This is a genomic window from Moraxella sp. CTOTU46711 (assembly GCF_031975715.1).
In the GTDB taxonomy this organism is placed as follows: domain Bacteria; phylum Pseudomonadota; class Gammaproteobacteria; order Pseudomonadales; family Moraxellaceae; genus Faucicola.
On record NZ_DALYMP010000001.1, the window covers coordinates 576715 to 634385 of the forward strand.

Annotated in this window: 50 protein-coding genes (2 of these 50 only partly in view); 21 read left to right on the plus strand and 29 right to left on the minus strand. The window is 43.7% G+C overall.

The window, feature by feature from the left end; translation table 11 throughout:
* Positions 1–1059: the 5' portion of a glutamine--tRNA ligase/YqeY domain fusion protein gene (locus tag RTJ53_RS02490; protein WP_312275696.1), read on the minus strand. It extends 693 nt beyond the left edge of the window; only the first 1059 of its 1752 coding nucleotides appear in the window; the start codon lies at positions 1057–1059; the stop codon falls past the left edge of the window.
* Positions 1060–1271: 212 nt separating this feature from the next.
* Here RTJ53_RS02490 and RTJ53_RS02495 point away from each other — a divergent pair, with 212 nt between their 5' ends.
* Both RTJ53_RS02495 and RTJ53_RS02500 read left to right on the plus strand, forming a co-directional pair.
* Complete coding sequence (locus tag RTJ53_RS02495) at positions 1272–1781, plus strand: peptidylprolyl isomerase (protein WP_060994994.1); 510 nt, start codon at positions 1272–1274, stop codon at positions 1779–1781.
* Between the two features lie 9 nt (positions 1782–1790).
* Positions 1791–2594, plus strand: a complete 804-nt coding sequence (locus RTJ53_RS02500; RefSeq protein ID WP_312275697.1) for a UDP-2,3-diacylglucosamine diphosphatase — start codon at positions 1791–1793, stop codon at positions 2592–2594.
* A gap of 106 nt (positions 2595–2700) precedes the next feature.
* Here the strand turns inward: RTJ53_RS02500 and tkt are convergent, their stop codons facing one another.
* The 3 genes from tkt to RTJ53_RS02515 form a co-directional block, all read right to left on the minus strand.
* Positions 2701–4698 carry a transketolase gene (gene tkt / locus RTJ53_RS02505; RefSeq protein ID WP_312275698.1) on the minus strand — a complete coding sequence of 666 codons (1998 nt, stop codon included), beginning with the start codon at positions 4696–4698 and terminating at the stop codon, positions 2701–2703.
* Between the two features lie 165 nt (positions 4699–4863).
* The gene (gene murU / locus RTJ53_RS02510) at positions 4864–5562 is read right to left on the minus strand and encodes an N-acetylmuramate alpha-1-phosphate uridylyltransferase MurU (RefSeq protein ID WP_312275699.1); all 699 of its coding nucleotides are present in this window, start codon (positions 5560–5562) and stop codon (positions 4864–4866) included.
* A 6-nt stretch (positions 5563–5568) separates the two neighbouring features.
* Positions 5569–6711 (minus strand): aminoglycoside phosphotransferase family protein, encoded by a 1143-nt coding sequence (locus RTJ53_RS02515; RefSeq protein ID WP_312275700.1) that lies wholly within the window; start codon positions 6709–6711, stop codon positions 5569–5571.
* 165 nt (positions 6712–6876) lie between these two features.
* Here RTJ53_RS02515 and RTJ53_RS02520 point away from each other — a divergent pair, with 165 nt between their 5' ends.
* Positions 6877–9861 (plus strand): LPS-assembly protein LptD, encoded by a 2985-nt coding sequence (locus tag RTJ53_RS02520; RefSeq protein WP_312275701.1) that lies wholly within the window; start codon positions 6877–6879, stop codon positions 9859–9861.
* Positions 9862–10100: 239 nt separating this feature from the next.
* Positions 10101–11744: a peptidylprolyl isomerase gene (locus RTJ53_RS02525; protein WP_312275702.1), complete on the plus strand. Its 1644-nt coding sequence runs from the start codon at positions 10101–10103 to the stop codon at positions 11742–11744.
* Positions 11745–11801: 57 nt separating this feature from the next.
* Here the strand turns inward: RTJ53_RS02525 and pgeF are convergent, their stop codons facing one another.
* From pgeF to RTJ53_RS02540, 3 genes are all read right to left on the minus strand, one after another.
* A complete protein-coding gene (gene pgeF, locus RTJ53_RS02530) occupies positions 11802–12692 on the minus strand; it encodes a peptidoglycan editing factor PgeF (RefSeq protein ID WP_312275703.1) in 891 nt (296 codons plus the stop codon).
* A 37-nt stretch (positions 12693–12729) separates the two neighbouring features.
* A complete protein-coding gene (gene prpF, locus RTJ53_RS02535) occupies positions 12730–13911 on the minus strand; it encodes a 2-methylaconitate cis-trans isomerase PrpF (RefSeq protein WP_312275704.1) in 1182 nt (393 codons plus the stop codon).
* A 147-nt stretch (positions 13912–14058) separates the two neighbouring features.
* A complete protein-coding gene (locus RTJ53_RS02540; protein WP_312275705.1) occupies positions 14059–15096 on the minus strand; it encodes a hypothetical protein in 1038 nt (345 codons plus the stop codon).
* A gap of 148 nt (positions 15097–15244) precedes the next feature.
* Here RTJ53_RS02540 and RTJ53_RS02545 point away from each other — a divergent pair, with 148 nt between their 5' ends.
* Together RTJ53_RS02545 and RTJ53_RS02550 are read left to right on the plus strand one after the other, a co-directional pair.
* The gene (locus RTJ53_RS02545; protein WP_312275706.1) at positions 15245–16117 is read left to right on the plus strand and encodes a glycerophosphodiester phosphodiesterase; all 873 of its coding nucleotides are present in this window, start codon (positions 15245–15247) and stop codon (positions 16115–16117) included.
* A 35-nt stretch (positions 16118–16152) separates the two neighbouring features.
* Positions 16153–16608 carry a DIP1984 family protein gene (locus tag RTJ53_RS02550; protein ID WP_007116746.1) on the plus strand — a complete coding sequence of 152 codons (456 nt, stop codon included), beginning with the start codon at positions 16153–16155 and terminating at the stop codon, positions 16606–16608.
* Positions 16609–16821: 213 nt separating this feature from the next.
* Here the strand turns inward: RTJ53_RS02550 and RTJ53_RS02555 are convergent, their stop codons facing one another.
* Positions 16822–17544 (minus strand): ribonuclease HII, encoded by a 723-nt coding sequence (locus RTJ53_RS02555; protein WP_312275707.1) that lies wholly within the window; start codon positions 17542–17544, stop codon positions 16822–16824.
* A gap of 68 nt (positions 17545–17612) precedes the next feature.
* Between RTJ53_RS02555 and purD the strand changes: the two genes are divergently transcribed.
* Positions 17613–18917: a phosphoribosylamine--glycine ligase gene (purD, locus tag RTJ53_RS02560; protein ID WP_312275708.1), complete on the plus strand. Its 1305-nt coding sequence runs from the start codon at positions 17613–17615 to the stop codon at positions 18915–18917.
* A 160-nt stretch (positions 18918–19077) separates the two neighbouring features.
* The gene (locus RTJ53_RS02565; protein ID WP_312275709.1) at positions 19078–20493 is read left to right on the plus strand and encodes an ABC1 kinase family protein; all 1416 of its coding nucleotides are present in this window, start codon (positions 19078–19080) and stop codon (positions 20491–20493) included.
* Positions 20494–20552: 59 nt separating this feature from the next.
* On the opposite strand, the gene lpxB is transcribed toward RTJ53_RS02565, so the two are convergent.
* Positions 20553–21917, minus strand: a complete 1365-nt coding sequence (gene lpxB, locus RTJ53_RS02570) for a lipid-A-disaccharide synthase (protein ID WP_312275710.1) — start codon at positions 21915–21917, stop codon at positions 20553–20555.
* A gap of 329 nt (positions 21918–22246) precedes the next feature.
* Here lpxB and RTJ53_RS02575 point away from each other — a divergent pair, with 329 nt between their 5' ends.
* On the plus strand, positions 22247–23344 hold the full coding sequence (locus RTJ53_RS02575; protein ID WP_159374623.1) for a 3-deoxy-7-phosphoheptulonate synthase: 1098 nt from the start codon (positions 22247–22249) through the stop codon (positions 23342–23344).
* 122 nt (positions 23345–23466) lie between these two features.
* On the opposite strand, the gene RTJ53_RS02580 is transcribed toward RTJ53_RS02575, so the two are convergent.
* Positions 23467–24630, minus strand: a complete 1164-nt coding sequence (locus RTJ53_RS02580) for a PilT/PilU family type 4a pilus ATPase (protein ID WP_219298603.1) — start codon at positions 24628–24630, stop codon at positions 23467–23469.
* Positions 24631–24990: 360 nt separating this feature from the next.
* Positions 24991–25266 (minus strand): SlyX family protein, encoded by a 276-nt coding sequence (locus RTJ53_RS02585; protein WP_312275711.1) that lies wholly within the window; start codon positions 25264–25266, stop codon positions 24991–24993.
* 104 nt (positions 25267–25370) lie between these two features.
* On the opposite strand from RTJ53_RS02585, the gene RTJ53_RS02590 reads away from it, so the two are divergent.
* Entirely contained in the window at positions 25371–27326 is a 1956-nt protein-coding gene (locus tag RTJ53_RS02590; RefSeq protein ID WP_312275712.1) for an ATP-binding cassette domain-containing protein, read from the plus strand.
* 163 nt (positions 27327–27489) lie between these two features.
* Entirely contained in the window at positions 27490–28452 is a 963-nt protein-coding gene (locus RTJ53_RS02595) for a pirin family protein (RefSeq protein ID WP_312275917.1), read from the plus strand.
* 67 nt (positions 28453–28519) lie between these two features.
* Here RTJ53_RS02595 and ppnP read toward each other — a convergent pair whose 3' ends face one another.
* Complete coding sequence (gene ppnP / locus RTJ53_RS02600; protein WP_312275713.1) at positions 28520–28807, minus strand: pyrimidine/purine nucleoside phosphorylase; 288 nt, start codon at positions 28805–28807, stop codon at positions 28520–28522.
* A 253-nt stretch (positions 28808–29060) separates the two neighbouring features.
* On the opposite strand from ppnP, the gene RTJ53_RS02605 reads away from it, so the two are divergent.
* Positions 29061–30404 carry a lytic murein transglycosylase gene (locus RTJ53_RS02605; protein WP_312275714.1) on the plus strand — a complete coding sequence of 448 codons (1344 nt, stop codon included), beginning with the start codon at positions 29061–29063 and terminating at the stop codon, positions 30402–30404.
* Between the two features lie 49 nt (positions 30405–30453).
* Here the strand turns inward: RTJ53_RS02605 and RTJ53_RS02610 are convergent, their stop codons facing one another.
* Positions 30454–31386: an NAD(+) kinase gene (locus RTJ53_RS02610; protein WP_099807974.1), complete on the minus strand. Its 933-nt coding sequence runs from the start codon at positions 31384–31386 to the stop codon at positions 30454–30456.
* A gap of 201 nt (positions 31387–31587) precedes the next feature.
* On the opposite strand from RTJ53_RS02610, the gene RTJ53_RS02615 reads away from it, so the two are divergent.
* Positions 31588–32307 (plus strand): Bax inhibitor-1/YccA family protein, encoded by a 720-nt coding sequence (locus RTJ53_RS02615; RefSeq protein ID WP_312275715.1) that lies wholly within the window; start codon positions 31588–31590, stop codon positions 32305–32307.
* Positions 32308–32364: 57 nt separating this feature from the next.
* Here the strand turns inward: RTJ53_RS02615 and pdxH are convergent, their stop codons facing one another.
* From pdxH to cysS, 4 genes are all read right to left on the minus strand, one after another.
* Entirely contained in the window at positions 32365–33024 is a 660-nt protein-coding gene (gene pdxH / locus RTJ53_RS02620) for a pyridoxamine 5'-phosphate oxidase (RefSeq protein ID WP_312275716.1), read from the minus strand.
* Positions 33025–33049: 25 nt separating this feature from the next.
* Complete coding sequence (gene glmM, locus RTJ53_RS02625) at positions 33050–34405, minus strand: phosphoglucosamine mutase (protein WP_312275717.1); 1356 nt, start codon at positions 34403–34405, stop codon at positions 33050–33052.
* Positions 34406–34585: 180 nt separating this feature from the next.
* Complete coding sequence (gene guaB, locus RTJ53_RS02630; RefSeq protein WP_050324370.1) at positions 34586–36052, minus strand: IMP dehydrogenase; 1467 nt, start codon at positions 36050–36052, stop codon at positions 34586–34588.
* Between the two features lie 237 nt (positions 36053–36289).
* Positions 36290–37738, minus strand: coding sequence for a cysteine--tRNA ligase (gene cysS / locus RTJ53_RS02635; protein ID WP_312275718.1), 1449 nt, complete (start codon positions 37736–37738; stop codon positions 36290–36292).
* Between the two features lie 107 nt (positions 37739–37845).
* Here cysS and RTJ53_RS02640 point away from each other — a divergent pair, with 107 nt between their 5' ends.
* From RTJ53_RS02640 to RTJ53_RS02655, 4 genes are read left to right on the plus strand one after another with little or no spacing between them, the layout of a single operon-like run.
* A complete protein-coding gene (locus RTJ53_RS02640) occupies positions 37846–38484 on the plus strand; it encodes a cob(I)yrinic acid a,c-diamide adenosyltransferase (RefSeq protein WP_312275719.1) in 639 nt (212 codons plus the stop codon).
* A 55-nt stretch (positions 38485–38539) separates the two neighbouring features.
* Positions 38540–39256, plus strand: coding sequence for an ABC transporter ATP-binding protein (locus RTJ53_RS02645; protein WP_312275720.1), 717 nt, complete (start codon positions 38540–38542; stop codon positions 39254–39256).
* The gene (locus RTJ53_RS02650) at positions 39253–40071 is read left to right on the plus strand and encodes an ABC transporter permease (RefSeq protein WP_312275721.1); all 819 of its coding nucleotides are present in this window, start codon (positions 39253–39255) and stop codon (positions 40069–40071) included. Before RTJ53_RS02645 ends, RTJ53_RS02650 begins: the two co-directional genes overlap by 4 nt.
* 41 nt (positions 40072–40112) lie before the next feature.
* Positions 40113–40739: a LysE family translocator gene (locus RTJ53_RS02655; RefSeq protein ID WP_312275722.1), complete on the plus strand. Its 627-nt coding sequence runs from the start codon at positions 40113–40115 to the stop codon at positions 40737–40739.
* Between the two features lie 4 nt (positions 40740–40743).
* Here the strand turns inward: RTJ53_RS02655 and RTJ53_RS02660 are convergent, their stop codons facing one another.
* From RTJ53_RS02660 to RTJ53_RS02670, 3 genes are read right to left on the minus strand one after another with little or no spacing between them, the layout of a single operon-like run.
* The gene (locus RTJ53_RS02660) at positions 40744–41472 is read right to left on the minus strand and encodes a sulfite exporter TauE/SafE family protein (RefSeq protein WP_312275723.1); all 729 of its coding nucleotides are present in this window, start codon (positions 41470–41472) and stop codon (positions 40744–40746) included.
* Between the two features lie 56 nt (positions 41473–41528).
* Positions 41529–42827 (minus strand): adenylosuccinate synthase, encoded by a 1299-nt coding sequence (locus tag RTJ53_RS02665; RefSeq protein ID WP_312275724.1) that lies wholly within the window; start codon positions 42825–42827, stop codon positions 41529–41531.
* Positions 42828–42884: 57 nt separating this feature from the next.
* Positions 42885–44180: an ATP phosphoribosyltransferase regulatory subunit gene (locus RTJ53_RS02670; protein WP_312275725.1), complete on the minus strand. Its 1296-nt coding sequence runs from the start codon at positions 44178–44180 to the stop codon at positions 42885–42887.
* 304 nt (positions 44181–44484) lie between these two features.
* Between RTJ53_RS02670 and RTJ53_RS02675 the strand changes: the two genes are divergently transcribed.
* The 3 genes from RTJ53_RS02675 (at position 44485) to corA (ending at position 47173) form a co-directional block, all read left to right on the plus strand.
* Positions 44485–45078, plus strand: coding sequence for a glutathione S-transferase N-terminal domain-containing protein (locus RTJ53_RS02675; protein WP_312275726.1), 594 nt, complete (start codon positions 44485–44487; stop codon positions 45076–45078).
* 44 nt (positions 45079–45122) lie between these two features.
* Positions 45123–45506, plus strand: a complete 384-nt coding sequence (locus RTJ53_RS02680; RefSeq protein ID WP_312275727.1) for a DUF2237 family protein — start codon at positions 45123–45125, stop codon at positions 45504–45506.
* A gap of 506 nt (positions 45507–46012) precedes the next feature.
* Complete coding sequence (gene corA / locus RTJ53_RS02685) at positions 46013–47173, plus strand: magnesium/cobalt transporter CorA (RefSeq protein WP_312275918.1); 1161 nt, start codon at positions 46013–46015, stop codon at positions 47171–47173.
* A gap of 110 nt (positions 47174–47283) precedes the next feature.
* On the opposite strand, the gene RTJ53_RS02690 is transcribed toward corA, so the two are convergent.
* From RTJ53_RS02690 to RTJ53_RS02725, 8 genes are all read right to left on the minus strand, one after another.
* Entirely contained in the window at positions 47284–47919 is a 636-nt protein-coding gene (locus RTJ53_RS02690; RefSeq protein ID WP_312275728.1) for a hypothetical protein, read from the minus strand.
* 194 nt (positions 47920–48113) lie between these two features.
* Positions 48114–49046 carry an electron transfer flavoprotein subunit alpha/FixB family protein gene (locus RTJ53_RS02695; RefSeq protein WP_050324358.1) on the minus strand — a complete coding sequence of 311 codons (933 nt, stop codon included), beginning with the start codon at positions 49044–49046 and terminating at the stop codon, positions 48114–48116.
* A gap of 68 nt (positions 49047–49114) precedes the next feature.
* Positions 49115–49864, minus strand: coding sequence for an electron transfer flavoprotein subunit beta/FixA family protein (locus RTJ53_RS02700; protein ID WP_312275729.1), 750 nt, complete (start codon positions 49862–49864; stop codon positions 49115–49117).
* Positions 49865–50333: 469 nt separating this feature from the next.
* Positions 50334–50546, minus strand: a complete 213-nt coding sequence (locus tag RTJ53_RS02705; RefSeq protein WP_007116781.1) for a cold-shock protein — start codon at positions 50544–50546, stop codon at positions 50334–50336.
* A gap of 211 nt (positions 50547–50757) precedes the next feature.
* The gene (locus RTJ53_RS02710) at positions 50758–51237 is read right to left on the minus strand and encodes a hypothetical protein (protein ID WP_312275730.1); all 480 of its coding nucleotides are present in this window, start codon (positions 51235–51237) and stop codon (positions 50758–50760) included.
* A 208-nt stretch (positions 51238–51445) separates the two neighbouring features.
* Positions 51446–52462: a ketol-acid reductoisomerase gene (gene ilvC / locus RTJ53_RS02715; RefSeq protein ID WP_065252581.1), complete on the minus strand. Its 1017-nt coding sequence runs from the start codon at positions 52460–52462 to the stop codon at positions 51446–51448.
* 48 nt (positions 52463–52510) lie between these two features.
* Positions 52511–53002, minus strand: a complete 492-nt coding sequence (gene ilvN, locus RTJ53_RS02720) for an acetolactate synthase small subunit (protein ID WP_007116784.1) — start codon at positions 53000–53002, stop codon at positions 52511–52513.
* On the minus strand, positions 53002–54717 hold the full coding sequence (locus RTJ53_RS02725; protein WP_312275919.1) for an acetolactate synthase 3 large subunit: 1716 nt from the start codon (positions 54715–54717) through the stop codon (positions 53002–53004). Before RTJ53_RS02725 ends, ilvN begins: the two co-directional genes overlap by 1 nt.
* Before the next feature lie 806 nt (positions 54718–55523).
* On the opposite strand from RTJ53_RS02725, the gene RTJ53_RS02730 reads away from it, so the two are divergent.
* Entirely contained in the window at positions 55524–55952 is a 429-nt protein-coding gene (locus RTJ53_RS02730) for a DUF4124 domain-containing protein (protein WP_312275731.1), read from the plus strand.
* 111 nt (positions 55953–56063) lie between these two features.
* Here RTJ53_RS02730 and RTJ53_RS02735 read toward each other — a convergent pair whose 3' ends face one another.
* On the minus strand, positions 56064–57671 hold the 3' portion of the coding sequence (locus RTJ53_RS02735; protein WP_312275732.1) for an NAD(P)H-hydrate dehydratase. The gene runs 51 nt beyond the window's last position; 1608 of the gene's 1659 nt are visible here — the last part of the coding sequence; the start codon falls outside the window, past its right edge; the stop codon is at positions 56064–56066.

Here is a 57671-nt window from a genome sequence, read left to right on the forward strand (position 1 = left end):
ACGATTCACATGCTCTAATGAGTTACGGATACTAAACTCGAGTAAGCCAAAATCCACCACACCGTCTGACTTGCTGACGCCTACGCGGTCACAAAAATCCCGTAACCCTTCAGGGGTATAACCACGGCGGCGCATACCGGCGATTGTTGGCATACGTGGATCGTCCCAACCGCTCACCAAGTCATCTTCGACCAGTTTTTTGAGTTTGCGTTTACTGGTCAAAATATGGTTTACGTTTAGGCGTGCAAATTCATATTGGTGTGGTTCTTTCTCAAAGCCCACTTTATCTACCACCCAGTCATAAAATGGACGGTGGTCTTCAAATTCCAGGGTACAAATCGAATGCGTAATACCTTCGATTGCATCTGACAACGGGTGAGCATAATCGTACATGGGATAAATACACCAATCATCGCCTGTTTGGTGATGCGCTTGGTGCATGACACGATACAAAATCGGATCGCGCATATTCATATTGGGGCTTGCCATGTCGATTTTGGCACGAAGCACCGCTTGACCGTTGCCATATTTGCCAAGTTTCATATCGTCAAAGCATTGCAAATTCTCTTCAACACTGGCATCACGGTAAGGTGAGTCTTTACCTGCTTGACCAAAATTGCCGCGGTTTTCACGAATATCCTCAGGACTTTGCAAATCAACATAGGCATCGCCTTGTTTAATTAATTTCACCGCCCAATCATACAATTGACCAAAATAACTAGACGCATAGCGCGCCTCGCCTGCCCAGTCAAACCCGAGCCATTTGACATCATCTTTGATATTATCGACAAACTCCTGATCTTCAGCATCAGGATTGGTGTCGTCAAACCGTAGGTTACACAGCCCTGCAAACTCCTTGGCAAGCCCAAAGTTGAGACAAATAGATTTGACATGACCCAAATGTAAGTAGCCATTGGGCTCAGGTGGAAAACGGGTCACAATCTGGCTATATTTTTGCGAAGCAAGGTCATCGCGTACGATCGCACGGATAAAGTCATTTTTTTCACTACTGGCTGCTGTCTCTTCGGTTTTTGTATTTTTGTCGGTCGTCGCCGTCATTTGGTTGCCCCTTACCTATTACAAAAATGGTGAACTAATCTGCCATTCTAGCAGTTTTTTGACATCGAAAAAACTTAAATGAATTTAATTGAAACATTTAATTTTGCCAACTTTGCAAACTAAATACTGACTTTTTGATTGAAAATCGCTAGGATAGCCACAACAATTGCAAGATACGTTTTTTTAACCATAAAAACCATTAGGAGCTCACAATGGATATGCCATATGTAGAATTAGAAACCACCATGGGTAACATCGTTATCGAACTGAATCAAGAAAAAGCCCCCAACACCGTGGCAAACTTCTTAGAATACGTCAAGTCAGGTCATTATGATGGCACGATTTTTCACCGCGTCATTGACGGTTTTATGATTCAAGGTGGTGGTATGGACGCCAACATGACAGAAAAATCTACCAATGCCCCAATCCAAAACGAAGCAGATAATGGCTTAAAAAATGAAGTCGGTACGATTGCGATGGCACGTACTTCTGACCCACATTCAGCGACTGCGCAATTTTTTATCAATGTAAAAGACAATAGCTTTCTAAACTTTTCTGGCAAAAACCCACAAGGCTGGGGCTATGCGGTGTTTGGTAAAGTGACTGAAGGCATGGACATTGTCAATAAAATTAAAGGTGTGCCGACTGGTAAATACGGTTTCCACGCTGACGTGCCAACCACGCCTGTGGTGATTACCCATGCAAAAGTAATTGAGAAATAATTTTCTTATATGCAAAGTTTTGCAGATTTGGTCACCGATAATCCTTCTGCCATTGCGCAGGTTATTATCAGTGACTTACATTTGAGCATGAATGAGCCTGGCACTAATCCTTTAGGGCAGGCTTTTTTAGATTTTTTAGATAAATTGGCTTTATTGCCTAACCTAAAACAGTTTTTTATTCTCGGGGATTGGTTTGAAGCTTGGCTAGGGGATGATGTTGCCGATACAGACACCTTAATAGATGCGCTTCAACCGATTATAGAAAAGCTCAAAACATTATCCGATAAAAATTGCCAGATTTTTGTCATGCATGGTAATCGGGATTTTCTGCTTGGGCAGCAATTTTGCGACAAGTTTAGCGGGCAATTGATTTTTGAGCCGTTTTATTTGACGTTAAATGGCAAAAAAGTTCGCCTAGAACATGGCGATGCGCTGTGCACCGATGATAAAGGTTACCAACGCTTTCGCAAAATCATCCAACATCCTATCACTAAAAAAATTTTGCTCGCGCTCCCCATCAAAAAACGCCAAAAAATCGCACAAGATTTACGCCAAAAAAGCAAAACTGATAATGCCAAAAAATCCCTGCAAATCATGGATGTCAATGAACAAGCCGTCAGACAAGCCTTGCAAAAAGCCGATATACTGATTCATGGGCATACTCACCGCCCTGCTGTTCATCAAATTGGCGATAAGAAACGGTTAGTACTCGGCGATTGGCGATTTAATGACAACAGTGTTAATGCTGTCATTGGCGTTACAATGTCGGGGCGACTAAACTTGGTTGAATTTTTCTATACAGTTAATCGTTAAAATGCTATCAAAAAATTTACTATTATTTGTTGCGGTGTTTTCAATTTAATTGAGAAATAAAAAAGGCGAGCATTGCTCACCTTTTATAGTAAGTTAACAATTAAATTTAAACAACCGCTTTCACGGCTTGAATGACCGCATCAGTGGTGATGTTAAAGTATGGGAACAAGTCTTTGGCAGGGGCAGACTCACCAAAGGTGGTCATACCCACGACTTTACCATCAAGCCCTACAAACTTGTACCAATAATCGATATGGCTGGCTTCAACCGCCACACGGGCACGCACTTGCGGTGGCAACACACTGTCACGGTAGTTGATTTCTTGTTTGGCAAACACTTCAGCACATGGCATTGATACGACGCGCACGCCCAAACCTTGGGCAGTCAACTCAGTGTAAGCATTCATTGCAAGCTCAATCTCTGAACCTGTGGCGATGATGATGGCTCGTAGCTCGCCTTGTTCTTTGGCTAGCACATAGCCACCTTTGGCAATATTGGCTACTTGCTCAATATCTCGCGCTTGATGCGGTAGGTTTTGACGGCTAAAAATCAGCGCGGATGGCGTTGATTTTGCTTTCAAGGCTTCTACCCATGCCACGGCTGACTCAACCGTATCACATGGTCGCCAAGTATGGAGGTTTGGGGTGGCACGCAGACTTGACAATTGCTCAACAGGTTGGTGAGTAGGTCCATCTTCACCCAGACCGATGGAATCGTGAGTATAGACGTTAATGACACGTTGTTTCATCAAGGCTGACATACGCACCGCATTGCGCGCATATTCCATAAACATCAAGAACGTCGCCACATATGGAATAAACCCGCCATATAAGGCTATACCATTGGCAATCGCCGTCATACCAAATTCACGCACACCGTAGTGAATATAGTTACCTGCCGCATCATCTTCGAGCGCTTTGGCATTTTTAAACCAAGTCAGATTTGACCCTGCCAAATCAGCAGAACCGCCCAGCAGCTCTGGCAATAATGGCTGTAAGGCATTGATTGAATTTTGGCTGGCTTTACGCGTTGCAATGTTTTCTGGGTTATCTTGACACGCCTTGATAAATTCCTGTGCTTGTGTCTCAAAATTTGCTGGCAAGTCACCATTCACACGGCGAAGTAATTCACTGGCAAGCTCTGGGTAAGCGTCTTTATAAGCATCAAACTCACTTTCCCATGATTGCTGTAGCGCTTGACCTTTAACTGTGCAATCCCACCCTTCATAAATATCGTCTGGGAGTTCAAAGGCTTCGTGATCCCACTTGAGTGCTTGACGGGTGAGCAAGATTTCATCCGCGCCAAGGGGTGCGCCATGTGAATCTTCTTTGCCTTGCTTGTTGGGTGAACCTGCGCCAATCACGGTTTTACAGATAATGAGTGAGGGTTTATTTTTTTCAGCTATGGCATTTTGGGTCGCTTGGGTGATGGCATCGGTATCGTGACCGTCAACTTTTTGCACTTGCCAGCCATAAGCTTCAAAACGTTTTTGGGTGTCATCTGAGAACCAGCCTTCGACGTCACCATCAATCGAAATACCATTGTCATCATAGTAGACAACCAATTTGCCCAATTGCAGCGTACCCGCTAATGAGCAAACTTCATGGCTAATACCTTCCATCAAACAACCATCACCTAAAAAGCAATAGGTTTGGTGGTCGATGACTTGATGACCGTCTCGGTTAAATTGCGCGGCTAGGGTTTTTTCTGCAATCGCAAAACCTACAGCATTGGCAATCCCTTGACCCAACGGACCTGTGGTAGTTTCCACACCTGCGGTGTAGCCATATTCAGGGTGACCGGGGGTTTTAGAGTGCAATTGGCGGAAATTTTTGATATCCTCAATGCTAACGTCATACCCTGTCAAGTGCAGCAAAGCGTACTGAAGCATTGAGCCATGACCATTTGAAAGCACAAAACGGTCGCGATTTAGCCAATTTGGGTCGGTTGGATTGTGCTTTAAAAACTTACGCCATAACACTTCAGCGATATCTGCCATGCCCATCGGCGCGCCTGGATGTCCAGAATTGGCTTTTTGCACCGCTTCAAAGGCTAGGGTACGGATGGCGTTGGCAAGACGACGTTCAGAAATTGGGGTTGTCATTGGCTTTCCTATATTACAGAATTAAATTTTGTCGTATGTAACATGCTAAAAATAAAACTGTGACAAATTTTATCACAGTTTTAGGTCATTTTTTTAGCTTTAACCGTTTAGTTTGCTCGGCTTTCAAATAAAAGCAAATGGCAAAAGATGCAATTTTCTGCCAAATCACTTGTTAGCCGACAATTTTTGGTTCAAATTTTCTAAACGCTCAAGCGTGCCCACATCGACCCACGCCTCGCTCAGCAAATCCCCCATTACCAAACCTGCTTGCATGGCTTGTTTGAGTAGTGGCGCAAGGGGCGCAGTCTCACCTGCCTTGACCGTATCCAATAATCTTGGTGACATCACGCTAATCCCTGCAAAGGTATATTTTGGCGTACCTTCTACCTTGACCAGGCCATTTTCTAAGGCAAAATCGCCAGTTGGGTTATGCGTCGCTTGGTCGGTGAGTAGCAAATAAGCCTGCGAGTGGTTTAACTGAAGCTGGCTTAGTTGAGCAAAATCAAAAGGCGTCCAAACATCCCCATTGACCAAGATAAATGGCTGGTCTTTTAATTTGCCGGTAGCCAAAGCCATCTTGATACCGCCTGCTGTCTCAAGCGGTTCTTCTGGCTCAATCGACCAATGAATGGTGACACCGAATTGACTGCCATCCCCGATTGCATTTAGCAGTTTATCAGCAAGCCATGACACATTGATGGTGATGTCGGTGATACCTGCTTGTTTGAGTGCTTTGATATGCCACACGATAAGCGGTTGCCCGCCGACCTCGACAAGTGGTTTTGGCGTGGTCAAGGTTAAAGGGCGCAGCCGAGTGCCTTTACCCGCGGATAAAATCATGGCTTGGGTGATGGTGGTTGACATGGGGTTTTATCCTTGGATTTTTTGATGAAAAGCGGGTTCAACAACAGCGGTCATCCAATCAGCAAACTTATCAAAAGTATGCAGCACATCGCGTTGGCTGATAGCTTTTAGACAAGTTAATAAATCATTGAAAACTTTAGGCAGGTTGACCAAATAACGGTCTTTGCCATCTCGCTCAAACAAGCGTACAAAAATTCCCAATACCTTAAGATGACGCTGCATACTCATGATATTAAAATCCACGGTAAACTCTGCCAAGCTTTTGTCAATTTGCGCCAATTGGTGATAATGAGCCAGATGCGTATTGACCCATGTTTCATCATAATTGATATAGGCATCTCGCAATAAAGACGCCAAATCATAGGTGTAGGCACCGATGACAGCATCTTGAAAATCAATCACGCCCAACTCATCGCTGTGACTTAATACCATCAAATTACGGCTGTGAAAATCACGGTGCACCACCACTTGAGGCTGCGCGATGACTTGCTGGATAATATCAGACTGCAAATCTTGCCACAGCGCCTCTAAGTCTGGGGTCATCGTCACGCCGATATAAGGTAAAAACCACTCGCTAAACAAGCCCATTTCTCGGCGAAGCAAGGCATCATCGTAACTTGGGATAACGGCTTTGGCTTCATTGACGTCAATCTTTTGAATCGCCAAAATTGCCTGCATTGCCTGCTGATAATAGCGCGCAGTTTTTGCCAGCTCGCCTGCATCCGTTAAATCCTTGGCAATGACATCGGCAAAATCCGTGTTTCCCAAATCCTCAAGGACGATAAAACCTTGCTGTTCATCCGTGGCAATCATTTTTGGCACATGCACATGACCTGCCATTAAATTATCCACAGCGATAAATTCTTTCACCGATTCTTTTGCTGGTGGCGCATCCATCACAATATAGTGTTGATTGTCGACGGTTAAGCGATGATAGCTGCGAAAGCTAGCATCACCAGGTATTTTTTCATGCTGCAATGACTGATTTTGAAAAACTTCGGTCAACCAAGTGTGCAGCTGTTGTTCACGTGACTGTTGCTTAAGTGATTGTTGTTCAAGTGGCTGTTGTTCACATGGCTCGGTATTTGATGGCGAAGCTGCGCTATCGAAAGAGGCTTGATTAGTAGGTTGTGCGGCAGGATGGTTCATAAGGTGGGCTTACTCAATAAAAATAAGTTATGCTACCGAAAATCTGCGTATCTCTCAAGTGGCGTCTATCATGTTTGCAATTTTAAACATCTTTTGCAATAGTATATTGATGACGCTAGTGATATGATGTCAAGGTTTTTATATTGCGTCTTTGGTAAATGTCTAATGAAAAAATCTGTGAAATTGTCGCCTATTTCGTCAACTTCTAATCGTTTAACTTCACATTCGTCTTTGCCAACTCAGCCCACACGCCTGCATCAATCATTACACCAAATTTATCGACATACCAATGTTTTAGCGATGACGCTTGGGGCAATGTTTACTACTTTGTATTCAACATCAGCACTTGCGGTGTTGCCGACAGCCGCCGTTACGGAATCGACTGATGCAGCGACAGCACAAAGCACAGTAGCTCAAAACATTGACTCACAAAGTATTGAGACACAAAGCCCTGAAACACAGAGTATTAAAAAACAAAACCTTGATACCTCAGCTGCAAAGCCCGATACCGATAGTAGTATCGCCACCACAGCAGACAGCGCCACTGCTGTCGATGTAACCACCAATCAAGGTATCACACCGATTAGCACGCCTCAAATCAAACCAAACTCTGCGCGTACTCGTCCCAACTTTACCCCAAATCAACAGCAGCAAGCCAGTCTAGATAAGCTCAAAACCTTCTATCAACCCAAAACCCCGCCAACCACGGATGATACTAGCGCCACGGTTGCTAATCCAAATGCTAATCCAAATTTGCTGAACCCGATCACGCCTGATAGTCAACAGTCAGGTGCTCAAGCAAATACGCAATCAAAAGCAGCCACCCGAAAAGACGCCATGTGCCATGGCAACTGGGTATATCCCACTTCGACCATCTATCAACAACAGGCATTAGCGGCAGCCGCTACCGACCAACCCAATAGCAGTTTCCCAATTTATGCGTCGGCTGACTATGGCTATTACGACAATGAAAACTACGCTGAATTGTCAGGCGATGTGCAAATCAACCAAGGTCGTCAGCAAATCTCTGCTGATAAAGTGGTCGTTAACGTGCAAGATGGCATTGCAGCAGCTCAAGGTAATGTTTTGTTAGTGGATGCCGCGCAAAGTACCCAATCGACAGACGGTAATCGACGTGTCAGCCTTAAAGATAGCCCAAAAGGAGGGCTGATTACCGTTGCCGACGAACTGGCGTACCAAACGGATAGCACCAAAGCAACCGCCAAAGATGTGGCGTTTGCCAGCGTCCCCCTACAAGCATATGGTTATGCCAAACGGCTTAATAAGGTCGATGAAAGCCGCGTTGAAATTGACGATGTCATGTTTACCACCTGCGCGCCTGATAATCCAACTTGGCAAATCAATGCCAAAAACATCGATATCAATACCGACACAGGTCGCGGTGAAGCCTATAATGCCACGTTAAAAGTTAAAAATACCCCAGTATTGTACCTACCGTATTTCAACTTTCCGATTGACGATCGCCGCACCAGTGGTTTTTTGTTACCACGCGGCGGCTTTAGTACGGAAGGGAGTTTTAATGTACAGTTACCTTATTACTTTAATCTAGCGCCAAATTACGATGCCACTGTCACGCCAACCATTTTTACTGATCGCAATCCGATGTTGACAGGTGAGTTCCGCTATCTAACAGAAAAATTTGGTTATGGTAGTTTGACAGGCTCTTATCTGCCAAACGACAAACAATATGATGATGAAGACCGTACCCGCTTTTATTATGATCATCATTGGCAATCAAAAGATATCCCCAACCTATCCATTGACGCGCTATACCAGTATGTCTCAGATCCTAAATTCTTAAACGATTTTGAGACATTGGGTGACGAAACCGTTCAATTAAATTTACCGAGGCGCATTCAAGCCAATTATTACAATGACTATTTGACTGCCCTTGCCAAGATTGAAACCTTTCAAACACTGGATCGTAATTTAACCAATTCAGACAAAATCTTGGATAAAGACAAACCTTATGACCGTCTGCCGCAATTATCGGTCAAATATCGTGTGCCTTGGGTGACCCAATTTGATTTGACGGGTATCAGCGATTTTGCTTATTTTAAACGCCCAATCGATGATGGCTCTGCACCTGAGCAAAGCGGTGGCAGACTGTATAACAAACTCACTGCCGCCTATCCAATGACGCGAACTTGGGGATATGTGACCCCGTCAGTGAGTTTACAGCACCTTTATACCCAATTTGACCAAGAATCAGCCGACGCCAATGGACTGGATAAAAATAGCAAAAGCCAATCTATTTTTGTACCGCAGTTTAGTATTGACAGTGGCTTAAATTTCTTTAAAGCAGGCACCCCGTTTGGTAAATTTGATGACTCCTTGGGCGGCTATCAGTTATTAAGCCCGCGCCTAAAATATGTGTACTCGCCTTATAAAGACCAGACTGACGTACCCAACTTCAATACCCGTTTGGCGTCGCTCAATTTTTCGCAATTGTATGAAGATTCATGGTTCTTGGGATATGATCGCCTGCCCGACAACAACCATTTAACCCCTTCATTAAATTATCGCTATATTGATGGCAATGGTTTGACTCGCTTGGATGCCAGCGTGGGTAAACAAATTTATTTGAGTGATATTCGGGTACATCTTGACAATACTGATGATGGGTTAAAAATTGACAATACCGGTACCGTCTTTCAGGTAAGCACCCAACCGCGTCAAGATTTTTGGGTAGATTTAGATGGCTCGGTTGATGACAACGCTGATTTAAACTATATCAATACTCAATTTCGTTATGCGCCAACTTTCAATAGCCTTTATAACTTAGGGTATATCAAACGCAATGAGAGTAGATTTGGACAAAAAACCCTCTCTGCTTTCACAGGCTCTGCTGTTTTACCTATTAATGATAATTGGCAGTTTTTAGGGGCTGTTCAATACGATAATGAGAAGAGTCGTTTTAGTGATGTGTTAGCGGGCTTTACTTATGATAGCTGTTGTTATGGCTTATCGATTTATGCTCGCCGTTATTATGATGAATTAAGTGATAAAGACAGTGCTGACCACGCCATCATGGCAGAAATTAGCTTAAATGGGTTATCCAACAAAGGTGACGGTCGACTGGCTAGCTTGATGCGTAATCGGGTGTTGGGTTATGACCCTAAATACTAGACGCCTTTTACGCAAAAAACTTCCTAAAACTTGACGTTTTTTAGGATTTATTATGATACAGACACACGCTAGCAAATATTATTGTATAAAATGGCCCAAACTTTATAACATCACTTAGCAATATCATTTAGCAATCTCTAAGACACTCGGTCAAAGACCCGTCATTTAAGCTAAATGGTTTTGCCACAATTTTTGAGTCATCAAATTTACTTTTGGTTTTTATTTTAAGGATACATGCCATGAACCATGCTGTCATGCATAATTTACCCAATTTTCACCGTAACGCCCTATCTGCTCTCACTAGCGCTTTGATATATGGCGCACTATTGGTCATGCCAACATTGAACGCGCAAGCCGTGACTGCAACAGCTAAAACTAACACAACTAGCAGCAAAACGACGGTGGAATCTAGTAAAAAATCTAGTACCAAACCTGCAGCGCAAACCACAAGCAAATCAAAAAAAGCTGTGACAGCAAACAAAACCACCAACGCTGCCAAATCAGTCAAAGCTGACACCAAAGCCAGCGGCTCAAAAACTACCACTCAAAAAACAGCAACAGCTGTCTCTCAAACTGCGCCCGTAGCATCAGAGGTCGCCAACTCATCAGTTGAGCCAGCGCCTGTCGTAACTAGTAACTCGCAAGATCAGGTTATTGATGGCGTGATTGCTATTGTCAACGACACCCCTATTTTACGCAGCCAGTTAGATCGCGCGTTTGCTCAAGCTTCTGCACAGCTTCAAGCGCAAAACAAACCTGTACCACCCGCACAGCAACTTTATCCGCAAGTATTGGATCAGCTAATTACTAAGCAAATCCAACTTGATATCATCAAACGCCAAGGACTGCAAGCTGAAGAGAGCGCAGTGAATGCTGCGTTGACCAATTTGGCCCAACAAAATGGGGTTGCAAGCCTTGCTGAATTCCAGCAAAAACTTGACGCCCAGCGCGCAGGTAGTTACCAAGCATTGCGTCAAAAAGTCAGTGAAGACTTGGCGATACAAACTTTGCAGCAGCAACAACTTGCCAGCCGCATCAGAATCTCTGATCAAGATGTTAACAACTTCCTCAAATCACCAGAGAGCAACGCTTTAGAAAAATCACAATATCGCACCTTACATATTCGCGTGCCTTTTGAAGCTGATGCCACGGGTAAAACCAGCGACAAACAAAAAAAACAAGCGCTGACCGTAGCCACCCAAATTGCCAAAAACTTGCAAGCTGAGAATGCCAATATTGAGCAAATCATGACTGACGCGCAAACCAACTATAACGCGCAAATTCAAGGGGGCGATATGGGCTACCACGTCGCAGCAGAGTTACCGACAGAATTGTCAAAAAACATCACCGCCCTTGAAGTCGGACAAGTCACCAACCCGATTGCCACGGCAGAAGGTTATAACGTGATTAAACTCGTAGATAAACGCGGCGGTCAACAAAAAATCATCGATCAATGGCATACCCGCCATATTTTAATCAGCCCATCGACTGCCCTGCCCGCTGAGATGGCTAAACAGCAGATCGACACTATCTATGAAAAACTACGTCAAGGTGAGGACTTCGCTACCTTAGCGAGCACCTACTCAAAAGACCCAGGAAGCGCCAGCAACGGCGGCGATTTGGGCTGGGTTAGTGAAGGTGATATGGTACCAAGCTTTGAAGCAATGATGAAAAAAACGTCGGTAAACGACTATTCTGTGCCATTTCAATCACAATTTGGCTGGCATATTCTTAAGGTCGATGAAAAACGTCAAAAAGATGTGAGTGATGTCTATCGTAAAAACATGGCACGTGAAATTCTATACCAACGTATGGCACCGCAAGCGCTAGACGATTGGATGCAGGATTTAAGAGCGCAAGCTTACGTTAAAATCATGCAATAATTTAGCTTTCACAATAAAGGCAGTGTGTTAATCACACTGCCTTTTTTTATGATTGAATTAATCCATAAAGATCAGCGTTGCCATTCTACCTGTCGCAGGCAATTGATGCTGGGTTTGCCGACGATACGAATAAAATCGTGCATCACCATGACTATCTAATCCACTTTTATGCACCTGATGAATACCACAAGCCTTGAGCTGCAATTCTGCTATTGCAGGCAAATCGGCAAAATAATGACCGACCTTATCAGCATTTGGTTGAAACAACTGGGTAGCGACAGCCTCAGATACATTTAACACTGATAACACAGCATCTTTGACACGACTGTCCACTTCATAGCTAGATTGTGCGATGCTAGCGCCTACCCAAGCGTGCCACCCACGAGTGACCTTCTGCATTTCGGCAGGCGCATTGTCCCCCGCTGCAAAGTCAAACTGGTGTACCATTTTTTGTACTGTCTTTGCAATGATATCTTTACTAAGACCTTGCCAGCCAGCATGAATAGCCGCAATCAGCTTGTTATCATCTGTTGCCTCCGTCGCTATCATGATGGGTACACAATCTGCTGTCATGATAGCTAAGGCAACGTTTGGTAAACGAGTAATATGCGCATCAGCAGATATCGCTGCTGTGCCAATTTTATCAGTAACCTGATAAATATCATTACCATGAATTTGATTAAGCCAATGAATGCTGTTTAATGCGGGATGATATTGTTGCAAGGATTGCAGCAAGTGCGCACGATGTTGATGCACCTGCATGCTATCATCACCTACATGTAAGCCCATATTAAATTGACCATACACAGCATTCAAACTAGACTCCCCCACAGAATCATTGCTTGACTTGCTTGGCAGGGACTCACAGCCAGATAGGGTTTGAACCACGGTTACCCCTTGGCTTGGCGCTTGCGTCAGTTCAATCCAGTGTGATTGCTTATCTGTCATTATTGGGCTCTTAGTTGAATTGTGAATGATTTATTGATTAGAACGCATCGCCCGGCACATACACCTCACCCACCATCAGACGGCGCGCTGAACGGCTCATAGACACTTTTTTCGCTTGCCATTTGCCATCCACTTGCATGGACTCACCCCCGACCAGTAGTGTGCCTGATGGGTGACCAAAGCGTACTTCAGACAACGCTTTGCCACCTGCCGCTTGGTTAACTAGCGTACCCTTAATGGTCGCTGCGGTGCCAATCGCAACCGAGGCTGTACCCATCATGGCATGGTGCAGTTGACCCATGCTCATCGCGCGGGCAAGCAAATCAATATCGCCTGCCTTGACTGCTTTGCCACTAGAGGCGGTATAATCAGCGGGTGGCGCAACCCAAGCAATTTTTGGGGTATGCTGACGGGTTTGAGCTTCTGTTAACTCTGCAATTAGTCCCATTTTAACTGCGCCATAGGCACGGATTTTTTCAAGTTTAGCCAAAATTTCTTGGTTACTGTTGATATCTTTTTGCAGCTCTGTACCCGTAAAACCTAAGTCTTTGGCATTTAAAAAAATCGTTGGGATACCCGCATTGATCATCGTGACGTCAAATTCACCGATTTCAGGTACATTAAGTTTGTCAACCAAGTTGCCCGTCGGGAACATATCGCCATCGCTGTCCACAGGGTCGATAAATTCAATTTTGACTTCGGCTGCTGGGAAAGTTACACCGTCTAGCTCAAAATCGCCCGTTTCTTGCACTTGACCATCAGTCATGGGTACATGCGCGATGATGGTTTTGCTGATATTTTGCTGCCAAATACGCACTTCACAAATGCCATTTTGGGGCACTTTACTGGCATCCACCAATCCATTGGCAATCGCAAATGAACCAACCGCAGCGGTTAAGTTACCACAGTTACCTGACCAATCAATCATCGCTTTATCAATGGCGACCTGACCGAATAAATAATTCACATCATGATCGGCAACGTCTGTTTTTGACAAAATCACCACTTTGGAGGTTGATGATGAGCCATTCCCCAAACCGTCAATTTGCTTACCATACGGATCCGGACTACCCACCACCCGCAGTAAAAAATTATCTCTGGCTTGCCCTGGGGTTTGGCAGCGTTCAGGTAGGTCATCAAGCTTGAAAAAAGTACCTTTTGATGTACCACCGCGCATATAGGTAGCTTTAACAGCGATTTGTGGGGCAAAATGGGCCATGTTCATATCCTTATGGTGGCAGGCAGAGAATTGACGCATCAATTTGTTTTATGTTTAGTGAAAGCGAATGACTACATCAAAAACATGCTAAAACAAATTGATGACTAGGTGATATACGTTAAACACGTCATCTAACAGTGGTTAACGTTAGTATTGCTCATTTTTTTCTTCAATGGTTAATTTGACATTGGTGTCGGTTGGGACTTTTTCATGCGATACTGACTTGGTCGATTTGTCTGTACTTGTGCTAGCCGCTGACTTAGTAGCGGTTGATTTGGTATCAGCATTTGAGGTGGTTGACTCAGATTTTTTCACCGATTTTTTATCTGCGTTATCTGATTGCGTATTTTTCTTGGCTGATGTGGTGGTCACGTCAGTCTTGGTTTTTTCACTGCTGTTTTTTTCACTGTTGGTTTTTGGTTTTTCTATCGTTTGTTTTTTGACAGGTTTGGTCGTTGAAGTTTGGCTGTTGTTGGCAGCGACACTGGGTTTGCTAGTCACTGGTGGTAGAACGGGTATAGCACCTGCCGAAGAACCGGCTAAGGGCGTATTAGATGGCTGGGTCAGCGTTTGCGCTAATGCCGAATTTGCCATAATCTCACCGACTAGCCCAATTACATCGTCGCCTGTGGTGCTATTGACTTGGTAATTGGCGCCACTTGCTGATAGACCAAACCCAACATTGTTTGCCACCAACGTGCTATTTTGCAGTTGATAACCACGCGACGCGATTTGCTCGGCGGCGACGGGCATTTTTAGACGGGTATAAATTTTATCCGCGTTATCGAGCTGCGCTTGAGGCATATTAAACGACACCGTCGCTTGGCATTTACCATTGCTACCATTCACACTTTCTAGGTTAATGGCTACTTGTGACAAGCCATTCTGCAAGATATTCATATCAACAATCGTACCTGCTTGCTGCTGTATGATGTCAGACTGTTTTTTGGCTTGCTGGTCGATGCGATTGACCAGATAACTGTGAATGGCACTGGTTGCCTTCTCATTGTTACAGGCAATATCAGACGTTTCAATTATCTTTTGCTCACTGCTTGCAGCACTGCCAGTTTGCTCGTCTTTTTGCTCATTGCGACTACATCCCACAACGGTTAAGGCAAAACACGCCAACAATAACGGCGTAAGCATTTTTTTTGACAACGTATTTTGTGGGAAAATCATAGACATAAGGCACCTTTCACGCAGAATTTATTACTATGCCATTATAAAGCAAAGTTTTGCAAATTGGCTAGTTGTTCACTATTATTTATAATAAAATTTAGTTGTAATAATTTTTAGTAGTCATAAAATTTTATTGTCTATTGCGAGCCATTGTATGCGCCATCCAAATCAAACCTATTATTTACTCGGTCATCGTGCTGCGCGGGCTGAACGGCTAGAGAACTGTCAAGATGGATTTGCCTACGTGCAGCAATTGCAAAAACATGGTAAGCAGCTTGATGGGGTTGAATTTGATGTCCAAATGACCGCCGATGGCAAATTTGTGGTGGTACATGACGAAACCTTAAATCGGCTTGCAAGACAACAATCGTGGATTGCTGATAAAACATGGGTGGAATTAGACGCCATTGTGCAATCGGACTATAGACGTTTTTCCCAACGTTTTGAACTAGGGTTTTTAAAACATCACGTATTGTTGCTAGACGATTTACCACCCTATCTGCAACACTTTCGCCATATTGAACTAGAAATCAAAACCCATGCCAAAACCCAGCCAGCCTCGTTGGTTAAAAATTTGCTTAGGCTATTATCACAAGAAATATGGCAAGCTTTACCCATCACTTTGACCAGTTTTGATACCGATATTTTGTACCAAATTCACAACCAACAGCAATTTTTAAATTTTCACTTTCCGACAGGCTTGTTACTTGAGCCTAAAACACTTGAGCCCAAAACCACGCTGGCAAGCCAAATTGCTTTTTTACCGACGCCTGATGCAGTGGGTAAAAATTTAATATTGCAAACCTTTAATCGCGCTTGTGTTTTAGGCTGTCGCCAAGTGGGCATTTATTATCCGCTTATTACCCCAGCCCTGTTGGAAATTGCCAAAATTTATGGCTTAACAGTCAGCGCTTGGACGGTGAATGAGGTGGATGTGGCAAAACGCTTGATTGAGATGGGCGTGGATTGTGTGATTACAGATTATCCTACCCAATTTTTAACCCAATTATATGATTTTAACGTTTAAATTGACCCACTAAATTGACCAATCAGGAGATAACCATGAAACTTGCAGAAGCTTTGTTACGACGTGCTGATATGCAAAAAAAACTCGCCAGTTTGAAATCGCGCATTGCTGAAAATGTCAAAGTCCAAGATGGCGACACCCCAAGTGAAAACCCGAATGAACTCTTGCTACAAGCCAATCAAGTCATGAGCGAGCTGTATGCATTAATCGACCATATTCATCGCACCAATGCCATCGCTGTCATGCCCGATGGCTCAACCATGCTCAGCACTTTAGTCAAGCGTGATGAACTTGCCGAACGCCATCGCCTGCTGCAAACCGCGATTGATAATGCTAAGACGGAAGGCGATCGTTATAGCTACCGAGAAATCAAATGGCAAAAAGTGATTGAACCGGTCAAACTGCAAAAACAAGCAGATGACATAGCGGTGAAACTTAGAAACTTAAATATCCAATTGCAAGCCGCTAATTGGCAGATTGATTTAGTATAAGCTAGTTTGAAAAAAGCCTACAATTTGCTATGATGGATTTGAACATACAGGGCGACTATCAGACCTTGTTTGGCGCGCTGTCCACCGAGAGGTTGAAAATAAATCGGGCACAGCTTGCAGGTCTGCGAGCAAGACCATCCTTTTACTCGTCATGCTCAGCACACCTTACTAGTTAAACTCGCTCACAAGGCGACTTTAGACCGGCACTCATTACTACCAGATATTGACTGTATGTTCACCTTTTTTGTCTAAAATCCTCTGTTTGATGGGGGCAAAACTTTTGCGATGCATGGGCAAAATACCGTAATGCTCTATTGCTTGGATATGGGCGGCGGTGGGATAGCCTTTATGTTGATCAATGCCATAATCAGGGTACAACTTTGACAACGCCACCATGTCTCGGTCACGTGTCACTTTGGCAATCACACTGGCGCCACTAATACACGCATGTTTGCCGTCCCCTTTCACAATCGCTTGTTCATGGGTGATTTGCTGATAATTGGGCAAGTCAAACAACACGGGCAGTTTATTGCCATCCACCATGACACTAAAAGTCGCTGTTGGATATTGCGCTAACATTTGCGCCATCACGCCTGCCACCGCTTGTTTCATCCCTAGTAATGTCGCTTGTAAGATGTTGAGCTGGTCTATTAAGCTGGCAGAAATTTTGACAACCTGATGCGCACTCGCCGTTTGTTCAATCAAGGAAAATAACGCTTCTCGTTTTTTCTCTGACAGTTTTTTGGAGTCAGTTAGCACACTTAGCGGATGATTGTGGCTAATACCTACACTATCAGCAGTGTGTAAATCAGTGCTTAGGCTATCTTCCTTGATAGATAAAATCGCCTTATCGAAGATGAGTGCACAAACCACCACATCGCCCAATAACGGGCCTCGCCCGACTTCATCCACGCCAATAATAAAATGCTTTGTCATTTAATTTAGATCCCAAAATTTGTTACAATGCCTACGATACAGCTATTTTACATTTTTAAGGAAACAATATGAATATTTTAGTGATTGGCACAGGCGGACGTGAGCACGCATTGGCATGGCAATGCGCCAAAGATAGCAAAGTTAGCACGGTTTTTGTTGCCAACGGCAATGCAGGCACAGCGCTTGAACACAAACTACAAAATATCGATTTAAACGTCAAAGACCATGCGGCGGTGATTCAATTTTGCCAAGACAATAACATTGCCTTTGTGCTGGTTGGTCCTGAAGCGCCACTTGTGGCAGGTATGGTCGATGACTTAACAACAGCAGGTATCAAAGCTTGGGGACCCACGGCGTATTGCGCACAGCTTGAAGGGTCAAAGGCCTTTGCCAAAGATTTTATGATAAAACACCATATCCCTACCGCCAAATACCAAACTTTTAGCGATGCCGAGCAAGCGATTGCTTATGTGAAAGCCGAAGGCGCGCCGATTGTCATCAAAGCCGATGGTTTAGCTGCAGGTAAAGGCGTGATTGTGGCGATGAGCGAACAAGAAGCCATTGACGCCATCAATGATATGTTATCGGACAACAAATTTGGTGATGCGGGCAGCCGTGTGGTGATTGAGCAGTTCTTGCAAGGCGAAGAAGCCAGCTTCATTTGTATGATAGATGGCAACAATATCTTGCCGATGGCAACCAGCCAAGATCACAAGCGTATTGGCGAAGGTGATACCGGTCTTAATACAGGCGGGATGGGTGCTTACTCACCTGCCCCCGTGGTGACGCAGCAAGTACATGACAAGGTGATTGCCCGTGTGATTCAGCCAGTGGTCGATGCCATGAACGCCAATGGCACACCTTATACAGGATTTTTGTACGCAGGCTTGATGATTGATGACCACAATGACCCCTATGTGATTGAATTTAACTGCCGTTTTGGTGACCCAGAAACACAGCCCATTATGATGCGCCTAAAAGGCTCAATGGTTGACTTGATAGCATCAGGGTTGCATGGCAATCTTCCCAAACAAACCGAGTGGGATGAGCGCCCCGCCCTAGGTGTGGTACTGGCTAGCAAAGGTTATCCAGAAAGCGCGAGTAACGGCGATGTCATCCATGGGTTACCATCACTTGAGTCACAATATGCGCAAACAGATATGGATGTCAAAGTTTTCCACGCAGGCACCAAAGCCTTTGACAATGATGAGATTGTCACCAATGGCGGCCGTGTGGTTTGCGTGACGGCGCTCGGTGACGATATTTTGGATGCCCAAACCAAAGCCTTAGCAGTTTGTGGCGCTATTAGCTTTGATGGTATGCAATATCGCCGTGATATCGGTTGGCGCGCTATTCAATCTAGCGCCGAATAACCAGTAACCAATGGTATGGCATTTAGACATCTAGCCACTGTCTTACGCCAAGAGTTAATCCGCTTTATTAAAAATCGGTAACAACAATCAAAGCAAATCATGTGTTAAAATGATTTGCTTTTTATTTGGCTTTTTCTTTCAAAAACATTAGGCACCCTGTATGGCAAATCCGCAAAATTACGATAACCAACCGCTTGAACAGCTCAAAACCTCGGCGCTTGACCGTCGGTTATCGATTGCCAAAGCATCGCTCAATATCGGCAGACGATGGGCGACCAACAGTGCCTTTGGATTATTTAAGTCAAAAGAAGAAAAAGCGGTACAAAAACAAGCTTTTATGCGTGAGCAAGCGCAATATTTGGTGGATGAGCTGGGTAAACTTAAAGGCTCGGTGGTCAAAATCGGTCAAATGTTAGCCCTGTACGGGGAGCATTTTTTACCGCCCGAAATCACAGAAGCCTTACAGACATTGAACAGCCAGACGACTGCTTTTTCATGGTCAATTATCGAATCAGCACTGCAAAAAGAATTGGGTGATACCATCCATGAGTTTGATATTGACCATACCCCCATTGGCACCGCCTCACTTTCGCAAGTACATAGAGCAGTTCATAAAGCCACGGGCGAGCAAGTGGTATTTAAGGTGCAATATCCCAATATTGCTGATGCCGTGGACAGTGATTTGGATTTGTTCCGCCAACTGCTTAAAGTGACGAATGTTGTCCCGCAAACCCGCCAACTCGATGCGTGGTTTGAAGAAATTCGTGACCTGCTGCATCATGAAGTCAACTATCTCCTAGAAGCAGATACCACTGAGCTATTTTTTCAACGTTTTGTTGGCGATAGTCGCTATGTGGTGCCGCGCATTCTCAAAGCTTATAGCACCGATCGGCTGCTATGTATGACCTATGAAAATGGCGTATCGATTTTGGATGAGCAAGTATTTGAGCTACCACAAGAAAGACGGAATGCGATTGGGCAGGCGTCGATTGAAATTATGCTGCGTGAGATTTTTGAATGGGGGGATATGCAGACCGACCCCAATTTTGGCAACTATCTGATTCGCCTAGCACAGCAGCCTGAGACACAGCTTGACCAATTGGTGTTATTGGACTTTGGCGCGATTCGTCAGTTTGATGACAATCTGCTACTCATCGCCCGTAATTTGCTGTTGGCAGGCTTTTTTCACGACCGTAGCAAAATGCGCCAAGCGATTGAACAAGCAGGCAAGCATTTTGAATTCTTTGCTAATCTTAGTGATTCGGTGAAAAATGATATGGTAGAGCTATGTTTGCTTGCCAGTGAACCCTTTAGTTTGCCAAGTCGTAATCCGACGATTCCACCGAATGTACTGGATGTACATGGCAATTATATTTGGGCGGAAAGTGATTTACATAACCGTGTCATTAAGCTTGCTAGCAAATCAGCGACCTCAAAATCCTTTAGCGTGCCGCCTAAAGAGCTGATGTTTATTAGCCGTAAATTCATCGGCGCTTATACCTTTATGACTGTGCTTGATGCAAGAACTAAAGCCCATGATTTGATGGCAACATTCACCTCAGAAGATTGGGCGTAAGTTTGCCATCAGTATCACCATGCCCAACTTGATAAAGCGTCAAATTTTGTATGGGATTTTTACTGCTTTTTCCACGTCAGCCAATTATCAATCACCGCATTGGCGGGATTGATGTTGCTTTGCTCACGCAGCCATTCTGACGTTTGCCGCAAATCACGCAGCTGCTCGTTATAATTTTTAACTTTTAATGATTGTTGTACCACACGGCAAATATTGTCTGGGTTGGCGTCTTCTTGTAGCAATTCTGGTACGATTTCTCGACCTGCCAAGATATTAGGCAATGCCACATACGGTACTTTGACCAGGCGTTTTGCCACCCAAAAGGTCATTTTATTGAGTGAATATACCACCACCATCGGTTTACCCAGTAGCATGGCTTCAAGCGTGGCGGTACCCGATGCGAGCAGCACCAAATCTGACGCCGCCATCACCTGTTGGCTAAAATCCGCTTGTGTTTCATCACAGCTGACGGTGACATGATGGCGCACCTGCGCTGATTGGGCTTCTAGATATTGCTCTACGATAGTCAGTAGATGTTGGTTGACCGTTGGTACGATAAAGCATAGCTTATCATCCATAATCAACAGTTGATGAATCGCTTTAAGCATTTTTGGGAAAATCGCATCGATTTCACTGCGTCTTGAGCCTGGCATCACTGCAATGAGATGACTCATCTCCATCTCGCCCATTTTGACAAAAAACTGATGGTAGGTGGGATTATCCCAAATCAACTCACGGCGCAGCTCGTCCGTAGGCGTTGTAAACAAATTGTCATCCATGGTCTTGAGGAGTGAATGCCCGACACACACGGCGGGATGATTATGTTTTTGGTACACAGACAACTCAAACGGAAACAAACACAGCACCAAATTGGTGGCGCGTTTGATTTTCTCAATTCGCCCTTCCCGCCATGCCCATATCGATGGACTGACATATTGCACACAATAAATACCGGCTGATTTTAACCGCTCCCCCAATCGTAAATTAAAATCAGGCGCATCAATGCCGACAAAAATATCGATGGCGTTTTGTTTAAAGGCTGCCAAAATCTCATCGCGTGCTTTAAACAAATCTGGCAAATGCTTGACCACTTCCACCAAGCCCATCACCGACAAACGAGACATCTCAATCACTGAGTTAAGCCCCTGCGCTTGCATCTGTGCGCCGCCCACGCCCACCCATATAATGTCATCACGCAAATTATTCATCTGGCGCATAAAGTCTGCACCCAGCGCATCACCTGAGACCTCGCCTGCTACGATACCAATGACAATCGGCTGGAACTTGGTTTTAGCAACGTTTTGCGGCAAGTTCTCTTTACTTAGGTTAGAAAAGCTTGCTTCGCTTCTGTTAGCAATATCGGTTGCGAGTGTTGCGTTTGCAGCAAGGTCTGAAATGGTTTGTGTAGGGGCGTTAGCGTACATGGGATTAAACAGCCTTGTTTGGTTATCATTTTAAAAAAATATTTTAGGGGTAAACAGATGAAAAGTAAAACCATCAAAAAATTTAAATAACAGTTATTTGTTATTTTGTACTAGTATGCTGATACAATAATTGTTATACTGTTGTTGTAGGATATGCAGCTTACCCAAACATCCAAAAAAACTTTGACCAAACAGATTTTGAACATTGACAAAAAATTTTATCAACTGCCAAACTAAAAGTAGGCTTTCCTACTGACTCAAGTAATGACATTATAAATTTTTTGGTTTATAGTGATTTTTTAAATTTTTGCCAACAGCCTGTGAGAATTATGACAACTTTTGCCAAAACTGATATCGCTGATGTAGATAATGTGAATATTGAAGCAATTTTACCGCTAGTGACGCCTGCGGAATTAAAAAACGAACTACCATTGAGCCCCAAAGCTATCGAGACGGTGACCAAAGGTCGCGAAACCGTGCGTAATATTTTAGACGGTAAAGACAAACGTTTATTGATGGTGATTGGTCCCTGCTCGATTCATGACGTCAACGCTGCGCATGAATACGCCGATAAACTGTTGGCTTTATCCAAAGAAATTGAAGACAGTATTTATGTGGTGATGCGTGTGTACTTTGAAAAACCTCGTACCACGGTGGGCTGGAAAGGCTTAATCAATGACCCAGACATGAATGATAGCTTTGATATCAATAAAGGCTTGCGGGTTGCGCGCAAACTGCTGCTTGATTTGAATGAAAAAGGCTTACCTTGTGCAACCGAAGCGCTTGATCCCAATACACCGCAGTATATACAAGATTTAATCAGCTGGTCAGCAATTGGCGCACGTACCACTGAGAGTCAGACTCATCGCGAGATGTCTTCAGGTCTGTCTTGTCCAGTCGGCTTTAAGAACGGTACAGACGGCGGTATGACAGTGGCTGTCAATGCCATGCAAGCGGTCAAGTCTGGTCATAGCTTTTTAGGTCTATCTGCCGATGGTCTGGTGTCTATCATTCAATCAAAAGGTAATCCATACGGTCATGTGGTGCTTCGTGGCGGTAATGGCAAACCCAACTATGATGCCACTGCCGTTGCCCAAGCAGAAAATGAACTTGCTAAAGGTAAAGTCTCAGGCAAAATCATGATTGACTCAAGCCATGCCAATTCAAATAAAGACCCTTACCTGCAACCGATGGTCATTCAAAATATCGCTGAGCAAATCAAACACGGTAATCGCTCGATTATTGGGATGATGGTTGAAAGTCATCTTAAAGGCGGTCGTCAAGATTTGACCGCAGATTTGAGCCAGCTTGAATATGGCAAGTCTATTACCGATGGCTGTATCGATTGGGATACCACGGTTAAAGCGATGCATGATTTACGTGACGCCATTAAAGATGTATTACCCACTCGCGAGTTGAATGAGTAACTGTTATTTTTTAAGTGATTAGTAATGAGTAATTGATTATTAATTGTTAACTGACTCTAGTTTTTCAGATAGCTGATTAAAACGCCCTGTGTTACTTGGTTAGTCACAGGGTTTTTATTTTATCAGAGCTTTAACTCACTTGTGCTTTGCGTGTCGCCTTCACCCCGTCGGCTTTTAAGTTTGATTTGCAACCGCAATTCGTTGGCAGAGTCGGCATTGCGAATTGCTTCATCATACGAGATGGCGCCTTCATCGTAAAGATCAAATAAGGCTTGGTCAAAGGTTTGCATACCCAATTCCCGAGATTTGGTCATCAGCGCTTTAATTTCATGAAAATTACCCTTTAATATCAAATCCGCCATTAATGGGGTATTAAGCATAATTTCTACCGCCGCCCGACGACCTTTACCATCTTCTGTACGAATCAAACGCTGCGAAATGATAGCTTTCATATTCGATGACAAGTCCATCAGCAATTGGTTACGACGCTCCTCTGGAAAAAAGTTGATAATACGATCTAAGGTTTGGTTGGCATTATTGGCATGCAAAGTGCCTAAACATAAGTGACCTGTTTCAGCAAATGCAATGGCGTTTTCCATGGTTTCAGTATCACGAATTTCCCCAATCAAAATCACATCAGGCGCTTGGCGCAAGGTGTTTTTGAGTGCGTTATGCCATGAATGACTATCCACGCCTACTTCACGGTGGGTGATCATGGATTGTTTGTGTTTGTGCACATATTCTACTGGGTCTTCGACGGTGATGATGTGACCTGCGGAGTTTTCATTACGATGGTCAATCATTGCCGCCAGCGATGTTGATTTACCTGACCCCGTTCCCCCTACGACCAACACTAACCCACGTTTTTCCATGATAATTTTTTTGAGCTGCTCAGGTAGCAGCAGCTGTTTAAAGTTGGGTATTTCTGCCGTAATGGTACGAATCACCATACCGACTTGTAATTGCTGCTGAAACACATTAACCCGAAATCGCGATACATTGGGCACATTAATCGCAAAGTTACACTCAAGGTTGGTTGCAAATTCTTCGCGCTGTTTTTGGTTCATCAAACTATAGGCAAACAGTTTGGTTTTTTCAGCCGTCAGTGGTTGTTTATTGAGCGGCTTCATGAGCCCGTGATATTTAATACTGGGTGGAAAATCCGCTGAAATAAACAAATCAGAACCACCGATTTCTACCACTTTGGACAGCATATTAAACATGACTGTTTTGGCTTCATGTAATGTTTCTTCGGCAACACTGATTAAAGATTCATTATGGCTCATATAGGATATTCCTAACAATAAATGAGAGTAGATTATTTGGTCACAGCACTATGCTTGCTTGATATGCTTGTGAAACTTGTTTGCTATGCTGGTGAAAATTGATAGATACATGTATAAAATTTACGTTAAAAAACGACCCGTTTAGCCTCTCATCCTTGCTTATCTTTGACGGCACGCCTTGATAAAGCATTGATAAAGCAGTTTGCGTTTGATATGTATCACGGTCAATTTTTGCAGAGTTTGTTGCTGATAGTCAGATGCAACTAGCTACCATTGTTTTTTCCTATTTAGGACATGGGCAGTCTATGGCGCATAAAACGCTTGCCATGTTGATAAAAATTTCAATTTTTGTCAATAAAATTAGTAATGCGGCGGTTTATCGCTCAACAAATCAAACGGCTGAATTTGCGAGCTTTGCGTTTGAGTTTCCAATTTTTGATAAAGTAGCTGTAATTGCCGTTGTTGGTCAGCAATCAACTGGCTTTGCTCGGTGACGATATTATCAAGTTTATCCACTGTATCTTCCATAAAAAGCACTTGCGTTTGTAAATCAATCAACTCTTGGGTTAATTTTTCCACCATGGTAACCAACCCATTTTCATCGCTTGCCTGTTTTTGGTTATCTTTTTCGCTCATTTAGAATGCCTCATAAGTTTCCCCACAATTTTTTGCCATAAAGTCTGCTACAATAGCCGCATTTTCTTATTATACAAACATTTTTACTAAACTTTGAGAAAGTTATGGCACTGATTCATTTACGAGATATTCATTTGGCATTTGGTATTGCACCGATTTTGGACGGTATTGATTTTAATATCGAACAAGGCGAACGCGTGTGTTTGATTGGGCGCAATGGTGAAGGCAAATCAACCTTGTTTAAGGTCATTAGCGGTCAAGTCAAGGCTGACAGTGGCGAATTCCAAATCAGTGGCAATCTGAAAATTGCCATGCTCGAACAAGACATTCCAGAAACGTCGGGCAAAGTCAGTGACATCGTTATGGCAGGTGCCGGTGACGTGGCAACATGGCTGACGGCCTACGAGCAAGCCAGTGATAAATGCGCTAGTGGTGACATGAAAGCCTGCGAATTGATGTCAGATTTGCAGCATAAAATTGATGATGCCCATGGTTGGGACTTGACCCGTGAAGTACAGACCATGCTGTCCATGATGAACTTGGACGGCGATGCCGATATTAGTGAATTATCGGGCGGTCGCAAACGCCGTGTACTGCTTGCCCGTGCGCTGATTACCAAACCTGATGTGCTACTACTTGACGAGCCGACCAACCATTTGGATGTCGAAAGTATCGAATGGCTTGAGCAATTTTTGCTAAACGCGCAAGGATTAACCCTGCTGTTTATCTCGCATGACCGCTCGTTTATTGACAAAATCGCCACCCGGATTGTCGAGCTTGACCGCGGTATTCTACGCAGTTATGACGTCACCAAGCAAGCAGGCAATGTCAATAAAGGCTATGCCCGCTACCAAGAGCTTAAAGAACAACAACTGAGTGCCGAAGAAAAAGCCAATGCCAATTTTGATAAAAAACTGGCTGAAGAGGAAGTGTGGATTCGTCAAGGTATCAAAGCGCGCCGTACCCGCAATGAAGGTCGCGTGCGCGCGTTAAAGGCGCTGCGTGAAGAACGTAAATCCCGCCGTGAGCAAGTCGGACAAGTTAACATCAGCATGAACGATGGCGACAACAGCGGCAAATTGGTTGCCAATGTCAAGCATCTCAATCTAGGTTATGGCGATAAAACCTTGGTAAAAGATTTTAACACCAGCATCATGCGTGGTGACCGTATTGGTATTATCGGTAAAAACGGTGTTGGCAAATCCACACTCATTCATGCGATTTTGGATATTCCACAGCCTGATATCACCAAATCTGGTTCAGTAAAATTAGGCACCAATCTACAAATCGCCTTTCTTGACCAACTGCGGGACCAACTTGATCTAGAAGCGACCGTGGTACAAAACGTCGCGGAAGGTTCTGATTTTGTAGAAGTGGCGGGTAAAAAGAAACATATCATCGGCTATTTGCAAGATTTCTTATTTGCGCCAGAACGCGCCAGAACACCAGTCAAAGCCTTGTCAGGCGGTGAGCGTAACCGCGTTTTGCTGGCCAAACAGCTACTAAAACCTGCAAATATCTTGGTACTCGATGAGCCGACCAACGACTTGGATATGGCAACCCTAGAGCTGTTAGAAGAAGCCGTCGATAGCTTTAATGGCACTATCTTACTGATTAGCCATGACCGTACCTTTATGGACAACGTCGTAACATCAACTTGGGTTTTTGATGAAGATAGCGATGGCAATGGTATTGTCAAAGAATATGTCGGTGGCTATCAAGACTATTTGACGCAAAAATCCCGTGAACAAGCGATTAAACCCAAAGCAGACAAATCAGAAAAGACAACAGTAAAGCCCAAAGAAGTGATTAACACTGATGCACCAAAAACTGATACGGTGAAGAAAAAACTGAGCTACAAAGAACAACGCGAATTAGACAGTTTACCCAATGAAATCGCGCTACTCGAGCAAGAGCAAGCTGAACTTCAAGACAAATTAGCCGATGGTAGCTGGTTTGTGACCGATATGACAGCCGCTACCCAAGCCAGTGAACGTCTCAACGAGATTGATGATTTGCTACTTGAAAAAATGGCGCGTTGGTCAGAACTTGATGATTAAAATAAGTAAATAATTTATAAAGGCAAAGTTATCAATTAACTTTGCCTTTTTTTATCTTTTATATTAGTTAATGTTTACAATAACCAATATAATGTAATTTATACTTGAAAATAGCCTTTTTGCTCCTATATTATATCTATCAATAAGGAGAAAAATCATGGCGATGCAAAATAGCAATAAAACCTATCGACAAGTCGACAAAATTCATGCCGCCCCACGCCCCCATTGGGTGGGTGATGGTTTTCATGTCAACCCGATGTTTAATCACATGGTGGGTGATAAACGCACCGATCCTTTTTTAATGCTCGACTATGCAGCAACACAGTATTTTGAACCCAATGCTCAAGCGCCGCGTGGTGTCGGACAACATCCGCACAAAGGGTTTGAAACGGTAACTATCGCCTATGCAGGTGAAGTGTCTCATCGTGATTCTAGTGGCGGTGGCGGTACTATTAAGACAGGTGATGTGCAATGGATGACGGCGGGCAATGGCGTGATTCATGAGGAATTTCACTCACCTGAATTTAGTCAAGCAGGCGGTGATTTTAGCATGGTACAGCTTTGGGTCAATCTACCTGCCAAAGATAAAGCCACGCCTGCCAAATACCAACATCTTGCCAATGATGACATGGCGGTGGTCAGTTTGCATGATGATGAAGGACTGCATGCAGGACAAGTTAAGGTAATTGCTGGGGAGTTTACCCCTACTATCAATACCAAAGCCCCGCAGCAGGATGACAATAAGGCACGCGGCATTGGCACGACTTTTACCCCCATTAACTTATGGGATATCAGTATTGAACCCAATCGCTCAGTAGAAGTCGCGATTTCTCGCACCCACAATTTGTTGTTATTGTCGATGCAAGGCGATGTTATCATCAACGCTGATCACGACCAGCAAGCACACGCCAATCAATTAATCACTTTTGAGATTGAAAGTGGTGAGACGGGCGAAGACTTTGTACGCTTAACCGCGGGCAAAGGGGGAGCGAAAATTTTGCTGATGAGTGGTGAGCCTATTAATGAGCCTGTGGTGGGTTATGGACCCTTTGTGATGAATAGTCAAGCCGAAATCCGTCAAGCTATCTTAGATTTTAATGCGGGGAAATTTGGCGGTATTCAATAAATTTTTCGCCTAAAAAAAAGCGATATCATCGATTTGATATCGCTTTTTTATTTCTTATTTATCTTGATTATTTATCTTGGTAAGTACAAAGATAAGCCGTTTCTTCGTCAATTTTGACTTTGAATTTTTGGTTGGCATGGACAGTAAAGGTTTCATTGGCTTTAAAAGTTTGCCAGTCAGTTTGGTTTGGCAACAATGCCGAGATAGCCCCGCTAATGACGGTCATGGTTTCAAATTGACTGGTGCCAAACTCGTATTCGCCTATTTTCATCACGCCCACGGTCGCAGGTAGGGTGGCTGTTTGAAAACCGATTGATGCCACATTGCCATCAAAATATTGATTGACTTTTAGCATAGTTATTCCTCAAAATTAGCTACTATAAACCGATTATCATAAACTTTTTTGACCAATTATCAATCCTATTTTCCAAAAACGCTGGCAAAATTGCCAAAATCTGGTAAATAATTTGAGCGTAATTTTTGTAGTATTTTTATATCAATTATTCCTTAACAATTAAAATTTCCTATTTTTGTGCTATATTCAATTTTTTTACCACAGTTGTTATGTTTGTACGCGCTTGGCTTGTATTAATTGAGGTTATTGCTCTATGTATGTTAAATATTCTTCGTCTATCGTCGCTTTATCGCTCTGTTTGTCGCAGCGTTTTGCTAGTCAAAAACTGGCATTGCCTGTCAGCTTGGCGGCATTGTTGGCAGCTTGTTCATCAGCACCTATTCAGACCCAACCCCAAAAATTACCAGGTACGTTGCCGACTGCCCCTGTGGTCGTTACAGTACCTCCTAAAGTCACGCCCGTGCCACCTGTGACTGTTCCAACCAATCAATACAGCAGCTTTTATCAGTGGAAATCGGATTTTATTGAACGCGCTGTGCAAAAAGGTTACCCCCGTGCTGATGTTGAACGCTTGCTGTCAAGTGCCAACTACAATGAGCAAGTGGTGTCACTGGATAAAGGACAGCCTGAATTTGCCAAAATGCCTTGGGAATATATCGATGGTGCCGCATCGAGTGGTCGAGTCAGTGGGGGTCAGCGCAATTTTGCTAGCCAAAGCGCCCTACTTGATCGCATTGAAAATCAGTATGGTGTGCCAGCCTCTATTGTGACTGCCATTTGGGGCATGGAATCTTCTTATGGTCAAGGCACAGGCAACTCATCACTGGTCAATAGTTTGGCGACCCTGGCATATGATGGTCGCCGCCGCAGTTTTGCAGAGGATCAGCTACTAGCACTGTTGTCGCTACTTGAGCGTGGTGATATTGATTGGTCGCAACTGCGCGGCTCTTGGGCAGGTGGCATGGGACATACCCAATTTATTCCCAAAACTTGGTTAGATGAAGCAGTAGATGGCAATGGTGATGGTCATCGTAACCCTTGGCATACGGCTGATGCGTTAGCCTCTACCGCAAGCTATCTTAAAAATGCCGGCTGGCAACGCGGCATGGGCTCGTACTATGAAGTACGATTACCAAATGGTTTTGATTATCGCCAGGTCAGTACCAAAAAAACCATGGCGGACTGGCAAAATTTAGGTGTTCAATTTATTACCCCAAATGCGCCCATGGATGCGATGGCAGAATTGTGGCTCCCTGCGGGTAAAGAGGGTCCTGCGATTTTATTAACCAAAAATTTTGATGCCATTAAGGTCTATAATAACTCCTCGAATTATGCCATGGGGGTGAGCTTACTTGCCAAAGCCATTATCGGGCAGCCAGGCTTACAGCAATCTTGGCCACGCTATGAGCAGCCACTTGCTACTTATGAAGTACGCCAACTGCAACAGCGTTTGACGGCAATGGGTTATGATACTAAAGGGTCAGATGGCGTCGTAGGCACCAATACCAAATTGGCATTTCAGCGCTGGCAAGCCGACCACAACCAAATCCCAGATGGATTTATCTCAAAACGCTCGGCAAGTGGGCTGATTAATTAAGGTATTTCCTCATAAAAAAGCCACCGAATGATTCAGGTGGCTTTTTTATTTAATTATCCATACTAAATTCTTCAGCGTAGCTATTCCAGCCGAGTTTGGTACGGCAAGCTTCAAAAAAATCCACCCCAGGTGGGTGTAATAACGTGAGTTTGTTAGGATGCTTGTGAATCACTAAGCGCTGGTTTTGGTTGAGCGGCACCGACGGTTTGCCATCTGCACTCACCATCGGCTGGGTGCGGTTATCTTTATGGATGCGGATTTTGATTTCGCTGTTGCCGCTAACCACAATCGGGCGGCTTGATAAAGTATGTGGATGCATAGGTACTAGACAAATGGCATCCATACTAGGATGAATAATCGGCCCGCCACCTGATAGCGCATAAGCGGTGGAACCCGTCGGTGTGGAGGCAATCAGACCATCACTGTGCTGACGATAGACATTAAGCCCATCAATTTTTAAATGAAAATCTAGCATATGCACTGATTTACCTGCGTGCAGCACAATGTCATTTAGCGCCATATCTTCATAAATCACATGCGCACCTTGACGGATTTCCATCTTTAACAAGAATCGATCTTCAAGCTGATAATGACCTTGTAAAATACTGGTCAATTTTACGTTTAAATCATCAGGATAAATGTCAGTTAAAAATCCTAAACGTCCGCGGTTCACCCCCACTACGGGCACTTTGTGTTTGACCAGTACTTGCGCCGCATGTAACAGCGAACCATCACCACCGACCACAATGACCAAATCACAAGCACCGCCGAGCAAACTGCGCTCAATAGTAGCAATCTCGCCCAGACGTGCAAAACTCAATGCCGGCAACCGTGCCGTCTGATGGTCAATTAATAAAGGCAACCCTTGCTCATGAAAAAAGTCACAAATTTGGTAGATACTTTGAATGACACTTGGCTTGTTGGCACGACCCATAATGCCGATACGCCCAAAGGCAGGATTGGGAATAAGTGTGGACGTCATAGCAGAAAATTAACTGATAAAGATTCAACTATTTTATCACAGCTTACTGGCTCACGTTATGCCCAATCAGTATTTTATATTACAAAATTGCTAACCTTCGTTGTGCAGTTAATGTATACAAACTCGTTGCTATTTGCTAATTTAAGGCGATTGATATATAACTAACTTTTGAAATTTTTTAACTCTTGGGAGCAAATTTTTATGGCAAATCCGATTATATCTCGCGCTGAACTTGCAGTTAGCACGACACCGATGACGGTCAAAGGGGTCATCCGAAAAACCTCTTTTCTGCTAGGTTTGACGACGTTATCGGGTGTTGGATTTTTTGGCTATTGCCTAACTAGTGGCGTCACTTCAGGTTTTGTTAGTGTAGCGGCGTTAGCCAGTATCTTGGTGGCTTTTGTATTGAGTATGGTAATTATCTCAAAACCCCACATAGCTAAAACACTGGCGATTCCTTATGCAATTTTAGAGGGCATCGTGATTGGCGCGATTTCCCTGTTTGCTAGTATTAAGTTTCCCACAGTTGCTCCGACGGCGTTGGTCGCAACTTTTGTAACCGCTGCAGTGATGCTGGCGCTTTATCGCAGTGGCGTGATTAAAGTCACCCAAAAATTTCGTTCTGTGATGATGTCGGCTGTGATTGCTATCATGCTAGTGTATCTAGTACAAATCGGGTTTACCCTATTTGGTAGCTCATTGCCGTATTTGTTTAGCGGTGGCGTGGTGGGTATTGGTTTTAGCTTGCTGGTGATTGTGATTGCCTCACTGAGCTTGTTATTAGATTTTGATAGTGTTGAGCGAGCCTATGCCGCAGGGGTGGATGAAAGCTATGAATGGGTACTAAGCGTCGGTATCTTGTCAACACTGGTGTGGATGTATATTGAATTTGTGCGTTTACTGCGTTCACTGCAAAACTAATTTTTATCAAATAAAAAAACACGGTTTAAAGTACCGTGTTTTTTTATGGCTTGTAGTTTAAGGTAATAAACGTTCCATCACCCATTGGTCGCCATCTAGCGAATAGACAATGCGGTCGTGCATACGATTGGCTCTACCCTGCCAAAATTCGATTTTTTCTACTGTCAGCAGATACCCTCCCCAAAATTCTGGTAAAGGAATTGGATTGTATTCATACTGCACAGTTAATTGGGCAAATTTGTCTTCCATTACCTCGCGGCTGGCAACCACGCTGCTTTGTGGCTCGCTGACCCAAGCGGCTAGTTGGCTGTCACGCGGACGGCTATGAAAATACTGAGCGGATTGTTCACGGCTAACTTTTTGCACAGCGCCGGTAAGACGGATTTGTCTTTCTAGGCTTGGCCAAAAAAATAATGCTTCAGCATTGGGGTTGGTCGCCAAATCACAGCCTTTGGCACTGTCATAATTGGTATAAAACACGAGGCCAATGCCCGTGTTATCCAATTGGATGATTTCACGCATCAGTAAGGTACGCACACTTGGCTGCCTATCACGGCCACAAGTCGCCAGTGAAAATGCATACGCTTCCCCTTGCTTGCTATCAATCGCTTGCTGCACCCAAGTTTGTAGCAAGCTAAACGGCTGCTCCGGCAAGTGTGACTCGATAAGCTCACCTTGCTCATACGATAATCGTTGACTGGTAAAATCAATACTCATTTTTTATCCTTATAAAATGTCAACTTTACGCCATCACTTGGCGTACTTTTTCAGCAAGTTCATTGGCTAGCATATCGCACTCAATCTCATCATCGCTTTCGACCATTACCCGAATCAATGGCTCTGTACCTGATTGACGAATCAGTAAACGACCCCGTCCTGTCAATTTTTCTTCGGCAGCTTTAAACGCATTTGCCAATTCTGGGAAGGTATAGGGATCTTGTTTTTGCGCCAATCTGACATTGACCAATTTTTGTGGTAGCTGGGTATAACCCTTCATCAGCTCTGATAATGATTGTTTGCTCTGCGCCATCACCGCAAGCACTTGCAGGCCTGCTACAATCGCATCGCCCGTACTGGCTTTATCTAGGGTTAAAATATGACCCGATGACTCACCGCCCAGTACCCAGCCATTTTTCTCAAGTCCTTGCATGACATAGCGGTCGCCGACTTTGGCGCGCTCAAAGGCAATGCCGGCTTTGTCAAACGCCAATTGCAGACCCATGTTGGTCATCAAGGTACCTACCACGCCATCGACTTGTTGCTCTGCTTGGGTGGCTAAAATATATAAAATGCCATCACCATCAACCAACTCGCCTTTTTCATTGACCATGACGATACGGTCGCCATCGCCATCTAAAGCAATACCCACTTGGGCATCATGGTCAAGCACCGCTTGTTGCAAGTTTGCCGGATGGGTAGAGCCGACATTGTCATTGATATTAATCCCATCGGGTTTATCGCCAATGGCAATTACGGTTGCACCTAACTCACGTAATACACGGGGCGCGACGCTGTACCCTGCCCCATTGGCACAGTCAACGACGATTTTTAGGGCATTTAAATTTAGGTTATAGGGGAAAGTACCCTTACAAAACTCGATATAGCGACCTTTGGCATCCTCCACACGATAACTTTTGCCTAGGGCTTCTGGGCTGTCAATGACGACATTAATATCTTTGATTTCATCGATTTTTTCATTGATGGCTTGTTGAATTTCATCTGACAGCTTTTTGCCTTCATTAGAGAAAAATTTGATACCGTTGTCATAAAACGGATTGTGGGATGCGGATATCACCACGCCCGCATCAGCGTGAAAACTTCGGGTCAAATGCGCGATGGCAGGGGTTGGAATAGTGCCTAGCATATGCACATCTACCCCTGCGGCGTTAAATCCTGCTTGCAGACAGGCTTCAATAACATAGCCAGAGAGTCGCGTATCTTTACCAATGACGACATTGGGACGATGATTTTCGTTCGGGGCTGCTTGGTTGGCCAGCAGCACTTTACCCGTGGCATAGCCTAATTTGATTAAAAACTGCGGATGTATCGGAAATTCCCCAAACTTACCACGAATACCATCAGTACCAAAATAACTCATTTAATTCTCCTTTGTCGCCCGTTGTTATAAGAATATAAAATTTTAGCATAGCAAAATTTCACGCATGTTGCGACATCTGTTTATTTTTATGGGTCATGGCGCAACACATTACTTTAGCCTATAAATTGGGCATAAAAAAACTGGGTATTTAACCCAGTTTTAGCGCAATGAACGTATCATTTAGTTTACACGGTAATTCGGTGCTTCTTTGGTGATTTGTACGTCATGTACGTGAGATTCTTTCATACCTGCCGAAGTCACACGCACAAATTGTGGTTTGCTACGCATTTCTTCAATATTGGCACAGCCTGTATAACCCATTGACGAACGTAAGCCACCGGCTAATTGGTTGATGATACCATTCATTGGACCTTTATAAGGGACGCGACCTTCGATACCTTCGGGTACCAATTTTTCTACCCCTTCTTTGGCGTCTTGGAAATAACGATCGGATGAGCCGTTTTGTCCTGACATTGCACCTAGCGAACCCATACCACGGTAGGCTTTGTAGTAGCGACCTTGGAATAGCTCCACTTCCCCTGGCGCTTCTTCAGTACCGGCAAGTAGCGAACCCACCATGATAGAAGAGGCACCCGCTGCTAACGCTTTTGCCATATCGCCTGAAAAACGGATACCACCATCGGCTATCAGTGGAATGTCATTTTTTAGCGCATCAGCCACGTTGCTAATCGCTGAAATTTGCGGCACGCCGATACCTGCAATGATACGCGTGGTACAAATAGAGCCTGGGCCGATACCCACTTTGACCGCATCGGCACCCGCATCACGCAAAGCGAGTGCCGCATCAGCAGTGGCGATATTACCGCCAATCACTTGGATGTTTGGATAATTCTTTTTTACCCAAGCCACGCGATCAATGACGCCTTTTGAATGACCATGTGCGGTATCTACAACAATCACGTCCACATCGGCAGCGATGAGCGCTTCAACGCGGGTTTCGGTATCTGCGCCCGTACCCACTGCAGCGCCAACACGTAATCGACCTTTACTATCGCGGCAAGCATTTGGGTTGTTTTCCGCTTTGGTGAAATCATTGACAGTAATCAAGCCTTTTAATTGAAAATTGTCGTCCACAACAATCACTTTTTCGATGCGGTGTTCGTGTAGCAAACGTTTAATATTCTCTGTGGGCTCGCCTTCTTTGACTGTCACCAATTTTTCTTTTGGGGTCATGATATTGCGAACAGGCTGACTTAGATTATTTTCAAAACGGATATCACGGTGGGTGACAATACCGACCACTTGGTTACCTTCTACCACAGGCACACCGCTGATTTTGTTTTCTTTGGTGATGCGAAGCAATTCGCCAACACTGGTATCGGGTGATACGCTGATAGGATCAACAACCGTACCAGCTTCAAATTTTTTCACCCGGCGTACTTGCATGGCTTGTAAATCAATGTCCATGTTTTTGTGCAAAATACCCATACCGCCAAGCTGGGCAATGGTAATTGCCATTTGCGATTCAGTCACAGTATCCATCGCAGCAGATACAATGGGTAAATTTAGCTCAATACCGCGCGTCAAACGGGTTTTTAAATCTACCATTTTAGGCAAGACTTCAGAATAAGCAGGTAGTAGCAGCACATCATCAAAGGTAAGTGCTTCATCAACGATTCGTAACATAAAGACCTCGGAGCAGTTAAGAGTAGTTAAATAGTAATTAAAATTTTGTAGGGGTGAAAAATTTGACAGCCAAAAAACCGCAAAAGGCTGAACAGTTCCCTGCCCAGCCTTTGGATTTAGCGTGTTGTCATTGGTATGTTCAATTGACACCATCGTTTAGTTTTTGATTAACCGTCTATTCTAGCTAAAATCGATTAAATTATCAAGCAATTTAAATGGTGGCGGGTTAAAATCGGCTTAAACACGGCGCCACGTCGTGCCATTTTTACCGTCTTCTAGCTCAACGCCTTGCGCCTTCAAATCATTACGAATTTGGTCGGCTTTGGCAAAGTCTTTGTCCGCTTTGGCTTGCTTGCGCGCTTCGATGAATGCTTCAATCTCGCTATCACTTAACCCAGTCGTTTCGCCCACTTTCGCTTGTAAAAAATCGGTTGGATTAAGCTGTAAAATATTGAGCGGTTGTGCCAAATCTTTCAGCAATTTTGCCAGTGCCAGCGCTTGGGCATTGCCTTCAGCGGTTTCGAGATTGACTGCTTTGTTGATTTCACGCGCCAGACTAAATAATAAGCTCACCGCCCCGGCACTGTTAAAATCATCGCACATCGCTTGATTAAAGGGGGTTTCAAATGGGGTTTTGTCAATCTCGCCCGCTGGTTGGGTCAGGTTTTCTACAGATTTTAAGGCTTGATACAGACGCGTGAGGCTGGTTTGGGCTTCTTTAAGCGCGCTATCCGAGAAATTCACTGGACTGCGATAATGACTGGATAAAATAAAGAAACGAATGGTCTCTGGGTGAAACTGCCCCATCACATCGCGAATGGTAAAGAAATTACCCAGTGATTTTGACATTTTCTCGCCGTCAACATTGATAAAGCCCACGTGCATCCAGTTGTTGGCATAGGTTTTACCGGTTGCGCCTTCAGATTGGGCAATTTCGTTCTCGTGGTGCGGAAACTGCAAATCATGTCCGCCGCCGTGGATATCGAAGGTGTCGCCCAAACAGCAAGTACTCATCGCCGAACATTCGATATGCCAACCTGGGCGACCCACACCCCAAGGTGACTGCCATTTGGTCTCAGACGGCTCTGTTTCTTTGGCAGATTTCCACAGTACAAAGTCAAACGGATTTTTTTTGTCTGTCTCAACATTTACCCGCTCACTGGCACCCGCTTGCATATCGGCTAGGCGACGTTTTGAGAGCTTGCCATACTCAGCAAAATTTTCGACCGCATAGTAGACATCGCCCGTTGCGCCTTGATAGGCTAAATTTTTGCTTTCCAGCGTTTGAATTAAATGCTGCATCTGTGGGATAAAATCCGTGGCTTTTGGCTCACTGTTAGGACGCTCACAGCCCAGATTATCAGCATCTTCATGCATGGCTTTGATAAAGCGGTCTGTCAACTGATAGATACTTTCGCCATTATTCTTAGCGCGGTTAATAATTTTGTCATCAATATCGGTAATATTACGCACATAATTGACCTCATAGCCAATATGACGCAGCCAGCGCACAACCACATCAAAGCCGACCATAACTCGTGCATGACCAATGTGGCAATAATCATACACCGTCATCCCACATACATACATGCCAACTTTGCCTGCTTCTAAGGGCGTGAATGGGCGTTTTTGCCCACTCATCGAGTCATATATGGTAATCGGCATGGGCTGTGTCAGCTGTGTCATGGGATAGTCACCTTTGCAAGTTGGGTAAAAAAGACAATCGGTTATCATACCGAAATTTTGTTAAAAGTGCTATGATTTGGCATATTTCACACTTTAAGGTCTCTACAATGGGCAATCGATTATCAAAGATTTACACCCGAACGGGCGATGACGGCACCACTGGCATGGCGGATGGCTCACGGGTGTCTAAGGCAGACTTACGCTTTGACGCCATGGGCAAAATTGACTTATTAAACTCCCAAATCGGTTTATTGCGGGGCTATCTTACTCAAGATAGCCAATCCCAACCTAACCATGTCCAACCCAACCATGTCCAACCCAACCATGTCCAACCCAACCATGTCCAACCCAACCACGCCCAATTTGATGCTAAACTAAGCCGCTTACAGCATCAGCTTTTCAATCTAGGGGGTGAACTTGCCATGCCCGAATACCGCGGGATTTTGGCAGAGTATGTGACGGAGCTGGAAAATCAAATTGATGAGTGGAACAGCCATTTACCACCGCTCAAAGATTTTATCTTGCCTGCAGGCAACATTGTGACCAGCCAAGTGCATATCGCTCGCTGCTATTGCCGAGACGCCGAACGCCTACTCGTGGCATTAAATTCGCGGGATGATAATGTCTCACTAATCAGTCTACAATTTATCAATCGTCTATCCGATTGGCTGTTTGTATTGGCGCGTGTCGTTGCTCGGTTGGATGCCGGTCGAGAAGTGCTTTGGGATAAAAACACCCTGTCATAACCCTATCACTATACTTAAAACTTTGTATTTTAAAAAAACTATACGTTAAAAAGCCATGCTGCAATTTGACCAACTGTCTTACCAAATCGACAGTCGAACACTCGTTAATCATGTTTCAGGTGAAATCCATGACCATGACTTTATTGTCATCACAGGACAGTCGGGTAGCGGCAAATCGTTACTGTTAAAGCTATTATCAAGCCTATTACCTATGTCAGCAGGTCACATCACGTTAAACGGCAAAAATTTGACCGATTTGACGCCGGCTATTTGGCGCTCACAGGTGGCCTATATTGCGCAACTAAGTGAGATGATTGAGGGCAGCGTCTTAGATAACTTGACTCTGCCCTTTAGCTTTGCACTTTATAAAGACAAAAAACTCGATGTATCTTGGCATGAGCAGCACCTAGTTAACCTTGGCAAATCACCCCAGTTTTTACAGCAAGATAGCCGCAGCTTATCGGGTGGCGAAAAACAGCTTGTCAATTTATTACGCACGCTACAGTTGCACCCGACCATTTTATTACTCGATGAACCTACCGCTTCCCTTGATACCACTACCACCCACCAAGTCGAAACATTGATTAACCACTGGTATCAGTCCACCCCCAATGCTACCGTGGTGTGGATCAGCCATGAGCCGACCCAAATTCAGCGCTTATTGGCGATTGGCACTAGCCACTGGACGATGGCTAATGGTCAATTGAGCAATCACAAGTTAACAATCGATAGCAAAGTACCCGCATCGGTAATACAAGGCAATCAGCGATGATGATGTTAGCCATCACCATGCCCGCTATCTCCTACCTACAAGTAGCGCTGGCAAGCCTAGCATTATTACTGGTGATGGCAATCAGTATTTGGTTGAAATTGGGTATTGTCAAATCCCTGCTCATTGCAAGTTTTCGCACGGTGGCTCAACTAAGTCTCATTGGACTGGTACTTGCGTGGATTTTTGCCAGAGAGCAATGGTATGAAGTGTTGGCGATTTTGACTTTTATGTCGATTGTCGCCACTATCGCTGCCAAAAATCGGGTTAACAAACCTTATCAAGGTTTATTTTGGGATACGGCGTTGGCGGTGTTTGTCAGTAGTTGGGTGGTGGCTATATTTGGTGGTTGGTGGGTGCTGTCAGACAACGCGGCTACCTGGTTTCGCCCTCAAGTGATGATACCGTTATTGGGGCTGATTTTAGGTAATTCATTGACTGCTGTCTCACTCTCCATGAACCAACTTGTCAGCAGTTTTCATCGCGAACAAAGTATGATTAATACCTATTTGGCATTGTCCGCCACGCCTTGGGAAGCTGCAAAACCCTATGTCATCGCTGCCATTCAAAATGGTATCACACCCACGATTAATAGCATGATGGTGGTGGGGGTAGTGAGCTTGCCGGGTATGATGACAGGACAAATTTTGGCAGGCGCAGACCCGCACCAAGCCGTGCTTTATCAAATTATAACCCTGTTTTTAATTGCCACCAGCAGTACCTTAGGGTGTACAATAGCGACTTTGCTGATGTTTCGACGGTTTTTTAACTCGCAATGGCAGTTTGTCATTCCACCCACTGCCAAGGCCTCTGACTAACCGTTGATTGGCTATCTTTCACTTATTTACTAAAAATTCTAATGACCCTGCAAAATTTCTTATTTTTTTTAATCAGTACTTGCCTTATCTCAGCAGCGCCTGGCTCTAATATGCTGTTAGCGTTCCAATTTGGTGTCAATTATGGCGTCAAAAAAACCTTGTGGACGTTAGCAGGGCTGAGCATGGGTTTATTTATATTACTGACAACGTCACTGTTAGGGCTAGGGCTTATCAGTACCAACGCGCCTTTTTTGCTGACCATTATCAAAGTCGTGGGTGCGATGTATTTAGCCTATCTTGGGGTGAAATCTTGGCGCGAAGCTGACAGCGAATTGCATAGTGACCAGTTACAGGTGATACCGACCCCCGTGCAGCTGTTTAAAACAGGGGTTTGGGTGTCGTTGTCCAACCCCAAGGCGATTTTGTTTTTTGCCGCATTTTTCCCCAAATTTATCAATTTTTCCGCGCCTTTACTGCCGCAATACCTCATGCTCACGGTGGGGTTTTTTATGATTGAGATAACGTGGCAGCTGGTTTATACCATGAGCGGCAAAAAACTGTCGGATTGGCTACAATTGGGCAATCGCTTGATGTGGCTTAATCGATTATGTGGGTTGATATTTATCATCATTGCCATCGCGCTTATCACTGAGATTTTTTGGCATTAGCGGTTCAAAAAAAATAGCGGCGGGCGATATCGACAATCAATTTGAGTGCTATGAGGGTGAGTAGATACGGCAGGATTTTTTCTAGCCAGTCTAAACGGATTTTATGGCGCAGTCGAGTGCCAAGCCATGAGCCCACGGTTGCCATGATGACCATCATCACTAGCAACTGCCAATAATCGGCAAACACAAAGCCCATCGCTACATAAACTAGCAACTTAGCGGTATGCACCACTGTCATCATTAAGGCGCCCGTGGTGACAACGACATTGTTATCATCGTAGTACTTATTGAGCATGGCGATATTGAGCGGACCCGGTGTGCCAACAAACACGCCCAAGCCCGTTTGTGCAAATCCGACCAAAAAGAAACTTTCAAAACGGCGAATCACGCGGTTAAAAGTGCTTGACCAAGTTATTAGTAAGATATAAATGCCGATAAATAACGGAATAAGCTCTAAATGGATAAAGCGCACTAACACGCCAAATACCAACAGTCCCGTCAATGAGCCCGCCAAAAATTGCCAAAAATAGGTAAAGTCTAAGGCATCCCGACCAAACCAAGCGCGCGTGGCATTACTGACAAGCTGGGTCACGCCATGCACTGGTACAATCGCTGCTGCAGGCACAAAAAATGGCATCAGTCCAATGAGTATCATTCCGCCGCCCACCCCTGTGATGGCGGTTAAAGCAGAGGTTAATAAATTGGCTAAGGCGAGCAAGCTATCATTCAGCATTTTTTACCCTAAAATAAAAAACCCGACGTCACATCGGGTTTTTTGATAAGTGAGGGTTAGGCATCGTACGGGTCGCGTAGCACGATGGTTTCGGCACGGTCAGGACCTGTTGAGATAATGTCAACGGGACACTCGATAAGCTGCTCAATGCGTTTGATATAGGCTTTGGCATTTTCAGGTAGCTTGTCATACTCTGTCACACCCACAGTGCTAGTTTTCCAACCTGGCAAAGTTTCGTAGATGGGTTTGACATTCTCGTAAAACTCCGCATCGCTAGAGCCGCAAACTTCCCCACTTGGCAACTCATAACCCGTGCAGATATTCAGCTGATCAAGGTCATCTAACACATCAAGCTTGGTCAAGCAGATACCAGATAGTGAGTTTAGTACCACAGCACGGCGTAGAATCGCCGCATCAAACCAACCACAACGACGGGCACGACCCGTGGTAGCACCAAATTCTTGACCCACAGTACCGATGTGCTCACCGATATCATCAAATAGCTCAGTTGGGAAAGGACCAGCACCCACGCGCGTGGTGTAAGCTTTGGTGATACCCAATACATAGTCAAAGTACAAGGGTCCAAGACCCGTGCCCGTCGCCACGCCGCCAGCGGTGGTGTTTGAGCTGGTAACGAAGGGATAAGTGCCGTGGTCAACGTCAAGCAACGTACCTTGCGCACCCTCAAACATTAAGTTCTTGCCTTCTTTGCATAGCTTGTCAAGCTCGCCCGTCACATCAGCCACCAAGTCTTTTAGCGCATCACGCCATTCTTCTGCCAACTTTAAGGTCGCATCAAAATCAACTGCGTCCACCCCATAATATTGGGTCAAGGCAAAGTTATGGAACTCAAGGTTAGTTTTTAGCTTATCGGCAAAGTCAGCCCGCAACAAGTCAGCAAAACGCAACGCACGGCGCGCTACTTTATCTTCGTAGGCAGGGCCGATACCACGACCGGTCGTACCAATTTTGTTGTTGCCACGTTTGATTTCACGGGCTTGGTCAAGCGCTACATGCTGTGGCATGATCAGTGGGCAGTTGGGTGAAATACGGAGGCGCTCACGCACAGGCACGCCTGCTTCAACCAGTGATTGCATTTCTTTTAGTAGCGCGTCTGGGGCTAGCACCACGCCATTACCGATGTAGCAAGTGACCCCTTCACGTAGAATACCCGATGGAATCAAATGTAATACGGTTTTTTTACCGCCAACGACTAAAGTGTGACCGGCATTATGACCGCCTTGATAGCGCGCCACCGCACTGGCTTTTTCAGTCAATAAGTCAACGATTTTGCCTTTACCCTCATCGCCCCACTGGCTACCAAGGACAACGACGTTTTTTCCCGTATGTTTCATGATAAGTCACCTTTTATCAAAGTAATTGCTAAAAACAAGTTTACAACAGCTTAAAAATTAATTTCCTGCCAAATGCTCTAAGTACCAAACCCCATTCGCTACTTGCAAGCGATGGGTAGTTTGCTCAGGTTCATCGGTTTCATCCAGCGCAATCATCACCCGATGCCCTTCTTGGCGTAGTGAGTCAATCGCTTGTTTGAGCGCTGGCGCATCAGGATGATTGGGTACATGTAAAATAGTTTGTACATGACTATAAGGCACCACGGTAAAAGGCTGCTCATGTACTTGGATATGATTTTGCCAACGGTTTAGCTCACAGCTAAACCCAACGCCGGAACGCACGGCATCGGTATTATCAACTTCATGATGAAAATGATTGCTAAAACGACCACCACGAATCAGCGGCAATGACTCATCTGCCACGTACACATTAAAGACAACGCCTGTATGATAGTGATATCCCAATCCTGTGACATCGACACTGACGTTGGCATCCCAGTGCTCTTCAAGATAGCTCACCAAATAAGTCAAATCAGACAAGGCTTTGGCAATGATAGCATCGTGTTTGGCTTGAGTTGATAGCCGTTCACTCAGTTTTTGCAAGTCATTACCTGCCTCGCCAAGCACATAAAAGTCGTTGGCAAGTTCGCCAAACTGGCTCATTTTACTGGTCAAAAGTTTCAGCTCGGGTAACGCTTTATTAGCATAGAGCTCAATTAGTTTTTCTTGCAGATGCGTAGGTACACTGGCAAGCTGGCAAAGCTGCTGAAAAATTGCCACATGCCCAATATCAATATGTGAGCGTGCAATCACATCTGTGCTATCTAACAAGGTAAATAGTACATCTAATAGCTCCACTTCACTGGCTAGTGAATCGGTACCAAAAATCTCAGCGCCCAATTGTAGCGGGGTACGCGAACCAAATAAGCCCTTTGGCATGGTATAGATTACATGCCCTGCATAACAATAGCGGGAAATTGATTTTGATGGGTTACTAGTGCCTTGATTATTGTGTAGACGCGCATCAATCCGCGCAATTTGTGGGGTGATATCTGCGCGTACCCCCATGAGCCGACCCGTTAGCTGATCAATGATTTTAAAAGTTTGTAATTTAACATCTTCAGACGCATAGCCGAGCAAGCTTTCGGTATATTCAATCATAGGCGGGCTAATAAATTCATAGCCATGGCTGATTAAAATACGGGTCAATTGATAACGCAGGGTTTCTTGCTTTACCGCTTCGGTTGATAGTAAATCGACAACCCCATCAGGTAATAGCCAAGTATTTTTTGTATTAAGATAAAAAGCAGACTGATTTGCCACATTTGTGGAATTTGATGCTAAATTTGACACAATAAATCCTAAGGATAATTAAATGATATATCACTAGACATGACAACAAGCGGCCATATGAAAACATAGACCATGAATTACCATGTAAAATCATAGAATAATCGATGAGAAGGGCTCTTACAAAAATAAAATAAGCAAAGAATAAAATAAGGGCACTTTTCCTTTTCATTGTATCATAGCTTCACTGGGCTTAGGCATTTTTTTATTGCCCAATTTTTTATGCTAAACTCCTATAAAATTTTATTGAAATTTATTTATTAAAACTTACACCCATGCAACCAGTATAGGGAAATCCAATTCACCCATGAAACTCTTTGTCTCAGCCACCTCCCCTTTCGCCCGTCTCGTGATGGTCGCCTGTTTACGCCAGCAAATCGATGCCGAGCTGATATTTGTCATGCCTTGGGAAAACCCACAAGAATTATTAGCAGTCAACCCTTTTAGCCAAGTCCCTGCGCTGCTCACCGATAATCAATTACTCATCACAGAAAGCAGTGTGATTTTGGCGCACCTGATGCCGCAAATTTTCGCTGATGAAAAATCTGCTGCTTTAATAAGCCTGAGCCTCGGCATTATCAATCAAACTGTTCGCGCCTTTGCCACCGAGCGCTTTCAGCCATCAATTGCTACCCCACATCCATTTATTGAGCGCTCAACCAGTCTATTGTCGAATTTACTGCCCGATGCACCACAGCTCGATGCACAAAGCGATACGTTAAGCCAAATCTTCTTTGGCATTGCCTTAGGATATTTAAAATTACGTTTGGCTGAGGTGTTTGACAAGGCAGTCACTGAGGCAAACAAAGCCGCACTCGAGCAATTTTACCAGCGAGATTTTATGCAAAAAACTCAGAGCACTGCTTTAGAAAAACTACCAACATCTATCTCTCAACTTTAGCCAATCATCGATATAACCCAATTAAAACGTAAAAAGAGCTCACTATGTCCTATCATCCAAAAGCTGAATTAAACCAAACCAATGTACGGGGTACCGCACTAGCGAGTTGCTGTTTTGACCCATTAACAGGTTATTATCGAAATGGTTTTTGTCATACCGGCGCTGGTGACGTCGGCTTACACACGGTTTGCGCCAAAATGACCCGAGAATTCTTAGAATTTTCTGTTGCCAAGGGCAATGATTTGGTGACGCCTTTACCCGAATTTGGTTTTCCAGGGCTGCAGCCCAATGATTTTTGGTGCGTGTGTGCTCTTCGCTGGGTGGAAGCATTGGATGCAGGGGTTGCGCCGCCGCTAAAGCTTGCCGCATGTCATGAGAGTCTCTTAGAGTTAGTAGATATAGCCACGTTGCAGCAGTACGCTATTTAAGACGATAGTGAAAAAATGACCGTTGCTAAGTCCATAGTTAACTAGATTCAACTAGGTTTTAGGGGATTGACACGTATAATTATCTTGAGATTGTCATTTTTCACTGTTATCATTATCCATCTAATTCTAGCCGTATGATTGCATTGTCAATGCATGACTTCTTTTTTTATTCGTTTAAAAAACACTGAGAATTACAAAATAGCAAGAACACACAGGCGAAGTGGCTTACTTTGATGTTTACTTGCTGTTTTGTGGTTGCTACCTTTTAGTACTTTGATAACGACTGGACACATTTATTCGATCTGATACAACTCTTTCAAATCGTGATAGCGAGGTTTTTGGTTATGACGCCACCCCACCAAAACAAAAATTTATCTGAACGCAGCGACGATTTATTAGAGCACCCCACTCAGATGACCCAGCACGTCACTCTGCCGTTAGCCTCAACCCTTAATCCGCCACATGATATGTCGTCGGATTCTTTTACCCTTGCCAACGCTGATGTCATGTATGATGAAATCGCTGATGAAGAACTCGATTTGCACGGTGATGATAGTTATATCTATGGCGAAGATTATGATGATGATGGCACTGTCGAAGTCTATGCACCTACCGATCTACCACCCCCTGAGTACAACCCTGAAGCTGAAATCACTGAAGATCGCTTTAAAGGGAAAAATGAGATTGCCAACTGCTTCGCCTACTCTCGTAAATCTGGGGAAAAAATCGGCGAGATTGAACTTGATGATGTGCGCCGCGAACTATCCAACAACAACGTATTTGTTTGGGTAGGACTGCACGACCCAAGTATCGAAACCATTCGAGAAGTTCAAGAGGCATTTGACTTGCACGAACTTGCCATCGAAGATGCTTTTGCTGAACATCAACGCGCCAAAGTTGAAAGCTATGGTAATGATAGCGTGTTCGTGGTGGTACGAACCGCCAAATTGACCGAAAACACCATTCGTTATGGCACTACGGCCATCTTTATGGGCAAGCAATATATCATCACTATTCGTCAAGGTGCCTCTCATAGCTACCAAAGTGTGCGAGATTTTTGTCATCGGCGACCAGAAAAATTGCGCCTTGGACCCATCTTTGTGCTGCACGCCATCCTAGACTTTATCGTTGATAACTACTTACCTATCACTGAAAAATTAGGACGTTATTTACGTGAGCAAGAACGGGAAATTTTCTCTGAAAACTTTAACAAGCACACACTGCGCAATTTGTATGAATTAAAATCACAGCTCGTACATATGCGTGCTGTCATCTTACCCGTACAAGATATCTGTAATTTTTTTATCAATCATAAAAAGACTGATTTAATTCCAAGTTTCCCTAGCCAAGCCAAACCGTATTTTCGCGACGTCAATGACCATCTACTGCGCGCGCTCGATGCGGTCAATGGACTCAACGAAATGCTCAGTGTTGCTATGGATACTTACATGGCAGTGGTAAATATGGGTCAGAATGAGGTGGTACGAAAACTTGCCGCTTGGGCAGGTATACTCGCGGTTCCGACTGCCGTCGCAGGGATTTATGGGATGAACTTTGACAATATGCCTGAACTAAAAATGCATTATGCCTACTATATTTTGTTGGCATTTATTTTGACCATTTGTTTCACGCTTTACTATCGCTTTAAAAAGGCAGGTTGGTTGTAAATTTACCGATAGAATTTTAATCATAGACTTTAACCATACATAAAAGCTTAACACCATCATCTGTTAAGCTTTTTTATTGCGCTATTAACTTGTCAATGACAAATAATTATCTACACATCAATTAAATTAAACAGCTCATCAATTTCTTCTTTCAAATGGTACATTTCGGTGTCATTCCATTTTTTGGATAAATGGCTGATGGGCAAAATCACACAGTGTAAATCGCGATAAGTAATGGCATTAAAAGTATTTCTCACGAGGGTTTTATTGGCTTCTCGTTCAAAATATTTAATTACATCAATATTTTGGGTAATGACTAAAACAGGTTTGAGAATACCATATAGCCAATCAAATAGATGGGTGTGTTTATGCTGAGGGCTTAATAAAGTCTTTTTCGGGGTGATAACACTATAAAGGTAAGTTTCAATCACATGATGATTTGAGATTTCATCAATCAAATTTTGCTGAAATATATGGTTGCGATTCCACTGTAAATCGTCATTGTAGCTAGCGATGTCATAATGCTCAGCAAACGATTCACGATCAAACCCTATGTCATCATGCCAAATATCGGCATCAAACACGTCTAAATTAACTTCTCGAGCCGGATTGTAGCCGACCATCATGATTTTGCAATTAAGGGGTGACCCTGAACAAATAAAGGGACGTACTTTCACATTGTCTAGTTGCTGCTCGCTAAGCCGCTGCTGCATCTCTGTACGGAATTTTTTTAAATCCATTTTCACAATTTATTCCCAAAAAATTTACTATCAATAAAATCCCATAATTTTTATTATATTACCTAGTAGCTATACAACAATCAATATCCTTTTAGCGATAATTAAGTCAGTGCTTAGCCAGTAAATAGCAGCAAATAAAAAAACCTCAAAAAATATGAGGTTTTTTATATTTATCGCTTGGTAGCTTATGATAGCTGCAATTACAATTTGCTAGTTAGTTCTGGCAAGACTGTAAAAATATCACCTTCTAGGAAATAATCAGCCACTTGAGAGATTGGCGCTTCTGGGTCATTGTTGATGGCAACGATAACTTTTGAATCTTTCATACCTGCCAAATGCTGAATGGCACCTGAGATACCTGCGGCAATATATAGGTTTGGCGCAACAATTTTACCCGTTTGACCCACTTGTAGGTCGTTTGGCACATAACCTGCGTCAACTGCCGCACGTGATGCACCCATCGCAGCGCCTAGTTTATCAGCCAGTGGCTCAATATATTTGGTGAAGTTTTCACCGCTTGCTAATGCACGACCACCCGATACAACAATTTCTGCAGCAGTTAATTCTGGACGATCAGATTTTGCCAACTCTTCACCGACAAATTTTGATTTGCCCGCATCTTCACCTGCGCTTACTTGTTCTATGCTGGCTGCGCCGCCTTCTGCTGCCGCTGCATCAAATGCAGTGGTACGAACCGTGATAACTTTTTTGCTTTCAGTATCTTTAACGGTTGCAATGGCATTGCCTGCGTAGATTGGACGCTCAAATGTCTCTGCATCAATCACAGCGGTTACATCAGTTAGCATATTTACGTCTAACAAAGCGGCAACGCGTGGTAAGAAGTTTTTACCTGTTGTTGTTGCTGGTACAACGATATGGCTATAATCACCTGCAAGCGATACCACTAGTTTAGCGACGTTTTCAGCCAGCTGATGTTCAAAAGCAGCATTACTTGCGCAAAGCACCTTTGATACCCCCGCTACTTTAGCGGCTTGTTCTGCCACGGCTTCACAGCCAAGACCTGCAACTAATACAACGATATCGCCACCGATTTTGCTTGCTGCCGTTACGGTGTTGAGTGTTGCTTTTTTCAGCTCTTTATTATCATGTTCTGCATATACTAAAATTGCCATGAGATTTTCCTTAATATTTGATAATCGCTATCGTTAAATGACGAATTAAATTGAAGGTAGTTAAATGATTAGATAACTTTAGCTTCGTTTCTTAATTTATCGACTAACTCGTCAACCGATTTAACTTTAACACCCGCTTTACGCTCTGAAGGTGGCGTTACTTTTACGATTTGAATGTTAGTAGCGGTAGAAACACCATAATCTTCTGGTTTTTTCTCTTCTAATGGTTTTTTCTTCGCTTTCATGATGTTAGGTAATTTGGCATAACGTGGTTCATTTAAACGTAAATCAGTGGTGATAACCGCAGGCAATGATAACTGAACGGTTTGTAAGCCACCATCGATTTCACGTGTTACGTTGACACTGCCACCGTCGACTTTTACTTGTGATGCAAAGGTTGCTTGACCCACATCTAGTAATGCCGCTAGCATTTGACCTGTTTGGTTGTTGTCATCATCAATCGCTTGTTTGCCTAGTAAAATGATGTCAGCAGCTTCAGCTTGTGCAATCGCTTTTAAAATTTTTGCGACTTGTAATGGACGTACAGTGTCGGTAGTTTCAACTAAAATACCACGATCTGCACCCAGTGCCATTGCACCACGGATTTGTTCTTGTGCTTCTTTTGGTCCGATAGATACAACAACAATTTCAGAGACCACGCCCGCTTCTTGTAGGCGTACAGCTTCTTCCACAGCAATCTCATCAAATGGGTTTACAGACATTTTAACATTGGTTAAGTCAACACCAGTGTTGTCCGCTTTTACACGAACTTTTACGTTATAGTCAACTACACGTTTAACAGCAACTAATGCTTTCATACGTTCCTCGTTTGTTATATGAATTAAAAAAGGAGGATAAATCCAAGTATCCCCAGTCATGATAAAATGAACACCCTATTCTTGTTAACTTAAACTAGCTTGGTGAGCTAACTTAGCAAGCTAAAAAGAATAGTTATACTGTGAATACTCACAATACCCATTATCTTCGTTAATAATATATGTTGCGATAACTTACCCAACAAATCAAGAAAATCCTATGAATTTTAAGTCATAAAAAAATAGTTGGAAAACATCAAAAATTCTTGAATTTTTCGAATATATCATAACTAAAATAATTAGGGAAATTTTTTAACTAAATATTCAACATAAAATGTCTTGTGCTTGATATAAATATTAAACACAAAACAAACACGCAAAAAAAAACAACCTATCGTCTGGTTGTTTTTCTTTATTGCAAGCTAATTAAGATAAGCAGTTAATAAACAAACAATTAAGCTTGTAGTTATTATTATTGTGCTTCGATTTGTTCGGCTTGTGGGCCTTTTTGACCTTGGCTCAATACGAAGCTCACACGTTGACCTTCTTTAAGTGTTTTAAAACCTGAACCTTGGATTGCACTGTAATGAGCAAAAACGTCTTGACCGCCATTATCTTGAGCGATGAAGCCGAAACCTTTGCTCTCATTGAACCATTTTACAGTACCAGTAGCTTTATCTGACATAAAAAATCCTACATTAAAAATTAACTATGTTATCTATAACGCTTGCAATTACTTAGGTAAATACAGGGTGTTATAAATTGTCATCGCCAAAAATTTGTTAAGTGTATTTTAGCGAATAATGACAGTATAGCCTAGTTTTAGCGTTTCACCTACTATTTTTTGAACTTTTTACCACAAAGTTACAATTAAAAAGGGATTTAAATTGACTTTATTAAGCTAGATTAAAGGCGATAACACCGTTCATCAACATATTGATAAATATCGCAATACTGGTCACCGTAATCACCAGTGAAAATGATAGGCTGTAGTCCATATATTTGATAGGCATACTCATATCATCGACATCTTTAATATCGCCCGCCTGATCTTTGAGTAGATAAAATCCATAAATCCAACCAAATATGCTATACAAAATATAGGCAAATGGCACGACTTTGGCAATGCTACTAAATCCGCCATAATATACGGCGACCACAGATACCATAAGCCACACAGTTTCTAATATGGAGCTCACGCTAAATAACGTCGATTGCGGCAATTTTCCTAAATTTTTTTTCAAAACTATAGATTCATACGCAATCAGTAAGGCGACAATTAAAGTACCGACCAGATAAATTGCTTGCCAATTTAAAGTATAGCCATCCCCCATCAGGTAATTCAAAGGATTTGCCAATGCAGGCAAAGAACTCATACCGCTAAAAGTGTTTAAAAAAGTTGCAGTCGACAACTGCCAAACAGACGCTATATTCAAAACAAATCTCATAAACTTTATATCGATACCCATTATTTTATACTAAAAAACCCTGTCCATGTAACTTTACACAGCGCAGGGTTATTGTCATTTTATTGTTTTTACCAATTGGGTATGATGCCATTGTTAAAACTAACTGATGGTAAAACTAGTTTTTCTCTTTGTCGATGATTTTGCTTGAGGTAATCCAAGGCATCATACCGCGAAGTTTGGCACCTGTTTTTTCGATTTCGTGCTCAGCGGTTTGACGGCGGCGCGCTGTCATTGATGGGTAATTTGACATACCTTCAGCGATAAACATTTTTGCATATTCGCCTGATTGGATACGTTTTAGGGCATTACGCATCGCTTCACGTGATTGGTCATTAATAACTTCTAGACCTGTCACGTATTCACCGTATTCTGCGTTGTTACTGATTGAGTAGTTCATATCAGCAATACCGCCTTGGTACATCAAGTCTACAATCAATTTTAATTCGTGTAGACATTCAAAGTAAGCCATTTCTGGGGCATAACCTGCTTCAACCAAGGTTTCAAAGCCCATTTTGACCAGTTCAACCGCACCACCACACAGTACCGCTTGCTCACCAAATAGGTCAGTTTCAGTTTCGTCTTTGAACGTTGTTTCGATGATACCTGAACGACCACCGCCGACGCCCATCGCGTAAGATAACGCCACTTGTTTGGCTTGACCAGACGCATCTTGGTAAACGGCGATTAAGTCAGGAATACCGCCGCCTGTGGCAAATTCGTTACGCACGGTATGACCCGGTGCTTTGGGCGCAATCATGATGACGTCTAGGTCTTTACGTGGTACCACTTGGTTGTAATGGATAGAGAAACCATGGGCAAATGCAAGCGTAGCGCCTTGTTTGATGTTTGGCTCAATCACGTCATTGTAAAGTTGTTTTTGGAATTCATCAGGGGTCAAAATCATGACTAAGTCAGCTTGCTTGACTGCTTCTTCTACTTCAGCCACTTTTAGGCCGGCATTTTCTGCTTTTTTCCAAGATGATGAATCTTTGCGCAGGCCAACTGTGACATCAACACCGCTGTCTTTTAGGTTCAATGCGTGGGCGTGACCTTGTGATCCGTAACCGATAATCGCAACTTTTTTGCCTTGGATGATTGATAGATCACAATCTTTATCATAAAAAATGTTCATAACTATTTCCTTGTGTAAAAAACAACTACTATTAAAAGGTTGGTAAATTTAGACGCTGAGGATTTTTTCACCCCGAGCGATACCAATAACACCAGAACGTACGACCTCTAAAATGCGTTCACGTCCCATCAATTCGATAAAGCCGTCCAATTTTGCGGTGTCACCGACAATTTGAATGGTATAGACATTGGGCGTGATATCAACAATACTTGCACGGAAGATATCCGCACAGCGCTTCACTTCTTCGCGGTTGCTACCCGTGGCACGTACTTTGATCAGCATGAGTTCGCGCTCAATATGTACACTATCGGTCAGCGTGGTTACTTTAACGATTTCAATCAGCTTGTGCAACTGTTTGGTCACTTGCTCAATCTTATTTTGATCGGTATCTGTGGTCAAGGTCAAACGCGATAAAGTCGGGTCATCGGTTGGGGCAACGTTCAGTGTCTCGATGTTGTAGCCACGTTGTGAAAATAAGCCAACCACACGAGACAGTGACCCTGATTCATTTTCCATTAAGACAGAAATTAAATGTTTCATTAGGTACGCTCCCCTTTGGCTAACCACATATCACGCATTGACTGACCTGCTAATTGCATTGGATAAACATGCTCATTTTTATCGACGAGTACATCGATAAATACCAGTCGATCTTTGAGTGATAAGGCATAAGCAAGTTGTTCATCAAGTTTGGCTGGATCAGTGATTTGGATACCAACATGACCGTAAGCTTCTGCAAGTTTGACAAAATCTGGCAATGAATCCATATAAGAGTGCGAATGGCGACCTTCATAAATCATGTCTTGCCATTGTTTGACCATACCCAACTGGGCGTTGTTAAGATTTAAAATCTTCACGGGTAAGTTATATTGTAGGCAAGTTGATAGCTCTTGGATATTCATCTGAATTGAGCCTTCACCAGTGATACAGACCACATCACGCTCTGGGTTAGCAAGTTTGGCTGCCATTGCATAAGGCAACCCTACCCCCATGGTGCCTAAACCACCTGAGTTTAACCATTGACGCGGCTCATCGTATTTATAGTATAGGGCGGCAAACATTTGGTGCTGACCCACATCAGATGTGATGATAGCTTTACCATGCGTTAACTCATATAAGCGCTCAACAACGTGCTGTGGTTTCATGCCATTGCTATCGTCTTTGTCATAGCGTAGACCATGACGTTTACGCCATTCATTGATTTGTGCCCACCAATCATTTAACGCGGCTTGGTCAAGCTGTGCGTTGTTTTCTGTTAATACAGCGAGCATATCGCTTAGCACATTTTTTACATCACCGACGATCGGGATATGTGCGTTGATGGTTTTTGAGATTGATGCAGGGTCGATATCAATATGGATAATTTTAGCGTTTGGACAGAATTTTTGCGTATTGTTGGTCACACGGTCATCAAAACGCGCACCGACAGCCAAAATCACATCTGAATTGTGCATGGTCATATTGGCTTCATACGTCCCATGCATCCCAAGCATACCTAAAAACTGTCTATCCGACCCTGGATAAGCGCCCAATCCCATCAAAGTATTGGTCACCGGCAAATTAAGTAAACGGGCTAATGCGGTTAATTCTGCACTTGCGTTTGACGCAATCACGCCACCCCCTGAATATAGAACAGGGCGTTTGGCAGCAATTAAGGTTTCGATGGCTTTACGAATTTGTCCTGAATGACCGCGAACCGATGGTTGGTAAGAACGCATACTGACCGACTCAGGGAAATGATAAGGGAATTTTTCATTAGGCGCAGTTTTATCTTTGGGTACATCAATCACCACAGGGCCTGGGCGACCAGAGCTTGCAATATAAAATGCTTTACGCACGATTCCTGGGATTTCGCTGGCATGACGTACTTGAAAACTGTGTTTGACGACCGGACGTGACACACCAATCATATCAGTTTCTTGGAACGCATCATCACCGATGAGGCTTGAAGGCACCTGACCTGAGATGATAACCATCGGAATGGAATCCATAAACGCGGTAGCGATGGCGGTAACCGTATTGGTGGCGCCAGGACCTGATGTCGCCAATACTACCCCGGTTTGACCTGTCACACGGGAATAAGCATCTGCCATATGACCCGCTGCTTGTTCGTGACGCACGAGGATGTGCTCAATGCTATCTTGTTTGAACAAAGCATCATAAATATGCAACACGGCGCCGCCTGGATAGCCAAAAATGTATTCAACACCTTCGTCAATTAGCGCTTGCACCAACATTTCTGCACCAGACATCATGACAGGTTCACCTGCTGAGGCTTTGGCAGTTTTTTTGTCAAAATTGGGTGCAGCGTGAGCCGTTTGGTTTTCTCCCGTCATATTGGGAGCTTGGGTAGTTTGAGTCACTGTCATCACCTTTTATGGTCGTCTTCAAAAATGATACTGGGAAGTTGTTTTAGATAAAAATTGCTAAATGATTAGCAAGAATCTTCAACACTGCCATAAGGTAACAGTGAACAAATCAGACGAGGGCAAAAAGCATGATAACCAAAAAAGAAAGCATCACTAAAATTACGTAATGTATAAATTGATGGCTACTTTTTGTCTTTGTTGACCGATAAGTCAGGGTTGTTAGATTCTTTTGTTTAGATTCATAAACAACAACAACGGTAAAAAATGCTCTCATCCAATTGTAGAGCCTAATTAGCGGATAGCGCCAATTAGCTTAGATTTTACCAATTAGTAACCAACGATAATTGTTACTAACGACCAGTAGAGGACTTATGATGTGAGTTTTTTTAACACTTGTCAATAAAAAAAAGCTACTAAGATTCATAACTTTTAGTTATAGATAAATAAATCCGTTTTAATGCTTGGTTTTAAGGCTTGGTTTTAAAATTTGATAAACTTTAAAATCTCAGACTGATTGAGCCAGTTGTTTTTAGAAAATTACCTTTAGGAAATTAAACGATTATCTTGTCGAAATTTACTGCTAAAAGCTATCAAGCTGTGATAGGCTATCGCATAATTTTCTCGTTTCTTGCACAGGAAAAACAATGTTAAAGCCACTGTTTTTGTTATCACTCATGTTATCACCATTCGTTATGGCGAGTTCAAATGCAGCAACTTATTACAAGTGGACTGACAAAAATGGTGTGCCGCATTATAGCCAATATGCGCCGACCAATGGTGTTAATTTGCGACAAGTGCAAGTGGTTAATACCCGTGAACTTGGACCTAGTAGTCGTGCACCTGCAAGCGCTGGCAATAGCACAGGTGCTGCATCAGGTGTATCACCAACGCTGACAGCCGATCAAAAACGCGCTGCTGAACTTGAAGCACAAAATCAGCAACTCAAAAAACAGCAAGATGCTGAGCGCTGTAAATCATTACAAAATACCCTTGCCAACTTAAACCAAGGCGGGCGCGTCTATGAGATGGATAATAAAGGTGAACGTAAATACCTAGATGGTCGTGAAATTGAGCTACGCCGTCAGCAAGTCGCGCAAACAGTGAGCCAATACTGTAAATAACTTTGCATGCTATATGACTTTAGCATTCAATTAAAATTAAAGGTGTGTAAAGGTTAAAGGTGAGTGAATTCTCACCTTTTTTCTATTGTACCTTCTTAACCTGCCGTGATTTTAATCTTGCGTGATTTGATGGATGATGTCACCGATTGCCGATGCCATGTGATTGGCTTGCAACGCATATTCACCCATTTTTTCTGCTAAGGTATCACCTGCTTTGGCATGTATAAGCACGGCGGTTAGCATGGGTGCGGCAATTGCTTGCCCCAATAAGCCCGCCATCAGACCTGCCAAGCAGTCGCCCATGCCAGCCGTTGCCATACCGGCATTGCCCAAGCCGCAAATATCAATACAGTCTCTTTCAAAACTATCTCGTTCAAGTACAATCGTTTGTGCACCTTTGATGAGCCAATTGCCCCCATATTGGTGAGCTAACGCCCGAATCGCGCTGATTTTGTCTCGATCGATGTCAGCATAGGGTTGATTGAGCAAACATCCTGCTTCCGCTGAATGCGGCGTTAGATAAAAACGTTGGTTTGACTGTCCCAATCGTGGTTGAATTGGAGCATTTAAACCGTCACTCGTGCCTGCCCAATCTGCCAAATGGTATAAACCATCAGCGTCAATGACACATAACTTCTCTGATTGTTTGATCGCCGTAAGATACTGGTTAAATAACTCAAGCGTTACTTTATCCCTACCCAAACCCATGCCGATGGCAACCACATCCACCGCGTTAATCAGCTCGATGACGCTAGCGATATTGTTTAAATCCGCGGTCATGGCATTGGGCAAAGCGGTGATAATAGCTGAATGAAAATCACGATGACAAGCAACGGTGACTTTGCCTGCACCATTGCTCAATGCTGCACTGGCGGCCAATATCGCCGCCCCTGCCATGCCATGCCCATCCTGTAACCGATTGCCACCGATGATGAGTACATGACCGTACGTACCTTTATGGCTCACCTGTTGGCGTGGTGGTAAGTTAGGTAGCTTCGTGTGTAACAAGATGCCTGATTGCTCAACAGGCAGCAAAGGCACATCAATCACAGTGCCAACATAATCTTTACTATCCCCGATATGCAGTCCGACCTTTCGCCCGATTAAACAAAGTGTCGTGTCTGCCTTAATAGCCGTATCATCACACACTTCGCCCGTAGCGGCATTTAGTCCGCTGGGTACATCGATGCTGATGACTTGACAAGCGTGAACTTGCTTGCGGTATTGATTAATCCAATTGATGATTGTCTGATAATCACCGCTAGGCTTGCCATCGAGTCCAATCCCCAATAACCCATCAATCACCACATCATACTGATAGCTTAAACCAAGCTCATAGAATGGCTGTAAAAATGCCGTCAACGTCAGATATTTTGCCGCATTTGCACAGTTTGACTGGTATAGGTGCTTTGCTGTTTGGCTATCGAGGGTGTTAGGCGCTGCGACTTGTACTACGGTAACTGACCAATGTGGGCAAAGCTTGTTCACATAATGCGCCACCAACCAAGCATCGCCGCCATTATTACCCGCGCCTGCCACTACCAATACCGATTTTTGATGGTGACTGCTTTTTTGATGGTGACTGCCTTTTTGATTGCTACTTTCCTGCTTGATGATGTGTGCAAGTTGCCATGCAGCTTGTTGCATTAAGGCAAAACTGTCATTTTTGCTAAACCAGTTTTTTTCAATGTCATAAATTTGTTTGGGGCTATATAAGGC

Coding starts and splice junctions, on each gene's coding strand:
- RTJ53_RS02495 (WP_060994994.1), top strand. CDS start 1,272: ATGGATATGCCATATGTAGAATTAGAAACCACCATGGGTAACATCGTT.
- RTJ53_RS02500 (WP_312275697.1), top strand. CDS start 1,791: ATGCAAAGTTTTGCAGATTTGGTCACCGATAATCCTTCTGCCATTGCG.
- tkt (WP_312275698.1), bottom strand. CDS start 4,698: ATGACAACCCCAATTTCTGAACGTCGTCTTGCCAACGCCATCCGTACC.
- murU (WP_312275699.1), bottom strand. CDS start 5,562: ATGTCAACCACCATCACCCAAGCCATGATTTTATCCGCGGGTAAAGGC.
- RTJ53_RS02515 (WP_312275700.1), bottom strand. CDS start 6,711: ATGAACCATCCTGCCGCACAACCTACTAATCAAGCCTCTTTCGATAGC.
- RTJ53_RS02520 (WP_312275701.1), top strand. CDS start 6,877: ATGAAAAAATCTGTGAAATTGTCGCCTATTTCGTCAACTTCTAATCGT.
- RTJ53_RS02525 (WP_312275702.1), top strand. CDS start 10,101: ATGAACCATGCTGTCATGCATAATTTACCCAATTTTCACCGTAACGCC.
- pgeF (WP_312275703.1), bottom strand. CDS start 12,692: ATGACAGATAAGCAATCACACTGGATTGAACTGACGCAAGCGCCAAGC.
- prpF (WP_312275704.1), bottom strand. CDS start 13,911: ATGGCCCATTTTGCCCCACAAATCGCTGTTAAAGCTACCTATATGCGC.
- RTJ53_RS02540 (WP_312275705.1), bottom strand. CDS start 15,096: ATGTCTATGATTTTCCCACAAAATACGTTGTCAAAAAAAATGCTTACG.
- RTJ53_RS02545 (WP_312275706.1), top strand. CDS start 15,245: ATGCGCCATCCAAATCAAACCTATTATTTACTCGGTCATCGTGCTGCG.
- RTJ53_RS02550 (WP_007116746.1), top strand. CDS start 16,153: ATGAAACTTGCAGAAGCTTTGTTACGACGTGCTGATATGCAAAAAAAA.
- RTJ53_RS02555 (WP_312275707.1), bottom strand. CDS start 17,544: ATGACAAAGCATTTTATTATTGGCGTGGATGAAGTCGGGCGAGGCCCG.
- purD (WP_312275708.1), top strand. CDS start 17,613: ATGAATATTTTAGTGATTGGCACAGGCGGACGTGAGCACGCATTGGCA.
- RTJ53_RS02565 (WP_312275709.1), top strand. CDS start 19,078: ATGGCAAATCCGCAAAATTACGATAACCAACCGCTTGAACAGCTCAAA.
- lpxB (WP_312275710.1), bottom strand. CDS start 21,917: ATGTACGCTAACGCCCCTACACAAACCATTTCAGACCTTGCTGCAAAC.
- RTJ53_RS02575 (WP_159374623.1), top strand. CDS start 22,247: ATGACAACTTTTGCCAAAACTGATATCGCTGATGTAGATAATGTGAAT.
- RTJ53_RS02580 (WP_219298603.1), bottom strand. CDS start 24,630: ATGAGCCATAATGAATCTTTAATCAGTGTTGCCGAAGAAACATTACAT.
- RTJ53_RS02585 (WP_312275711.1), bottom strand. CDS start 25,266: ATGAGCGAAAAAGATAACCAAAAACAGGCAAGCGATGAAAATGGGTTG.
- RTJ53_RS02590 (WP_312275712.1), top strand. CDS start 25,371: ATGGCACTGATTCATTTACGAGATATTCATTTGGCATTTGGTATTGCA.
- RTJ53_RS02595 (WP_312275917.1), top strand. CDS start 27,490: ATGCAAAATAGCAATAAAACCTATCGACAAGTCGACAAAATTCATGCC.
- ppnP (WP_312275713.1), bottom strand. CDS start 28,807: ATGCTAAAAGTCAATCAATATTTTGATGGCAATGTGGCATCAATCGGT.
- RTJ53_RS02605 (WP_312275714.1), top strand. CDS start 29,061: ATGTATGTTAAATATTCTTCGTCTATCGTCGCTTTATCGCTCTGTTTG.
- RTJ53_RS02610 (WP_099807974.1), bottom strand. CDS start 31,386: ATGACGTCCACACTTATTCCCAATCCTGCCTTTGGGCGTATCGGCATT.
- RTJ53_RS02615 (WP_312275715.1), top strand. CDS start 31,588: ATGGCAAATCCGATTATATCTCGCGCTGAACTTGCAGTTAGCACGACA.
- pdxH (WP_312275716.1), bottom strand. CDS start 33,024: ATGAGTATTGATTTTACCAGTCAACGATTATCGTATGAGCAAGGTGAG.
- glmM (WP_312275717.1), bottom strand. CDS start 34,405: ATGAGTTATTTTGGTACTGATGGTATTCGTGGTAAGTTTGGGGAATTT.
- guaB (WP_050324370.1), bottom strand. CDS start 36,052: ATGTTACGAATCGTTGATGAAGCACTTACCTTTGATGATGTGCTGCTA.
- cysS (WP_312275718.1), bottom strand. CDS start 37,738: ATGACACAGCTGACACAGCCCATGCCGATTACCATATATGACTCGATG.
- RTJ53_RS02640 (WP_312275719.1), top strand. CDS start 37,846: ATGGGCAATCGATTATCAAAGATTTACACCCGAACGGGCGATGACGGC.
- RTJ53_RS02645 (WP_312275720.1), top strand. CDS start 38,540: ATGCTGCAATTTGACCAACTGTCTTACCAAATCGACAGTCGAACACTC.
- RTJ53_RS02650 (WP_312275721.1), top strand. CDS start 39,253: ATGATGATGTTAGCCATCACCATGCCCGCTATCTCCTACCTACAAGTA.
- RTJ53_RS02655 (WP_312275722.1), top strand. CDS start 40,113: ATGACCCTGCAAAATTTCTTATTTTTTTTAATCAGTACTTGCCTTATC.
- RTJ53_RS02660 (WP_312275723.1), bottom strand. CDS start 41,472: ATGCTGAATGATAGCTTGCTCGCCTTAGCCAATTTATTAACCTCTGCT.
- RTJ53_RS02665 (WP_312275724.1), bottom strand. CDS start 42,827: ATGAAACATACGGGAAAAAACGTCGTTGTCCTTGGTAGCCAGTGGGGC.
- RTJ53_RS02675 (WP_312275726.1), top strand. CDS start 44,485: ATGAAACTCTTTGTCTCAGCCACCTCCCCTTTCGCCCGTCTCGTGATG.
- RTJ53_RS02680 (WP_312275727.1), top strand. CDS start 45,123: ATGTCCTATCATCCAAAAGCTGAATTAAACCAAACCAATGTACGGGGT.
- corA (WP_312275918.1), top strand. CDS start 46,013: ATGTATGATGAAATCGCTGATGAAGAACTCGATTTGCACGGTGATGAT.
- RTJ53_RS02695 (WP_050324358.1), bottom strand. CDS start 49,046: ATGGCAATTTTAGTATATGCAGAACATGATAATAAAGAGCTGAAAAAA.
- RTJ53_RS02700 (WP_312275729.1), bottom strand. CDS start 49,864: ATGAAAGCATTAGTTGCTGTTAAACGTGTAGTTGACTATAACGTAAAA.
- RTJ53_RS02705 (WP_007116781.1), bottom strand. CDS start 50,546: ATGTCAGATAAAGCTACTGGTACTGTAAAATGGTTCAATGAGAGCAAA.
- RTJ53_RS02710 (WP_312275730.1), bottom strand. CDS start 51,237: ATGAGTTCTTTGCCTGCATTGGCAAATCCTTTGAATTACCTGATGGGG.
- ilvC (WP_065252581.1), bottom strand. CDS start 52,462: ATGAACATTTTTTATGATAAAGATTGTGATCTATCAATCATCCAAGGC.
- ilvN (WP_007116784.1), bottom strand. CDS start 53,002: ATGAAACATTTAATTTCTGTCTTAATGGAAAATGAATCAGGGTCACTG.
- RTJ53_RS02725 (WP_312275919.1), bottom strand. CDS start 54,717: ATGATGTCTGGTGCAGAAATGTTGGTGCAAGCGCTAATTGACGAAGGT.
- RTJ53_RS02730 (WP_312275731.1), top strand. CDS start 55,524: ATGGCGAGTTCAAATGCAGCAACTTATTACAAGTGGACTGACAAAAAT.